Annotated in this window: 36 protein-coding genes (1 of these 36 running past the window's edge); 24 read left to right on the plus strand and 12 right to left on the minus strand. The window is 45.6% G+C overall.

What is annotated here, in order from left to right; translation table 11 throughout:
• The 11 genes from B9A91_RS23685 to B9A91_RS23735 all read left to right on the plus strand — a co-directional run.
• Nucleotides 1-545, plus strand: partial view of a hypothetical protein gene (locus tag B9A91_RS23685; protein ID WP_084241552.1) — the 3' portion only. Its footprint begins 499 nt before the window's first position; only the last 545 of its 1044 coding nucleotides appear in the window; its start codon lies off the left edge, out of view; it ends in the stop codon at nucleotides 543-545.
• 52 nt (nucleotides 546-597) lie between these two features.
• On the plus strand, nucleotides 598-1749 hold the full coding sequence (locus B9A91_RS23690) for a hypothetical protein (RefSeq protein ID WP_084241553.1): 1152 nt from the start codon (nucleotides 598-600) through the stop codon (nucleotides 1747-1749).
• 15 nt (nucleotides 1750-1764) lie between these two features.
• Nucleotides 1765-4575, plus strand: coding sequence for a SusC/RagA family TonB-linked outer membrane protein (locus B9A91_RS23695; RefSeq protein ID WP_084241554.1), 2811 nt, complete (start codon nucleotides 1765-1767; stop codon nucleotides 4573-4575).
• Nucleotides 4576-4586: 11 nt separating this feature from the next.
• Complete coding sequence (locus B9A91_RS23700; protein ID WP_159451774.1) at nucleotides 4587-6362, plus strand: RagB/SusD family nutrient uptake outer membrane protein; 1776 nt, start codon at nucleotides 4587-4589, stop codon at nucleotides 6360-6362.
• A 17-nt stretch (nucleotides 6363-6379) separates the two neighbouring features.
• Complete coding sequence (locus B9A91_RS23705; RefSeq protein ID WP_084241586.1) at nucleotides 6380-9517, plus strand: SusC/RagA family TonB-linked outer membrane protein; 3138 nt, start codon at nucleotides 6380-6382, stop codon at nucleotides 9515-9517.
• Nucleotides 9518-9534: 17 nt separating this feature from the next.
• The gene (locus B9A91_RS23710) at nucleotides 9535-11331 is read left to right on the plus strand and encodes a RagB/SusD family nutrient uptake outer membrane protein (RefSeq protein ID WP_159451775.1); all 1797 of its coding nucleotides are present in this window, start codon (nucleotides 9535-9537) and stop codon (nucleotides 11329-11331) included.
• 14 nt (nucleotides 11332-11345) lie between these two features.
• A complete protein-coding gene (locus tag B9A91_RS23715; RefSeq protein ID WP_084241557.1) occupies nucleotides 11346-14090 on the plus strand; it encodes an MGH1-like glycoside hydrolase domain-containing protein in 2745 nt (914 codons plus the stop codon).
• Nucleotides 14091-14525: 435 nt separating this feature from the next.
• On the plus strand, nucleotides 14526-17066 hold the full coding sequence (locus B9A91_RS23720) for an ATP-dependent Clp protease ATP-binding subunit (RefSeq protein WP_084241558.1): 2541 nt from the start codon (nucleotides 14526-14528) through the stop codon (nucleotides 17064-17066).
• Between the two features lie 200 nt (nucleotides 17067-17266).
• The gene (locus tag B9A91_RS23725; RefSeq protein ID WP_084241559.1) at nucleotides 17267-18232 is read left to right on the plus strand and encodes a formylglycine-generating enzyme family protein; all 966 of its coding nucleotides are present in this window, start codon (nucleotides 17267-17269) and stop codon (nucleotides 18230-18232) included.
• 40 nt (nucleotides 18233-18272) lie between these two features.
• The gene (locus B9A91_RS23730; protein WP_084241560.1) at nucleotides 18273-19592 is read left to right on the plus strand and encodes a Gfo/Idh/MocA family protein; all 1320 of its coding nucleotides are present in this window, start codon (nucleotides 18273-18275) and stop codon (nucleotides 19590-19592) included.
• 3 nt (nucleotides 19593-19595) lie between these two features.
• The gene (locus B9A91_RS23735; RefSeq protein WP_084241561.1) at nucleotides 19596-20609 is read left to right on the plus strand and encodes an FAD:protein FMN transferase; all 1014 of its coding nucleotides are present in this window, start codon (nucleotides 19596-19598) and stop codon (nucleotides 20607-20609) included.
• On the opposite strand, the gene B9A91_RS23740 is transcribed toward B9A91_RS23735, so the two are convergent.
• The 10 genes from B9A91_RS23740 to B9A91_RS23785 all read right to left on the minus strand — a co-directional run bounded on the left by B9A91_RS23740 (nucleotide 20584) and on the right by B9A91_RS23785 (nucleotide 31231).
• A complete protein-coding gene (locus B9A91_RS23740; protein ID WP_084241562.1) occupies nucleotides 20584-21657 on the minus strand; it encodes a PA0069 family radical SAM protein in 1074 nt (357 codons plus the stop codon). The two genes, B9A91_RS23735 and B9A91_RS23740, sit on opposite strands and share 26 nt — an antisense overlap.
• Nucleotides 21658-21761: 104 nt before the next feature.
• Nucleotides 21762-22580, minus strand: coding sequence for an enoyl-ACP reductase FabI (locus B9A91_RS23745; protein ID WP_084241563.1), 819 nt, complete (start codon nucleotides 22578-22580; stop codon nucleotides 21762-21764).
• 59 nt (nucleotides 22581-22639) lie between these two features.
• On the minus strand, nucleotides 22640-24301 hold the full coding sequence (recN, locus tag B9A91_RS23750; protein ID WP_084241564.1) for a DNA repair protein RecN: 1662 nt from the start codon (nucleotides 24299-24301) through the stop codon (nucleotides 22640-22642).
• Between the two features lie 103 nt (nucleotides 24302-24404).
• Entirely contained in the window at nucleotides 24405-26231 is a 1827-nt protein-coding gene (locus tag B9A91_RS23755) for a M56 family metallopeptidase (protein WP_084241565.1), read from the minus strand.
• Between the two features lie 2 nt (nucleotides 26232-26233).
• Nucleotides 26234-26617: a BlaI/MecI/CopY family transcriptional regulator gene (locus B9A91_RS23760; RefSeq protein ID WP_084241566.1), complete on the minus strand. Its 384-nt coding sequence runs from the start codon at nucleotides 26615-26617 to the stop codon at nucleotides 26234-26236.
• A gap of 87 nt (nucleotides 26618-26704) precedes the next feature.
• Complete coding sequence (gene porD, locus B9A91_RS23765; protein WP_084241567.1) at nucleotides 26705-27613, minus strand: type IX secretion system protein PorD; 909 nt, start codon at nucleotides 27611-27613, stop codon at nucleotides 26705-26707.
• 1 nt (nucleotide 27614) lies between these two features.
• Nucleotides 27615-28808, minus strand: a complete 1194-nt coding sequence (gene coaBC / locus B9A91_RS23770) for a bifunctional phosphopantothenoylcysteine decarboxylase/phosphopantothenate--cysteine ligase CoaBC (protein ID WP_084241568.1) — start codon at nucleotides 28806-28808, stop codon at nucleotides 27615-27617.
• 23 nt (nucleotides 28809-28831) lie between these two features.
• Nucleotides 28832-29158, minus strand: a complete 327-nt coding sequence (locus B9A91_RS23775) for a DNA-directed RNA polymerase subunit omega (RefSeq protein WP_084241569.1) — start codon at nucleotides 29156-29158, stop codon at nucleotides 28832-28834.
• A complete protein-coding gene (locus B9A91_RS23780) occupies nucleotides 29158-30084 on the minus strand; it encodes an outer membrane protein assembly factor BamD (RefSeq protein WP_084241570.1) in 927 nt (308 codons plus the stop codon). Before B9A91_RS23780 ends, B9A91_RS23775 begins: the two co-directional genes overlap by 1 nt.
• 262 nt (nucleotides 30085-30346) lie before the next feature.
• Complete coding sequence (locus B9A91_RS23785) at nucleotides 30347-31231, minus strand: aldo/keto reductase (protein ID WP_084241571.1); 885 nt, start codon at nucleotides 31229-31231, stop codon at nucleotides 30347-30349.
• A 334-nt stretch (nucleotides 31232-31565) separates the two neighbouring features.
• Between B9A91_RS23785 and B9A91_RS23790 the strand changes: the two genes are divergently transcribed.
• The 8 genes from B9A91_RS23790 (at nucleotide 31566) to B9A91_RS23825 (ending at nucleotide 47522) form a co-directional block, all read left to right on the plus strand.
• Entirely contained in the window at nucleotides 31566-35951 is a 4386-nt protein-coding gene (locus tag B9A91_RS23790; protein ID WP_084241572.1) for a hybrid sensor histidine kinase/response regulator transcription factor, read from the plus strand.
• Nucleotides 35952-36095: 144 nt separating this feature from the next.
• Nucleotides 36096-39284, plus strand: a complete 3189-nt coding sequence (locus tag B9A91_RS23795; RefSeq protein ID WP_084241573.1) for a SusC/RagA family TonB-linked outer membrane protein — start codon at nucleotides 36096-36098, stop codon at nucleotides 39282-39284.
• A 21-nt stretch (nucleotides 39285-39305) separates the two neighbouring features.
• Entirely contained in the window at nucleotides 39306-41081 is a 1776-nt protein-coding gene (locus B9A91_RS23800; RefSeq protein ID WP_084241574.1) for a RagB/SusD family nutrient uptake outer membrane protein, read from the plus strand.
• A gap of 15 nt (nucleotides 41082-41096) precedes the next feature.
• Complete coding sequence (locus tag B9A91_RS23805; RefSeq protein ID WP_235012671.1) at nucleotides 41097-42653, plus strand: DUF4957 domain-containing protein; 1557 nt, start codon at nucleotides 41097-41099, stop codon at nucleotides 42651-42653.
• A gap of 13 nt (nucleotides 42654-42666) precedes the next feature.
• Complete coding sequence (locus tag B9A91_RS23810; protein WP_084241576.1) at nucleotides 42667-43425, plus strand: rhamnogalacturonan acetylesterase; 759 nt, start codon at nucleotides 42667-42669, stop codon at nucleotides 43423-43425.
• Nucleotides 43426-43436: 11 nt separating this feature from the next.
• Nucleotides 43437-45086, plus strand: coding sequence for a glycoside hydrolase family 43 protein (locus B9A91_RS23815; RefSeq protein WP_084241577.1), 1650 nt, complete (start codon nucleotides 43437-43439; stop codon nucleotides 45084-45086).
• Nucleotides 45087-45099: 13 nt separating this feature from the next.
• A complete protein-coding gene (locus tag B9A91_RS23820; protein ID WP_235012672.1) occupies nucleotides 45100-46104 on the plus strand; it encodes a pectinesterase family protein in 1005 nt (334 codons plus the stop codon).
• Nucleotides 46104-47522 carry a glycoside hydrolase family 28 protein gene (locus B9A91_RS23825; protein ID WP_235012673.1) on the plus strand — a complete coding sequence of 473 codons (1419 nt, stop codon included), beginning with the start codon at nucleotides 46104-46106 and terminating at the stop codon, nucleotides 47520-47522. The genes B9A91_RS23820 and B9A91_RS23825 overlap by 1 nt, the downstream gene beginning before the upstream one ends.
• Here the strand turns inward: B9A91_RS23825 and B9A91_RS23830 are convergent.
• Entirely contained in the window at nucleotides 47505-48518 is a 1014-nt protein-coding gene (locus tag B9A91_RS23830) for a LacI family DNA-binding transcriptional regulator (RefSeq protein WP_084241588.1), read from the minus strand. The genes B9A91_RS23825 and B9A91_RS23830 overlap by 18 nt on opposite strands.
• 167 nt (nucleotides 48519-48685) lie before the next feature.
• Here B9A91_RS23830 and B9A91_RS23835 point away from each other — a divergent pair, with 167 nt between their 5' ends.
• The 5 genes from B9A91_RS23835 to uxaC all read left to right on the plus strand — a co-directional run bounded on the left by B9A91_RS23835 (nucleotide 48686) and on the right by uxaC (nucleotide 56144).
• Complete coding sequence (locus B9A91_RS23835) at nucleotides 48686-50362, plus strand: glycoside hydrolase family 28 protein (RefSeq protein WP_084241579.1); 1677 nt, start codon at nucleotides 48686-48688, stop codon at nucleotides 50360-50362.
• 20 nt (nucleotides 50363-50382) lie between these two features.
• Nucleotides 50383-51414, plus strand: a complete 1032-nt coding sequence (gene pelA / locus B9A91_RS23840) for a pectate lyase (RefSeq protein WP_084241580.1) — start codon at nucleotides 50383-50385, stop codon at nucleotides 51412-51414.
• A gap of 111 nt (nucleotides 51415-51525) precedes the next feature.
• Entirely contained in the window at nucleotides 51526-53043 is a 1518-nt protein-coding gene (locus B9A91_RS23845; RefSeq protein ID WP_084241581.1) for a tagaturonate reductase, read from the plus strand.
• Nucleotides 53040-54692: a UxaA family hydrolase gene (locus B9A91_RS23850; RefSeq protein WP_084241582.1), complete on the plus strand. Its 1653-nt coding sequence runs from the start codon at nucleotides 53040-53042 to the stop codon at nucleotides 54690-54692. Before B9A91_RS23845 ends, B9A91_RS23850 begins: the two co-directional genes overlap by 4 nt.
• Before the next feature lie 51 nt (nucleotides 54693-54743).
• A complete protein-coding gene (uxaC, locus tag B9A91_RS23855; protein WP_084241583.1) occupies nucleotides 54744-56144 on the plus strand; it encodes a glucuronate isomerase in 1401 nt (466 codons plus the stop codon).
• 232 nt (nucleotides 56145-56376) lie between these two features.
• On the opposite strand, the gene B9A91_RS24440 is transcribed toward uxaC, so the two are convergent.
• Nucleotides 56377-56671, minus strand: a 295-nt coding sequence (locus tag B9A91_RS24440) for a hypothetical protein (protein ID WP_235012674.1), incomplete at its 5' end; no start/stop codon positions are given.

Consider the following 56671-nt stretch of genomic DNA (forward strand, 5'->3'; position numbering starts at 1 on the left):
GTGCAAAAGTATCGCTCAGAAGTTCCAATTACGGCCTTACCCATGGCAGGGGCTACGGCAGCAATGCCTCATGGAGTACCTTTAAAACAATTGCACAAGTGCCCCGTGTGCTTTATCGTGGTTTTAGGATCGCTGTTTGGTCTAAAAATGGGACCACTATCTATATAGACACGATAGGGGCCGGTGCATGGAAGGCTGATAAATTAAATCTGTCTCCTTTTACCGCGTCTGCCAATGGCAATACCCTGCATGCGCTGTTGCCCAGCTCTGATGATGTATGCAATGATGGCTGTACAACCAGCAGGAACGGCATCATATATCATCTTGCCAGTAACAACAACGGCCGAAGTATGGTTTACAACCATTTTTGTGCCTGCCTGCCTACTAACGATGAGTTTCCTACCTACAACCGTAATTTACATCCTTATGCTTTTCAGCAGATTATTGATGATAACGGCAATATGAGGGGTTTTGTAGGAATTGAACAGCAGGATGAGCCCGGGTCGGCTGGTTATCAATACCAGCTTAAGGAATATTTTCAATAACAACAAAGGCATCTTAACCAGCTTTTTAACCTAAACATAAATAACCACCACGATGAAAAAGCAAAACATTAACCTCCGCGCCTGGGCGTATATGACGATTTTATTCGTTGCCCAGTTTTCGTTTCCATCCTGCAGCAAAGACCAGGCTGCAGAAGATACCCTTGAAAGTAAGGATAGCAGCCGGCATCTGGCTTCGGTAGGTACAGTTGCTGCTGCCCAGCCCCTGCCACAGGGCAAAAAGAATTTTTCGGTAACCCTGGGCAATATGGATACTACGCCCTGGGTAAGACTGGGTAACTGGACATTTAATGAAACCAATGGCACTGTGGCCGCAACCTTTTGGTCCTGGTCTTATAATGATAAGCACGATGTTCAGGTGCTGGGCACACATACCTGCACTTTTGATGGGGTAACCAAAACAGTAAACAATTATACGCCTTATGGATGGATGGTTCCGGCCGGAATTTACGCCAACTGGGCCGGTGATTATACCTATGATACCGCAACGGGAAGGCTGGTGATCAGCTGGACATCCGGTGCGGGGGCAGGCCATTCGGAAAGCTGGGATGTAAGTCTTCCTGAGCCCGGACTGGCCAGGGTTAAGTTTGTGCCGACCTCTTCCAGCTATAATGTAACCCATGGTCGAGGCTACGGGAGCAATGCGGCATGGAGTACCTTTAAGACCATAAGTGATGTGCCCACACTGGCTGTTACCAGTACAACCGGTAGGAGGGTAATGGTTTCCTACAATGACGGGCCTCCGGCAGTTACTACCATTACGCCTGCAACCGCAAATGCATGGAGTGGTGCGGCCTGGGGGCTGACAGATTTTACGACGCCCTCCAATCCAAATCCGAAAAATACAAAGCATGCCTGGAAGCCAAGTACGGCCTGTACCGGGGCCTGTGCCACAGCACGGGAAGGTATCATTTACCATATGTCGAGCAATAACAATGGCCGGCAGATGGCCTGGATAAATTTCTGCGCTTGTTTGTCGCAGAATGGAACAACTGCAAACCATTGGCCTGGATATAACGGCAATATGCATCCCTCGGCCTTGATGCAGATCATTGATGACAATGGTGACATGCGTGGCGTGGTGGGCATGGAGTCGCAAAATCCACCTGCTACAGGACCGCAAAGCGGCGGCTATCCAAGGTTTCAAATACAATTGTTTGACTTTACAACTATTCCGGGATCTTAATCAAACGTCATTTATATGATAAAAAAAAATACACAACTCAGCATTGCAGCTGCAGGTCTCCTGCTGTTCTCCTGTTATCAGGCCCAGGCGCAGGAAAAGAAGGCCGATAGCCTGGACAAGCCCGTGCCATTATTGTACGGCAGTCAGCACAAGAAATACATTACGGGCGCAGTTTCCGAATTAAAAGGTGCCGATGTAAGCAACGTGCCAGGTACCAACAGGTTAAATTCATTTTCCGGACGCACAACTGGTTTTTTTGTAAGCCAGCTTGATGGCTTGCCGGGCACCGAAGAAAATGCCTACCAGATCAGGGGCTTTCACTCTTTTAACGGGACCGGCAGGCCCTTGATACTGATCAATGGCAGGATGGATGATGTGAGCATGCTTGAGCCAAATGATATTGAAAGTGTAACTGTTTTAAAGGATGCGGCGGCGGCGGTTTTATCGGGATTGAATTCTTCCAATGGTGTGCTGCTCATCACCACCAGGCGCGGGCAGCCCGGAAAGATCAGGGTAAGCTACAATGTAGAATCTTCTTTTCAGCAGCCTACACGGGCGCCCAAATTTCTGGATGCCTACAATTACGCAGTGCTGTACAATGAGGCCCAGCTGAACGATAATCCGGCGGCTACACCAAAATACAACGCTGCTGCATTGGAGGGCTTCCGCAGTGGTAGCGATCCTTTTCTGTATCCGGACGTAGACTGGACCGGAACGCTGCTGAAAAAATTCTCGCTGCAAACCAGGAACAACCTGAACATTACGGGGGGAACGGAGCAGGCCAAATACTACTTTTCGGCCAGCTATTTAAATGACAATGGCATTTTTAATACGGATAAAAATATCAATACCTATAACACCAACTCCAACCTGAACGTATTGAATGTAAGGGCAAACATAGATCTGGACATCACAAAAAACCTGAGCCTGTTTACAGATGTGAGGTCAAAAAGGGAAAAAAGAAATGCGCCGGGCGCCTATAGCGAAAGTTATGATGAAACGATTTTTGGTGCTTTATACAGCACCCCTGCCAACGCCTATCCCTTAAAAAATGCGGATGGATCGCTGGGGGGTAACCTGACGTATACCAATAACCCTTATGGTATGCTCAATTACAGTGGCTATTCCAATTACATCATTACGTCTTTGTCTACTTTCTCTGAACTGACTTACGATTTCAACAGTTTGCTGAAAGGCTTAAAGTTGAGGGCCAACCTGGGTTTTACCAGCTATGCCGAACTTCAGTTTAGCCGGAGTAAAACCTTTGCGGTATACTCCTTAAATGCCGGGAGCAGTCCGGCTACCTACACCAGGCTTGGAACGGATGGAACACAGGGAACGGGGTCTGGAGGCTATACGGCCAGGCAGCGGATTTTTGACCATTCGGCTGCGCTCGACTATGATGCTGTTTTTGGCGGGCACAGTATTGCTGCAATGCTGATGTATGAAAGGCAGCAGCTGGACAATGGAAATTCGACAGAGCTGACCAGAAATTTCCAGGGGCCTAAAGGCAGGATTTCCTATCGCTTTAAAAATAGGTACCTGCTGGAACTGGTGGCCGCGCTGCAGGGAAGTGAACAATACCCTAAGGGCAACCGCTATGGATTTTTTCCTGCGGTATCGGCCGGGTGGATCCTTTCAGATGAGGCTTTCATGAAGGACAGCTTCATCAGCTTTTTAAAGATCAGGGGTTCCTACGGCCGGACAGGTTCACTGGCAAACGGTGTATATTTCGACTACCTCAATGCCTATGCTCAGGGTGCAGCCGGAGTTGGGGGTGCAGCCTTTGGTACCGTGCCTGCCAATACACAGGGCGTATACCAGAGCCAAATCGGCAATCCGTTCATTACCTGGGAAAAAAGCCTCAAATCAAATGCCGGGCTGGATTTTAGCCTGTTTAACGGCAGGCTTAATGCTTCAGTCGATTATTTCAATGAGAAAACAGATGACATCCTGGTCTCTAACGCCATCAGTGCGATGTATGGGGCGCCAATTGTTGCCCCTATAGGTACTTTTAGTAACAAAGGGTTTGAAATCGGGGCCGGGTGGGCAGATAAAGCGGGTGAACTTCAATATTCCATAACCGCCACCTATTCATCCGCAAAAAATAAGGTCACAGAAAAAGCGGAGCAGTTCAGGAATTATTCCTGGATGTACGAGACCGGCAACCCGAGAGGGACAAGGATGGGCTATGTTTTTGATCGTTTTTTTACAGAAAATGACAACTTCACCACTTTGCCCAACCAATCGTCTTTAGGTACACAACGCCCCGGAGATTTGAAGTACAAAGACTTAAACGGCGATAATGTGATAGACAACAATGACATCACAGCCATAGGCTATGCCAAAATTCCTGAAGTGGTTTATGGGGCCAATCTGGGTTTGAAATATAAATGGCTGGACCTGAATGTTTTTTTTCAGGGGACGGCCAGGGGTACCACTTATAATTCTGGTGCGACCTATAACGAGTTTACCAATAGTGGGAGGGGCAATGTATTGGAGCACCACCTGCAGCGCTGGACTCCTGGTTCAGGGCAATCGGCCGCTTATCCGCGCCTGACCTTAAGCAATACCAACAACTTTGTACAGAACTCTTACTGGTTGAGGGACAATTCTTTTTTAAGGCTCAAGTATGTTGAACTGGGCTATATGCTGCCTGCAGGGCTGGTGAATAAGATAGGCATATCAACCGCACGCCTCTTTGTAAATGGCAACAATGTGTTTTTGTGGGATAAGGTAAAGCAGAAGGATCCGGAGGCCCAGGATAATGGCCTAAGTTATCCGCTTCAGCGCTCTTTTAGTGTAGGGCTTAATGTTAAATTTTAATGGCGACGGAGATGAAAAAGACAATATTTTATAGGATATGCCTTGCAATGGTACTGACGGTTCAATCCTGTTCTGAAGAGAACATCAATGCCGTACCGGCTAATTTTCCGCAGGCAAGTTCAATTTATGGCAATAAGGTAACGGTATTACAGTTTATCAATAACCTGTATACTTTTGTGCCCCGGGGCTATAACCGTATGGATGTAAGCCCTGGCAGTAACGACGAGATCAGCGGTGCTGCCGGCGCTACACCTGGTGTGCCTACTGCAGGTGCACTTACAGCGATGGTGGCATCTGCCACTGATGAAGCGGTACATGCCACGCGCAATTCGGCGGCCGAGCGCTGGGGCGCGGGGCAATGGAATTCTTCGGCTGCAAATTTATGGGATAGTCCGTACCGGACCATGTACGCCGGCATTAGGCGTACCTTTAATTATACAGAAGATATAGGGCCTAACCTGATTGTTGGAGATGGTGCCAATGAGCTGAAGGCTGCTGAGCGCGATCAGTATCACGGGCAGGTTATATTTTTAAGGGCACTGTTCAATTTTGAACTATTGAAGCGTTTTGGGGGATACCCCATAGTGAAGAAACAGCTGAGTGCCGGCGATGACATGAACATCCCTAAGAGTTCGTATGCAGACTGTGTAAAGTATATAACTGAGCTCTGTGACGAAGCTGCACCTTTACTGCCCCTGGTATATCCGACTTCAACGTCGGACTTTGGCCGGGCAACACGTGGCGCTGCACTGGCCCTGAAAGCACGTTTACTGCTGTATGCCGCCAGTCCGCTAAACAACACTGCCGGCGATGTAACGAAATGGGAAGCCGCGGCCCAGGCTGCAGCTGCAGTAATTAACCTTAAAAATGGAGCGGCCAATGTGTACAGCTTATATCCGGCAGGCACGTCTGGCGCTGGTTACGAAGCTTTTTTTACCACAATTGCAGGGAACAACGAAATCATTTTCTCGAAAATGGAACCGGCAAACAGCAATATTGAACGTTTGAACGGACTGCCCAGCATAAGCGGCGGGCTGGGAGGTACCTCCCCCACACTGGACCTGGTGAATGATTATGAAATGATTACCGGGCTGCCGTTTGACTGGAACAATCCTACGCATGCGGCAAACCCTTTTGCCAACAGAGACCCGCGTTTTGGCAAAAGTATTCTTTTTAATGGTGCTACCTGGATGAACAGCGGCACATCGGCCCTGGTAGAGACATTTGAAGGCGGGAAAGATAAGGTGGGCAGCAACCCAACCCGTACCGGTTTTTACCTGCGGAAATTCCTGAATGTAAATGCACGCTGGGTTGCACCTACAGGCAATACGAATCATTGTTTTCCTTTGTTCCGGTATGCTGAGGTGTTGCTGAATTATGCAGAGGCCATGAATGAAGCTTATGGTCCGGACAATGCAGCTACGTATGGGCTAACGGCAAGGCAGGCCATTGCGCTGATCCGCACCCGTGCAGGTTTAACGGGTAACCTTACGGTACCGCTGGCCACTACACAGGCCCTAATGCGGACAGCCATCCGCCACGAAAGGCGTATTGAGCTGGCTTTTGAAGAACACCGCCATATGGACCTGAGAAGGTGGAAAATAGCAGAGTCGGTGCTCAATCAGCCCGTATCGGGCCTGAAGATCCTGAAAACGGGCGCTACTACATACAGCTATACGCCGGAGGTGGTAGAACCGAGGGTGTTTACGGCCAAAATGTATTATTATCCCTTCCCTCAGGAGGAACTTAGCAGGAACCCGGGATTGGTGCAAAACACGGGTTGGTAAATCTAAACAAAGGAATTATGAAGAAATTATTTATATTATTGATGTTCAGCATCATTTTTTTGGATGCCATGGCGCAGCAGCTGAGCGTTAAGGGTAAGGTTACGGATAGCCAGGGGGCCGGACTACCCGGAATAAATGTTACCGTTGAAGGAACCAGGCTGGGAACAACATCAGATGGTTCAGGGCAGTATACCATTAACGTGCCCAATGCCAATGCGGTGCTGGTCTTTTCTTCGGTGGGCTACACGCCCAAAAAAGTACAACTTAACGGCCGCTCTGTAATCAATGTAAGTCTTGCCGATGATGCAAAGTCGATGGATGAGGTGGTGGTTGTAGGCTATGGTACGCAAAAGAAAGCGAGTGTGGTTGGGGCAATTTCCAATGTCAATGTAAAGGAACTGCGTAGGGCCGCGCCTTCCAACCTGAGCAATGCTTTAGGAGGGAGTGTACCCGGACTGATCACCCGGATGGGGGATGGTGCCGTAGGTGGGGTACAAAACAGGTACTCCAACGGCGGCATTGATGACGCACAGATCTTTATCCGTGGAAAGTCTACGCTGAATGCCCAGGGCGCTTTGGTATTGATTGATGGGGTGGAAGGTTCCCTTTCGAGGATCAATCCGGAGGATATTGAACAGTTTACCATTTTAAAAGACGCTTCTGCTACAGCAATATATGGGGTAAGGGGGGCCAATGGGGTTATCCTGATCACGACCAGAAAAGGAGAGGCCGGTAAGCCAAGAGTAAGCGTAACCAGCCAGTTCAGGAGAATGCAGCCAATGGACTTTCCGAAGTTTCTGGGTTCTTACGATTATGCTACGCTTTACAATGAAGCACTGAAAAATGCAAATCTTGCTACCTTATATACGGCTGAAGACCTGGAGCTTTACCGTAACGGAAAGGACCCTATCGGGCATTCGGATGTAAACTGGGCCGATGTGTTAAAGAACGATCATTTTATGGAGCAGCAGCATGTGGCCAATATTTCTGGTGGAACGGAACGGATAAGGTATTATGTTGGCGGGGAATATAACCAGTCGGGCGGCATTTTTGTAGGCCGTAAGGAAAACAATACCGACTATAACTACCGACGCTATAACCTCCGGTCGAATCTGGATTTTTCCATTACCAAGAGTACGGAACTTAGCGTGAAGCTGAACGGAAGGCTGAATGACCTGAACACACCTATTAAAGCTGAGAGCAGCGGGCAACGGGTGAACGGTGTGGCCTGGTACGACATCGTAACAAGAAGGCCCAATGAGGGGCAGCTGTATAACCCGGATGGTTCTTATGCTGCAGGTGCGGGTGCAATTTCTGGCTGGAATGCGCTGTCTGATCTGTATGACGGTGGCTTTATCAGGCGCTTATCCAATACCATAGAGTCGAATTTTACTTTAAACCAGAAACTGGATTTCATTACCCCAGGTCTATGGTTTCGTGCTTTATATGGGATGACTTTTGGCAATGGGTCAACCAGGCAGCTGAACCGAAACCCCGCTATATTTAGTTATGCGCCTTCAACGGGCATTTATACACTTGAAAGGGCAGAAGTATTGCCCTGGTATAGTGCGGTAGGCGGGCAATTTCAGGATTTTGGACGGACGCAGCAGGTAGAGGCAGCACTGAATTATGATAAAACGATTGCCGATGCCCACCACCTGACCGCGATGGCAGTTTTGACACAGTCGACAAACGAGGCGCAGGCCGCCCTGCCCCGTTATTTTCAGGGCGTGGCAGGCCGTATGACTTATGCCTATAAAGATAAATACCTTGCCGAGGCCAATCTTGGCTACAATGGATCTGATGCTTTTAAGAAAGGCCGCCGCTATGCTTTTTTTCCGGCAGGTGCACTGGGCTGGGTACTTTCGGAAGAAAGCTTTATGAAAAAGAACCTGAAGTTTATTAATTTCATGAAATTGAGGGCTTCCTATGGTGAAGTAGGGAACGACAGGCTGAGCGGCGGTTTGCTCTACTTTTACCAGTACAATTTTGCAGCCCCATCAGCCCCTGCAACAGACAATACGCTCAATGGTTATTACAACCTGGGAACGGGTGCAGGTACCCCGCAAATTGGTTTGGTAGAAGGGACGCTGGGGAACGATCTGGTAACCTGGGAAACGGCACGAAAACTTGATTTTGGCCTGGAAATAAAGCTGTTTAACAACCGCCTGAGTTTTACTGGGGATGTGTTTTATGAGAAAAGGAACGACATCCTTGCCCAGCGGGCCGACTTTCCAATCTATACAGGGTTAACTACGGCCAAACTTCCGGCGCTGAATATTGGTAAGGTAGACAATAAAGGCCTGGAATTATCACTAAATTACGCCGACCGGATAGGAGGTTTGGGCTATAACATTGGGGGCAATTATACCTTTGTGAGGAACAAAGTGATTTTCAAAGGTGAAGCCAAGCAGAAATACGACTGGCAATATGCGACGGGACATCCCATTGGAACGGAAAGTCTGTATACCTGGACAGGTAAATTTTACACTGAGGAGGACCTGCTGAACCCTGAGGTGGCCAAACCTTCGGGTGTGCGTGCGGGGGAACTCATGTTTGCCGATCTGAACGGCGATAAGGTAATCAACAGTGACGATATGGCTTACCAGGGTTTTACAGAAACGCCTGAAATAACCTTTGGCTTTACACTGGGTGCAGATTATAAGGGCTTTTACCTTTCAACCAACTGGTATGGGGCCTCAAATGTTGCTTATCGGCCATCAGGCGCCATCCGGTATGAATTTGCAAATAATGTTCAGCCTTTTCAGATGGAGGACCGCTGGGTATATGATCCGGAACGTGGGCTGGATACCCGTGCAACGGCCAAGTATCCGGTGCTGATGATTGGGGGGGCTCCGCAGACCAGGCTGGCTTCTACCTTTCATAAACTGAATGCAGCATATCTGAGGCTGAGGGCCGTTGAGCTGGGCTATGATTTCCCTAAAACCATTATCCAAAAACTCCGGGTATCGGCGCTGAGGCTTTTTGTAAGCGGTTCTAATTTGCTTACCTTCTCGGGAATGAAAAAGTATCATATTGATCCGGAATACATTGGTTCGAGCAATCCGGATGCCCCAGGGACAAACGGCGCATCAACAGGAGTGTACTCCCCACAAAATAAATTCTATGCTTTCGGGCTTAACATTACTTTTTAGGTATCAGAATGAAGATTATGAGAAAGATATTTTTAGTTGTGACTTTGGTAATGACCGCATGTTTATCCTGCACTAAAGACGGGGCCGACTTGCTGGACCCAACTGCCAGCAGAGGAATAAGTGATGTGTTTGGCAATGCCACCAACAGCGATAAGTTTTTAATGGACATTTACAGGCAGATACTCCCTGTGCTGCCAAGAACAGATTTTGCCGGCTCGCGCTGGAGGCACAATTACCTGCTCGATGTGGGGACGGAAAATGGTTCCAGTAATATTCAGGGAAACCTGCCCGTACGTGATTACAATGCAGGTTCGCTGACGCCAAGTAGTACCGGGCTGTTTTCTTACAGTGATTGGAGGGACGGTTATGTGGCCATCCGTGCCTGTTACCTTTTTCTGGCGCATATTGACGAGGTGCCGCTAGACCCTCAGTTTAACTATGATGAGACCACCCGAAAAATCCGTAAGGCGGAAGCAAAATGGCTTCTGGCATTTAACTATGCCGAACTGGCCAAAGAATTTGGAGGATTGCCATTGGTGAAAAAGGTAGTAGACCCCCTGGATGATGTTGCTGTGGCGCGAAGCTCTTTTGACGAAACGATAAGCTATGTTGTACAGTTATGTGATGAGGCCGCGGTGGATCTGCCACCTGTTTATACCGACAATGAATTGGGAAGGGCTACCAGGGGCGCAGCCCTGGCATTGAAGGCAAGAATGCTGCTGTATGCAGCAAGTCCACTTTGGAATGACAGCAGCAGTCCGGCCGATTCTCCTTTTGGTGGAAAGTATGATGCCGGAAAATGGCTTAAAGCTGCCCAGGCTGCCCAGGCCGTAATGAATTTAAATGCTTATCAGTTGCACCAGGATATTGCCACATTGTTTAATACACGCACCAATTCTGAAATCATATATGCCCGTATGCAGGAGCCGATGGCTTATTTCAGTGCTACCAATGTGCCTTACCGTTTGTATAATGGTACCGGGGCCTATGCATTAGGTGGCGCTAACCAGGTAACCTATAACATGGTCAAGGAATATGAGGTGCTGAAAAATGGCGTGGCTTATTCTGTTGATGATCCGGCTTCGGGGCATAATTTACAGGATCCCTATAAAAACAGGGACCCGCGGTTTTACCGTGATTGTATTTACAACGGCGCACAGATACTGGGCAAAGCGGCTGAATTTGGTGATGTAGCCGCCGGAGTGGCAAAAACGCCCGCCCATAATATGCTGCCCAGCATCTACAATACCTATGTATTTAACGTGAAGTTTTGCGATCTTACCCTGAACGTAACCTGGAACGCGCGCAGCCCTTCGGCCGGTACCCGTACCAATCAGAATTATCCTTACCTGCGGTATGCGGAGGTATTGCTGAATTACGCTGAGGCCATGAATGAAGTTTACGGACCTGAAGGGACCGGGCCGGGTTTAACGCGGACTGCACTGGATGCGCTGAACGAAGTACGCACCAGGGCAAAATACCCTGCTGGTAAGCCCGAGTATATGGGACTGAGTGGCGGAATGCCCCCCGTTGCTTCGGGGCTTGGCAAAGATGAGTTCCGCCGGAAACTAAGGCACGAACGCAGGGTGGAGTTCTGTTTTGAGGAACACTGGTTCTGGGACTTGCGCCGCTGGAAGCTGACACCCGATCTTGACATCAAGGCACAGATTCCTGTATGGGTTTCACCAACCACGGTACAGTACCAGATCAAGACGATAGACAACAGGTACTTCGATCCTAAGATGTACCGGATGCCAATACCACAGGTAGAGATACAGGCAAATCCCAAATTGGTTCAAAATCCAGATTGGTAAATGATAACGTAACGATGAAAGTACTATTTAAGATTATTGTCCTATGCCTGCCGGGATTACTTTTTGCGCAGCAAAAGAAGACAGCCGATTTCGCAGCCCTGAACAACACACATGACATGTTGCTGTCGGCATGGGGTCCTTACTCCAAGCGCTATGCCGGAATTTCACATATTCCGGAATTTAAGTCGGGGATCCGGTTTGATTTTTCGGTTTTTCCGGGTTTGTACCGCTATAAGCCCTCTGTTCCGCATGTTTTGCTGCAGTCGGATTATTTCCCCTGGAAATCGAATGACGACCTTACAAAATATACCTTCAGGCATGAACTGCTTTGGAAAGATGAGGCTTATGCCGATGTAACTTACGAAGTAGTTGATTCTTCATCTGTACTGGTGGCTGTGCGATGCGTGAACAATACGGCCTTGCCGCAGAATATGGATGTTAACCTGATGGCTTACCTGGACTATCCGGAAAACTATCCGCTGTATGGCCTTCATTTGGGAAAGGGTTCATTCTGGATAAATGCCCTGGAATACCAATCGCTTAAGTTTGCCAAACCGGGCCCGCGCGACAACCTGGTTTATGATGGATGGCTGGCCGCTGAAGTGAGAAATGAAGCATTTATAGATGGGCGGGGCATGGGTGCTGCATTTAGCAGTACCAATGGGAACAGGGTAAATTATCAGATCCCATTAACTGACAGGCAGCTGGAAGGTAAACTGATCCTTTTTTACCGTATGAAAAAAGGTACAAGCCAGGTTTTTCGTACAGGTGGCTTGGCAGAGGAAAGCATCAGGTTAAAGGGTACAGGTAACCTGGAACAGGTAAGCATTGCTTATCGTGCTGATAAAGCAGGTTTACAGGCGTTTTGGATAACATCTGAGGCTGGGGATGTGGTTGAGTTTAACGGCTTTGCCCTGGTGCCTTCAGCGGAACCGCTACCCGAAATAGTGGCATTGGAGAAGCAGTTTACTCCGGAGGTAAAGGAAGATATGGACTCGAAAACCCTGGTGCTGAAATATAAGGAGATCGCCAATTACTATGGAATAGCCTGGGACGACAACAACGCCAGGATAAGGGAATTTAAAAACGATGAGCTGGATTACTTTTTCAGGCGCCATGTAAACAACCAGACGCATCAAACATTTGTGGGGAACAATAAGGGAAATTTCGCGAATGTTTACATCCGACCTGTGGAACTGGATGCCCATGAAGAGAAAACCATATACGCTTTATTGTGTAAAGGGGATTATGAACAGGTTAAAAAGGGGCTGGGCCGGTTACATGAACTGAAGCAAAAGACGATAGCGGCAAAAGCTGGACCGCTTAGTCCGGAATTGCTGCCCGGTGGGGAGAAATATGCCTTTAGTCAGCAGATACTCAAAGCAACCCTCATGACCAATATCATGTACCCGGTATACACCCAGAACAGTTACATCCGTCATTTTACCCCGGGAAAATGGTACAACTCCCTATATACCTGGGATTCTGGTTTTATTGCAGTGGGCCTAAATGAGATCAGTGCAAAACTGGCAGCTGAGTGTATCAATGTATATACCACCGGAGAAGATAACCAGAATGCATTCATCCAGCATGGTACGCCCTATCCGGTGCAGATCTATGCTTTTTTTGATCTTTGGAACAAAACACAATCGCGCGAGGCGCTTGCTTATTTCTACCCCCGCCTTAAGCGTTACTACGAATTTATGGCCGGGCGCTACGGCAGTTCGACCACTAGGGCATTGAAATCTAATATGCTGACATCCTGGGATTATTTTTACAATTCTGGCGGCTGGGACGACTACCCGGCACAGGTAACTGTTCACGAGCAAAAGGGCACTAAAAAAGTAGCTGCTGCGGTGAACAATGCTTACAGCATCCGGATTGCAAAAATGCTGAGAATGGCGGCCATTGCCTTAAAGAAAGACAAAGACCTGGCAGCTTACGATGCAGACATTAAACAGTTTGCAGTAGCTTTGCAGCAACATTCATGGAATGAAAACTCGGGGTATTTTAGTTATGTGCTGCATGATGAACAAGGAAATCCTACGGGACATTTTAAGGATCCGCTGAGCGGGGAAGATCATAATATGGGATTGGATGGTGCCTACCCGCTATTTGCCGGTATTTGCACACCTGCACAGGAAGCCAGGTTGCTTGAAAAGATCTTTTCAGAAAAACACATGTGGACGCCCTCTGGTATATGTGTGGTTGACCAGTCTGCCCCGTATTTTAAGCCGGTAGGTTATTGGAACGGCTCTGTCTGGATGCCGCACCAATGGTTTACGTGGAAGGCCATGCTTGACCTTGGCCGCTTTGACCTGGCGCAAAAGATTGCATTTAAAGGTTTGGATGTGTTTAAAAAAGAGGTCGATAATTCCTATGCGACATTTGAATATTTCTCTGCCAAAACAGGGCGGGGCGCGGGCTGGCACCAGTTTGGCGGGCTTTCAGCTCCTGTACTCTCGTGGTTTTCGGCTTACTTTAAGCCGGGTACTGTAACTACGGGCTTTGAAATCTGGATCAAGGACCAGGAATTCAATGTTAGGCATTCTGCCTACAAAGCGAACCTTTCTTTTGACCAGGCCACTGTTGCCCATGCCAGGAGCTTAATGGTATGCATGAACCCGGCATTTGATTACGAGGTATTGGTAAATGGTAAAGCCGTGCAAGCTAATGTGCCGTATGCCGGCCTGCTCCAGATCAGCCTACCTGCAAGCAATAAAGATGTATCACTAATCATTCAGCCTATGAGGAGATAAGAAGCCATATATACCTTTTATAACCGTTATTATGTCGGATAACGAATATATTACGTTATGCGGAAAACTAAATTTTGTGCCAATACGTTAGTACAATTAACAGTATGCCTGTCATTTTGCTAGGAAATAAAGCAGGGGAAGCCAGTTTTGGCAGGATGCCGGAGGGGGGACGAATTGCCACAGTTTAGATCAGCTTGTGTTTACTGAATGTCATAAACCTTTTCAATGATGTATGCAGGCTTGCTTAAATTGTAGTACCCTTAAACGCAGGGGCATGTTTTAAGTCAAAACATAGTAAGTTTTATGAAATAATGGCAGTTACAACATCTATTTCCACCGCTATGGCGTAATTGTTGATAAAATAATAAAAATGCAGGTGCTCATTTATAAAACAAATTTTATAGTTTAGAGCATTCCTGATTTAGAAAGGTATATATGGAAGCTAAATTTTCTCCACAAGTAAAAGATGTGATTTCTTTTAGCAGGGAAGAAGCCCTGAGATTAGGTCACGATTACATAGGCGCAGAACATCTTTTGTTAGGCCTTATTCGCGAAGGCGATGGTATGGCCATTAAGATATTAAAATCACTAGGTGTTGATACTTCAAAACTTCGTCGTTCAATAGAGGATTCAGTTAGAGGTACGTCCAGTGTAACGGTTAATCTGGGGAATATCCCTTTAACCAAACAAGCAGAAAAGGTTTTAAAGATCACTTATCTTGAAGCAAAGATCTTCAAAAGCGATTTGATAGGTACAGAGCACCTGTTGCTTTCTATCCTTCGCGATGATGATAACATTGCTTCGCAGATCTTATTACAGTTTAACATCAATTACGAGATATTTAAACAGGAGGTCGAGGTGAATAAAAACGGATTCAGAGACGAAACGCAAAACAGTGCATCAACAGGTGGAGATGATGACTATCGCGAAGAAGAGTCATTCAGCAGCCCTAAAAAGGTATCTGACATCAAATCTAAAACCCCGGTCCTGGATAATTTTGGAAGAGATCTGACCAAGGCTGCCGAAGAAGGACGTTTAGACCCTATTGTAGGTCGTGAAAAAGAAATTGAGCGTGTATCTCAAATCCTGTCGCGCCGTAAAAAGAACAATCCGATCTTAATTGGTGAACCTGGTGTGGGTAAATCTGCTATTGCGGAAGGACTGGCATTGCGTATTGTACAGCGTAAGGTATCGAGGGTGCTGTTCAATAAACGCGTGGTTACTTTGGACCTGGCATCACTTGTTGCCGGTACCAAATATCGTGGGCAGTTTGAAGAGCGTATGAAAGCGGTAATGAACGAGCTGGAGAAATCTACGGACGTGATCCTGTTTATTGACGAGATTCACACAATTGTAGGTGCTGGTGGAGCTTCAGGCTCATTGGATGCGTCGAACATGTTCAAGCCAGCATTGGCCAGGGGCGAAATACAATGCATCGGGGCTACCACACTAGATGAATACCGTCAGTATATTGAAAAAGATGGTGCTTTAGACCGTCGTTTCCAGAAGGTAATGATTGAGCCGGCTTCGCCTGATGAAACCATTGAGATCCTGAACCGCATCAAAGAAAAATACGAAGATCATCATGGGGTAACCTATACCGACGAGGCCATCAATGCCTGTGTTGCCTTAACTTCTAGGTACATTACAGACAGGTTCTTACCAGACAAAGCAATTGATGCTTTGGATGAGGCAGGATCTAGGGTGCATTTAACTAATATCCATGTTCCCGAAAACATCATTGGTATAGAAAACAAGATTGAGGAAATCAAAATCGAAAAAAATAAAGTTGTAAAAAGCCAGAAATACGAAGAGGCTGCGAAACTAAGGGATACTGAAAAGAACCTTTTAGAAGAGTTGGACCGTGCCAAGGCCGAATGGGAAGCAGAAACCAAAACAAAACGTTATACCGTTACGGAAGACAACGTTGCAGAAGTAGTTTCGATGATGACCGGAATTCCTTTACAACGTGTTGGACAAACAGACAGCGCGAAGCTGCTGAACATGTACGATACGGTTGCTGCCAAGATCATTGGACAGGATGATGCGATCAAAAAACTGACCAAAGCAATACAGCGTACCAGGGCCGGGTTAAAGGACCCTAAAAAGCCTATAGGTTCTTTCATTTTCTTAGGCCCTACAGGCGTAGGTAAAACCGAATTGGCCAAAGAACTTGCCCGTTTTATGTTCGACAGTGATGATGCCCTTATCCAGATTGACATGAGTGAGTATATGGAGAAATTTGCGGTATCACGTTTGGTGGGTGCGCCTCCGGGATATGTGGGTTACGAAGAAGGCGGGCAGCTGACCGAGAAAGTGCGCAGAAAACCTTATGCGGTAATTTTACTGGATGAGATTGAAAAAGCACATCCTGATGTATTCAATATCTTGTTACAGGTGCTTGATGAAGGACAGCTTACCGATAGTCTGGGCCGTAAGGTTGATTTTAGAAATACGATCATCATTATGACTTCTAATATCGGCGCACGCCAACTGAAAGATTTCGGACAAGGAGTAGGTTTCTCTACTTCGGCAAAAACCAATCAGGCAGATGCACATTCAAGAGGTGTAATTGAAAATGCTTTGAAACGTGCTTTTGCGCCTGAGTTCCTGAACCGTGTGGATGATGTAGTGGTATTTAACTCATTGGGTAAAGAAGAGATCTTCAAAATCATTGATATTGAATTAAAATCGTTGTTTGGCCGCGTACATAATTTAGGTTATGAGGTGAAGCTGACCGATAAAGCCAAAGAGTTTATTGCTGATAAAGGCTTCGATTCTAACTTTGGCGCAAGGCCGCTTAAACGTGCCATTCAAAAATACCTGGAAGATCCTATTGCTGAGGAAATCCTTAAAGGAGAGATCCATGATGGTGACATTCTGGAAATTGATTACAATAAGGAAACCGAACAGATTGTGGTAGAGAACAGAAGTCCGGGTAAAAAAAAGAAAAAAGAAGAAGGTAGTATAGAGTAAGGTGCGTAGAGATGGAGAGAAGACCCTGGTTGGCGAAGAGCTGACCGGGGTTTTTTATGCGTTAATTTTTTATTACTTTATATTGCTTAGTGTTGTTTTTACACAATTTGTCAAATAGATTTTGGTTATTCAGATAAATGCCTCTATTTTAGATAGAAAATAGGTTAGGGTTAAATATCAATTGTACCAAATATTAACAAATGAAGTCTAGAATATCCACATTACTGCCCCTTGTTTTCTTTGCCATTCAGGCAAGCGCGCAGGAAAAGCATGAGGCTTACACCCAACAGATTGACGGCACCAAGTTAAGCTTTGAGATGAAAGCTATCCCGGCCGGAGAGTTTTTAATGGGCAGTAAAAAAGGGAAACCGGATGAGCAGCCGGTACACAAAGTGAAGCTTGATCCTTTTTGGATGAGTACTGTTGAAGTGACATGGGATATCTTTGAACCCTTTTTATACAAGGATTATGAAACTACGCATAGTACAGGGCCGGTACCTGCAAATGTAGATGCCGTTACCAGACCAACTAAACCTTATCTGGATATGACCTTTGGTATGGGAAAGGAAAACCATCCTGCCCTGGCGATGACGCATTACAATGCCATACAATTTTGTAAATGGTTATATGCCCGGACAGGTGTATTTTATCGTTTGCCTACCGAAGCGGAATGGGAGTATGCCAGCCGCGCGGGAAGTACCACAGAATACTTTTTTGGGGATGATGAATCGAAGCTGGGTGATTATGCCTGGTATAAATCAAACAGCGAAGGAAAAACACATCCTGTAGGTAAAAAACAACCCAACCCCTGGGGCCTGTATGATATGTACGGAAATGTGGGCGAATGGACCTATGATCAATATATCCCTGATTTTTATGCGGGTATAAAGGGGGAGAAGGCCAATAACCCTGTTGCTGTTCCAGATAAATTGTATGCCAATGTGATCCGTGGCGGCTCATATGATGATGCAGCCAGGGAAGTTCGTTCTGCATCCCGGTTGCCTTCTGATCCGGTCTGGAAGCAGCTGGATCCACAGATCCCAAAAAGCAACTGGTGGTTTCCGGAAGCGCCGTTTATTGGCATCAGGTTGGTTAGGCCCGCGAAAGCCCCTTCGAAAGCTGAGATTGATGCCTATTACAATAAAGCACCTATAGCAGATTATTAATGTCTAACTCACAAATTTAAAAACCAAATAATCAACCAAAATGAACAACCTTGAACTGCGGGATAAACGCCGCGAATTTCTTAAAGCCTCTGCACTGGTTGCAGGAGGGGTAATGTTAGATCAGTTTGCTTTTGCCGGGGCACATTCTTCTACCGATGATACGATTAAAATTGCCTTGATAGGCTGTGGTGACCGTGGAACGGGTGCTGCTTTCCAGGCCCTTGGTACTAAAGTCAATGTTAAACTCGTAGCTATGGCCGATGCTTTTGAGGATAGACTGAGCAGCAGTTATACCAAGCTTGCTGAAAGGTTTAAGGAAAAAGTGGATGTTCCGCAGGACCGCAGGTTTGTAGGTTTTGACGCTTACCTGAAGGCTATAGCCCTTGCTGATGTGGTGTTGCTGGTTACGCCTCCGGGATTCCGACCTATACACTTTGAAGAAGCGGTAAAACAAGGCAAACACGTTTTTATGGAAAAACCGGTAGCTGTTGATGCTCCAGGAATTCGTAAAGTGCTTGCGGCAGCAGAAATAGCCAAGCAAAAGAAATTAAACGTTGTGGTTGGTTTACAGCGCCGCTACCAGGCCAATTACAGAGAGGTATTGAAACGTATTCAGAACGGTGCAATTGGCGATATTGTTGGCGGGCAGGTATACTGGAACAGTGGCGGGGTATGGGTTAAAAAGCGTCAGCCTAACCAGACAGAAATGGAGTACCAAATGCGTAACTGGTACTATTTTAACTGGCTTTGCGGTGACCACATTGTAGAGCAACACGTACACAATATAGATATTGCAAACTGGGTTAAAAATGCTTACCCGGTATCGGTGCAGGGAACCGGAAGCCGTGCCTGGAGAACGGGTAAGGATTATGGTGAGATTTATGATAACCATGCGGTAGAGCTAACTTATGCTGACGGTGCGGTGATCTATAGCCAGTGCAGGCATTTTGAAGGAACTGCCAACCGGGTGGATGAGACCTTCCAGGGAACTAAAGGACGTGTTTACCTATCGGCAGGCCATAACGGGGTTTTATGGGACCATAAAGGCAAAGAGATATATAACCATCCTACAAAAGGAAATCCTAACCCATATCAGACCGAGCATGATGAATTGTTCGCTGCCATAAGTAAAGGCGAATTTAAATTCCAGGATGCAGAACGCGCAGCTAAAAGCTGTTTTACAGCTATTATTGGCAGGTATGCTACGTATTCCGGACAGGTGATCAAATGGGATGATGCATTAAAGGCCGACAATAGCCTGATGCCTGAAACATTGAGCTGGAATGCCAATCCGCGACTGATGCCTGATGCAGATGGATTGTACCCGGTTCCTGTTCCGGGAAAAACCAAAGTGGTGTAAGGTTTGCCGCTGATCCAGAAATATATCATTTTATTATTGCTCCCGTTGCTCTTTCTTGTTTATGGCAGGAAAGAGCTGCGGGAGTATAACATTCATGGCTATGCCCAGGGAACAGACTATACCGTAAAGTATTTTGCTGTAGACAGTATCGTTACCAAAAGGGCTGTAGATAGTATTTTAAGTGTCATAGACTCTTCTATGTCCTTATATAAGCCTTATTCTGCAATCTGCAGGTTTAATGCTGCAGAAGATGGTCTGGCTGTTGATCCTCATTTTGCAAGGGTTATGCGCAGGTCATTTGACATTTACAAGGATACACAAGGTAAATTTGATGTGACGGTTGAGCCACTGGTTGAGGCCTGGGGATTTGGTGCAAAACGGGTAAGTAGTTTTCCGGATAGTGCCAGGGTTAAGGAGCTGCTGAACTGTGTTGGGATGAATAGCCTGAGCCTGAAAGGAAATTATCTTAAAAAAGATAAGCCTTGTATTCAGATAGATCTTAACGGGATTGCCCAGGGCTATAGTGTGGATGTGGTTGCCGGCTACCTGTTGAAAAAAAGAATATCCTGCTTTGTTGTGGAGATAGGGGGTGAGTTGAGAATGAAGGGCCCTAAGCCCGATGGTACTTCCCTGCGTATAGGAATTGAAGGACCGGCAGCATCGGCCGGTGCAGAACCGGTGATCAGGCATGTAGTGAAAATCAATAATGGGGCAATAACTACCGCTGGAAATTATAGAAAGTACCTGCAAAAAGGAGCAAAAAAAATAACCCATCTGATTGACCCTCATACAGGTTATCCTATTGAGAACGCATTGATTAGTGTTACCATTTATGCCAAAGACGCAATTACAGCAGATGGCTATGATAGTCCTATTATGGCGATGGATGTTAATGAGGCCATTAATTTTGTGAATGCCCGGAAAGGCATGGAAGCTTATATCATTTACCATCGTAAAGACGGCAGTATTGCCGACACGCTTACAAAAGGGTTCAGAACATACTTAGCTGATCTTTAGGCACACGGAAAAGGCTTGAATCCAGGGATGGCTTTATTTCATTCAGGTGGTTTAGGCGGCAATGCAGTTTAAAATTATCTCTTATCATTTTGGCAATATTGCCATCGCCCCGCATTCTTTCACCAAACCTGCTGTCGTTCACATTTCCGCCGTGACAGGACTGGATCATATGCCATACTTTTTCAAAACGATCTGGATAGTTCTTGCGGAGCCAGTCTTCAAATATACCTCCGATTGCGCCGTTCAGCCGTACCACAGTATAGCCAGCCGCTATAGCGCCGCAATTGGCTATGGTCTTCAGTATAGATGGGATCTCATGGTCGCTTAAGCCCGGAACAAGCGGAGCTACCATTACGCCCATAGGTACACCAGCGCTGCTCAGCTGCTCCACTATTTTAAGCCGCTGTTTTGCAGTTGTGGTGCGGGGCTCCATCTTTTGCCGCAATTGTTCATTCAGGCTGTTTATAGATACATACACCATGCAGAGGTTTAGTTTAGCCATTTCGGTAAGCAGGTCAATGTCTCTTAATATCAGGGCGTTTTTGGTGATCATAGCGATAGGCTGCCTGTATTCGAGCGCAATTTCAAGCAATTGCCTGGTGATCCTGAATTTACGTTCTGCAGGCTGGTAACAATCGGTGTTACCCGATAAGGAGATAACGGAAGCATCCCATCCCTTCTTTTGAAGAAATTTTTTAAAAAGTTCAGGCGCATCTGTTTTAACAATGATCTTACGTTCGAAGTCGAGACCAGCACTAAAACCCCAATATTCATGTGCATTACGGGCATAGCAATAGCTGCAGCCGTGTTCGCAGCCCTGGTAGGGGTTGAGGGAGTAGGCCATGCCGACATCAGGACTTTCTACTTTGTTTACAATAGATTTGGATCTGCCAAAGATGAAGGTGGTTTTATGGTCTTCTTCTTCCCAGTCGTCGATGCCCTCTTCATGGTCTTTCACATAGTCGTTTTTTGCAAAACGGTTATGGGGATTGAACTGTGCCCCCCTTCCCTTTACATAATTGTCCGGCTTTTCATCGTCTAATATCATTAGCTAAAAATACTAATATTATTAGTAAAATGAAATGGGTGAACCAAAATTTTGTATAAAAAAAAGAGACCCGGTAAGGTCCCTTTTCAATAACATCAACAAATTTATTGCTCTTCTAAACCCATTTTCTGCATTACTACATCGCTAACCCCTGTTGAAGAATAACCTCCGTCGTGAAAAAGGTTCTGCATGGTTACCATGCGGGTAAGGTCAGAGAACAGGGTAATACAGTAATCGGCACAGGATTCTGCATCGGCATTGCCCAATGGAGCGATGGCATTCGCATAATCATAGAAGTCGCCAAAACCTTTGATCCCTGTTCCGGCAGTTGTTTTGGTTGGTGATTGGGAAACGGTATTGATCCTTACTTTTTTCTCCAATCCGTAATGGTAACCAAAACTGCGGGCAATAGATTCCAGCATGGCTTTAATGTCGGCCATGTCTGTATAGAACGGGTAGGTGCGCTGGGCGGCCATATAAGTTAGGGCCACTACACTGCCGCCTTCATTAATGGCATCGAGTTTTTTGGCAACAGCAAGCATTTTATGAAATGATAAGGCGGAAACATCAATCCCCTTCATGAAGTAATCGTAATTGGATTCTGTATAAGGTATCTTTTTACGGATGTTAACGCTCATTCCTATAGAGTGCAGTACAAAGTCTATTTTGCCGCCTAATATTTCCTGTGATTGGGTAAACAGGCTGGTCAGTTCATCAACACTGGTTGCATCGGCCGGAACAATCTGTGAATTTGTTTTTTCAGCCAGGGCATTGATCTCTCCCAGACGCATGGCGATAGGAGCATTGGTCAAAACAAATGTTGCGCCTTCTTCATGTGCTTTTTCGGCTACTTTCCAGGCAATTGAATTCTGATCTAATGCGCCTGTAATGATGCCGCGTTTACCTTTTAATAAGTTGTACATAGTATTTTGTTTTAAAACAGGCCGAAGTTAAGGAATTTTTCTTTTGCCAGAAGCTGCATTTAGCTTTTGTAACCCAGCAGGTCTTTTGCGTTTTCGAGAGCAGAAGCACCCGGCGTTTTACCACTCAGCATTTCGGCAATGGCAGCTACGCGCTCTGTTTTATTCAGCCTGCGTATACCGGTTGTGGTACGATCAGTTTCTTCATTCTTGTATACAAAGTAATGGGCATCTCCCTTGGCAGCGATCTGCGGAAGGTGGGTAATACAGATTACCTGCATGTTTTTCTCCAGTTCGCCGATCACGTCTCCAACCTGTAAGGCGGTTTCGCCTGAAATTCCTGTATCAATTTCATCAAATATCAAGGTAGGTAAGGAGGTATGTTGGGCCATAATGGATTTGATGGCCAGCATCAGGCGGGACAGCTCACCACCTGATGCCACTTTACCAACCGGGGCAGGAGGCTGACCGCTGTTTGCGGAGAACAGCAGGCCGATCAGGTCTTTCCCATCTTTGTTGAGTTCCACGGTCGTTTGTTGTTCAATTTTTATTTTTGCATTGGGCATGCCCACCCGACGCAATATTTCTCCGACACTTTTTTCTGTACTGCTAATGGCTTTAAGGCGGTTGACAGATAAAGTTGCAGCCATCTGTTCGAGCTTCAGGAGCGTTTCTTCCAGTGCTTTGGTTAACTGGTTTATCTCCTCATCACTGCTCAGCAGATTGACCAGATTAGCTGATAGTTGTTCCTGTATTGCAATTAATTCTTCAGTACTACTAACTTTATGCTTCTGCTGCAAACCATAAATGAGGTCCAGACGGGTATTGATCTCTTCAATACGTGCAGGATTAAAAACAATATTGTCTTCCAGAACCGATGTTTCTTCGGCTATATCTTTAATCTCTATAAGAGAAGAGCGTAATCGTTCATTCAGTTCCGCATAAGCGGGATTGAACTTTTCTACACTTTGCAGCTGTCCGACCACTTCTTTCAAAATGGAAAGTACAGCACTTTCCTGCTCGCTTAGCAAATGGTAGCTGGTCAACAGGCTTCTTTTAATGCTTTCAGCATTGTTGAGCATTTGCAATTCGGTTTCCAGTTTTTCCTGTTCTGCCGGATGCAGATTGGCATTTTCCAGTTCATTAAACAGGAACTGTTCATAATCCTGCCTGTTTCTCGCTTCATCGGCCCTGGCCTGCAGCTCAGTAAGGTGTTTTTGCTGCTGCTTGTAGGATTTAAAAAGGCTGCGGTAATCGGATAATAGTACTGTGTGATCTGCAAGGGTGTCTACAACTGAGAGCTGAAATTCAGGATCACTGATTTCAAGGGTGGCATGTTGCGAATGGATGTCTATCAAGTGCTCCCCAACCTGTTTCATCACATGGAGTGTTACAGGGGTGTCGTTAATGAACGATCTGGATTTGCCATCCGTAGAAATCTCCCGTCTCAAAGTACTTTCGGGATAAAAATCCAGGTCGTTCTCTTCAAAAAGCGGGCGCAGCTGGTCGTTGTTTAATAAAAACTGTCCCTCGATAATACATTTCCTGTCCTGGTTAAAGAAATACTTTGTTTCGGCCCTTTGGCCCAGTATCAGTGACAGTGCCCCAAGCATGATAGATTTACCGGCACCGGTTTCGCCGGTGATGATGTTAAGTCCTTTGTCTGGTTCCAGTTCAACACTGTCAATCAAAGCGTAGTTACGGATGGAAAGTTTTTGCAGCATATACACTGCTAAATTAGAAAAAGTTTAACGACGAACCACAAAAAAAGCAGAAGATTATCTCCTGCCTTCAATTGTGTGTATGGTACTAAAAATTGGCACAAGTTTAAAAAGGGGTATTGTCTGGCTGGCCCGCTTTTTTCTTTTTTAAAGCCTCAACTTCAGCTTCAAATTTCTTTTTCAGTTCTTTATACTCAGCGGAATTTTCCAGGGCTCTGGCTTCCTCCAGTTTTTTCTTCAATTCCGGTGAAGAAAGGTAAACATGTATTGAATTTGCTATTTTCTGAGCATCTTTGATTTGTGCACTATAAGCGTTCTGGAATAATTTTGAATCTGCCTGAAATTTCTTTGCGTCTTCGGCCATTTTTTTCTGGTTTTTTTTCCACTCTGGAGAGCTGAAATAATGCCTGGCCTTTTTACTTTGTTCTGTCAGTTCTTTCTGCTGTTTTTTCCAATCTTCAGAGTTGAAATATTTGTGAATTTCCGCAGTTTGTTTCCGGATCAGTTCCTGTTGTTTTTTCCATTCATCCGAACTGAATTTTTTTGCCAGGTCTTCCGACATTGCCTTTATGCCTTCCTGCCATTCGGGTGATTTCATGAAAAACATTTTTTTGCTGATGATGGTGTCTAAGCCTGTTTTAAAATTGTAGTTCAGGTGGAAATTACCCATATCACTGAATGTCTCTTTTACCACTTCTTTCCTTAGGCTGTCCGGCATTTCTTTCATGGAATCATATTCCTTTTTATTGCCCTGCGGATCAATGGTAACGATCCTGAATTTGCGTCTTTTCTTTGTGGTATCTTGCATTACCTCTTCTGCTGCAGGCTTAACTTCCTGTTTTAGGCGTGTAGTTTTAAAAGGATTTTTTGCCTCTTGTTTTAGTGCAGGCTGTTTATGCGTTACACCTGGTTTTAGGATTGCAGGTTCGGTTTTGGCGGGGCCGATCCATGCCAATGAAATTACAGTAGCTACGGTGAGCGTAATGGCAAAGAGCTGTTGCTTTGCGTTCATATAGTTTGTTTTCATATCTGTGATTCTTTTAATGCGTTGATAAAGGTGTTGTTGTTTGCCACTGGCGGCCATAGATAAGGCAGGGGTAGCTTTATCTTTGAGTATTTCCAGTTTCAGCAGGGCGTGGGCATAGGTTAATGGCGTTCCTGTTAGTTTTAATACCAGGTCATCGCAGGCGTGTTCCCTTTCAATATTGACGAACCTGTTGCTTAGCCATATGAAGGGGTTAAAGAACATCAGGGTTTCAATGGCTGTTTTTATCAGGTTTAAAAGGTAGTCGTTTCGGCGGATATGAGAAAGCTCATGGATCAATATAGCTTCTACCTGCCGGATGTCCAGTTGGGCAACCAGGGCCACCGGAAAAAGCACTACCGGCTTAAAATACCCAATAACCAATGGGATATTAACTTGCCCGGAGAGGTAAAAGTCTACAGGTCTGCGGATCCCCAGTTTAACTGTCATTTCCTGAAAAATCTGCTGCCAGGAGGAGGGAACCTGGTTTTTATCGGATCCTTTTAAAGCTTGTAGCTTTTTATAGCCCGCAGTAAGGATAAGCAGCTGGAACAATATACCGAGACTATATATAGCAGTAATGTAAGGGAAGAGCTGCTCAGCCTGGGTACTGAGTGTGGCCGGGAAACCAGTCATTTCCTGCGCTGCATTTATTCCCTGCGGAGCATTACCCACAAGTACAGGCTGTTTATCTGCGGGCCATTTAAAAACAGTGCAAAAGGTGATGCAGAAACCGGCAAACATCAGACACATGGCCCCATAAGCCAGGTTATGTTTGAACCTGGCCGTCAGGTTTGGAAAAAGACTAACTACCGCGAGTAATATCCCATAAATAATTGCGGCCTGCCATAGGGAATGAAAGATACTCCATCCAATAGCTTTGATCAGGTTGTTTACAATTGCTTCCATTTTTATTGATTGCTTAATTCATCCAGATATTTTTTTATTGAATCAATCTCCTCCTTGCTTGCAGTATGGTTGCCCAGGGCTTGCATCACCAGCCTGGCAGCGGAACCATTAAATACATTGTCAATCATTTTATTGACCAGGTGCTGTTGTGTTTTTTCCTGGTTTACCAAGGCGCGGTAAATGTGTGTCTTCGACGAGGTATCCCTGGCAACCAATCCTTTTTCATGCATGATCTGCATCAGTTTAAGTGTGGTGGTATAGCCAGAATCTTTATTTTTTTCTAAAACCTCATGCACCTCCCTTACCGTACAACTGCCCTTGTCCCACAGTATCTGCAGGATCTCAAGTTCACTTTCGGTAGGCTTAGGCGTTGTTTGTGCTGTCATATCTGCATCTACGAATTGTTTCGTAATCAAATATACGAATCTATTCGTAGATGCAAAATAATTTAACACTTTTTTACTAATCAGTCGTTAACGACTTGCCCTTAAGGCTTCGTATTTATTGAGATTGGCCGGATCAACTTCTGATAAAAGGTTATAAGCCTTTAGTTTATCTTGGGGATCTGGCAGTGTGGATATTACATTTACCAATTCATCTGCTTTGGTGGCCAGGTACATGTTCGGAAAAATAGAACCTAGCTTCTGCTTGTCCATTTGTTTTAAAGTAGTAAGGAGGGAAATGATCTTTTTGGCACTTTTCGACTGATCTTCCTGCATGCGGTCCAGTCCGTTAAAATGGTAATCATAAATGAACTGTCTCAGCTCCTCGAAACTTTTGTTTTGCAGGTTTTCATTCAGCCAGTACCGGTTTCGAAGCCCGTCAAAAGCTTTCCATCCTTTATTTCCGGATACCTGGGCAACATTTAAGATATTTTGTGCTTTGTTATAGAAATGTGTGCCTCCAAGTTTACTGAAACTGTCCTTATCCAGGCCTATAATGGTGTAGGCATAAAAACTAAGCAGGGAACTTAAATTGGAAATGAAATTCTGATCAGAGAAGTCAAGAGATTGTCCTTCGTTATAATTGAAATCAAAATCCTTGTCACTGATGTTTAGCAGCGTACTGTTATACGCGGTATTGTAAACAGGGCGGCTGGACTGGATCTGTGCTTCTGCTTTATAGGCCGAACTGCCGTCCCAGGCAGTTACTGTAATTACAAAATTGCATTCAATCCTTTCTGCGGGAGCGTAGGGTTCATTGCTCCACTTATTGTTGTTTAGAAACTCGCGGATGGTATTCTGAAGGACTTCCAGGTTTTTTTTGTTGATATTGGGAACGGTGGGGGCCATTACCTGTACCCGGGTGTTCAATTCCTGTGCCTGTACCCAGCTGCAGCAGCAACAAAACAACAGGAAAATAAATGAGCAGCGTTTCTTCATGCTACAACAACTTTAATATTTCATTACAAATGTCAACAGCAACCTCGCTTTTTGATTTCATTTCAAATACAGTTTTCTCTGCTGCTTTATTAAAGATAGTTATTTTATTGGTATCCTTTTTAAAACCGGCACCTTTATCGTTAAGCGAGTTAAGCACAATAAGGTCAAGGTTCTTTTTTACCAGCTTTGCCTTCGCGTATTCTTCCTCATTCTCGGTTTCCAGGGCAAAGCCTATCAATAACTGATTTTTTGTTTTTAAAGTACCAAGGGTAGCCAGTATATCTGTTGTTTTTTTCAGATCCAGACTAAACTCGCTATTTGTTTTTTTGATCTTCTGATCTGCTCTTGTTACAGGTGTATAATCGGCAACTGCGGCGCTCATTACCGTAATATCGGCGCCGCTGAATTCAGCTTTGCAGGTTTCAAGCATATCGGCCGCGCTAACTACGTCAATCCGGTTCAGCTCATAATTGCTGAGCTGGGCGGTAGGTCCAGTAATGAGGGTTACCTCGGCGCCTAGTGCGGCAAACCTGTCGGCTATGGCGAAGCCCATTTTACCTGAGGAATGGTTGCCTATAAAACGTACCGGATCTATGGCTTCATAGGTTGGGCCAGCGGTAACCAAAACCCTTTTGCCGGTAAGTGGAAGAGAGGCCTGTATGTGAGTGGATAGATATGCCGTAATTTCTTCGGGTTCGGCCATCCTTCCTTCACCAAAGAGACCGCTCGCCAACTCGCCGCTGCCGGGTTGAATAACCTGGTTCCCATAAGAAAGCAGCTTTGAAATGTTATTTTTTGTGCTCTCGTGTTTCCACATATCCAGGTCCATAGCCGGAGCAAAGTATACGGGGCATTTGGCCGATAAATAAACTGCGGTAAGTAAATTGTCACATAATCCTGAAGCCATTTTAGCCAAAGTATTGGCACTGGCAGGGGCAATAACCATCAGGTCAGCCCAAAGCCCCAATTCTACATGGTTGCTCCAAACACCGGTTTCTTCTTCAAAATATTGGGTATAAACAGGATTTTTAGAGAGCGTAGCCAGGGTAAGCGGCGTAATGAAATTAGCCGCATCGGCGGTAAGAATTACCTTAACGTTTGCACCAGCCTTTACCAGTAACCTAACCAGTATAGCTGATTTGTATGCCGCAATGCTGCCGCAAACGCCAAGGATTACTTTTTTATTCTTAAGCATGGATTTAACCCCTATGCGTAGTCTTATTGTTGCTCTTTAGCAGGGTTTCTGAAGTAGACCTTATCGTTCAGGAATTCATCAATAGCAATTAAGCTTGGTTTTGGTAAACGCTCATAATGCTTGCTGATCTCAATTTGCTCCCTGTTTTCAAAAATCTCTTCCAGGTTGTCGTTAGAAGAAGCAAATTCGGCCAGTTTGCCGTGCAGTTCTTCTTTCATATTGTTGGAGATCTGATTAGCCCTTTTAGAAATGATTACCAGAGACTCATAGATATTTTTTGTTTTCTGATCCAGATCATTAACATTTCTGGTTACCGTAGTATTCGGTACTGCTGGTTTATTCGTATTCATTATTTAATGGGTGTTTTTATTGTCTTTGTACTGTCTGATTTGGCATCCTTTGCCAACATTGCTTTATATTTTTCCTGGTCTTTTGCCAACTGGGCAAGGAATTTTTTTGCGTTCTCTATTCCAGTCTGACTATCCTTTTTCAGAGTTTTGGCATCTTCAACCAACTTACTTTGCGGGTGCCCTTCAATGAATTCATCCGCATAGGTAATGGCTTCGTTAAACCGGTCTTCCTGGCGGGTCTCATAGCTGTTTTTTGCATAGGCAAATTGAGATTTGATGATCAGAAAGTCCATTTCTTCGGCATACTTAATGTCAGGGAAATCGATCTGCGCATTTTTTAGTGCAATAACAGCGGCTTTATAATTGGTTACATCGTAACCGCCCAAATCGTAGTAAAGCTTGGCGTTCGCATAAGCTTTATCTTCCAGCTTGGCCCTTAACAAACCAATGTATTTGGCTGCATCTGCTGCACGTTCGCTTTTAGGGTAAAAGTTGATGAACAATTGTAAAGCGTCAATAGCTTTGTAGGTATTCTCCTGATCCAGACTAGGGGCTGGGGAGTCCAGGTAATAGCAATAAGCGCCCATATACCTGCATTCCTCAGCATATCTGCTGCTTGGATAGGTATCGGCAAACGACTTAAACTGGTATCTTGCAGTAGTATAGTCCCTTAATTTATAAAGGGTCATTGCGTAATGGTAATTCAATTCTTCGGCTTCTGCTCTTCCCCTGTATTTCTGAGAAAGGTCTTCAAAGAGAATCAAGGCCTTTGAATAGTTTTTCTTGTTATACAAACGCATGGCCTCTTCGTATTTTTTCTTTACGTCATTGCTTAGTCTGATCTTTTCAAACTGGCTTTTGCAGCCCGCAATGCTTAGGGCTATAACGATGAAACTGAATAGTATTACGTGTTTAATTTTAAACATTCTGCAAAGATAAGGTAATAATACGACAACGTCAATTAAAAATAACAGGACGCTAAGCTATGTAAAGGCTTTGACCTTAACAAGGCCTTAACACTTTTTAACACAAACCTTATTTCTGCGTTTCAATTTCCGGGACACCTATCCATTGACCATCACAGTCGCTTTAACTCCCTTGAGATTCTTTATTAATTCTGAATCAGAATAATCGCGCAGAGGCTTCAGGATCTTAAAAAAGACAATTGCCCTGCAAAATGATTATGGATTAGCTTCTGCTGATGTTATATAAGGCATACCAATCCTGATGATCCAGTTCAATGCTGAATGCATTTGCTGCATTTCTTATTCTTTGCTCATTTGTAGTTCCGATCAGGGGCAATGCTCCAAGCTTTACCAGCCAGGCGACAGCAAGAGACTCAATATTTGCGTTGTATTTAATACTTAGTTCTTCGAGCTTTTCACGTACTTTAACGGCTTGGGGGTCGGTTCCGGTGGCAATTCTGCCTTCCGCCAATGGAGCGTAAGCCAACGGCCTCATATAACGCTGTTTGATATAATCAATCTGGCCGTTATCCAGGGCCTGGGTACTTAAAAGGTTCAATTCTATATGGTTGGTTACAATAGGCTTGGTTAAATAAGCTGCCAGCAGCTGGTGCTGAAAAACCGTGAAATTAGCGACACCAATGTTTTTTATTTTGCCCGACTCTTTTAATTTATCCAACGTCAATGCTGTCTCCTCAAGGTTAGATATCGGATCAAGCGTGTCCAATAAAAAAATATCCAGATAATCTGTCCGTAGTTTTTTCAATGAGCTTTCAATACTTTTTGTGATGTGAGCGGCAGAGCTGTCGTAATGTCTTACCCTTACCTCAGGTGTTTGCAGGTGTGGGACCCTTAAGCCGCACTTGCTAAACAACACCACCTCTTCTCTTTTAAATGCGCCATTGGCCATCAGGTTACCAAAAAGTTCTTCGCAGGCAAAAGAGCCGTAACTGGCACTGTGTTCAAAAGTGTTGATGCCCAGCTCAAGGCATAGTTGAACTGTGTTTTTCAATACTGTTCCGGGATCTTTAACCTCATCCCATCTGTAAAATCCATAAACCGCCGGAGAAACTTTTGCACCGGAATCTCCCATGTAAACTTTTTGCATATGCTTTATCTTATTCTAACACGACCAATATGGCCTTTTTTAAGCACAAATCAAAGTAGCAATTTAATAACAGGACTGCCCCTGGAAAAGTCCTTCGGCCAAACCATTTATGGTCAATTACCGTGTAGATCATATTGTGGCATTGGTAGAAGGGCTGAAGAAAGGGAATGTGACCATTGTAGAGGGGATCCTTGATCCGGAGCGGGAAGCTTCCGGCCAGTAGGGGCCTGCCGAAAACGATTGCACAATTTTTATCGGCCTTATCCTTTTTTTATTAAGCCTTAGTATTTATTCTTGTTGCTACACCAAATATAATGTCCTTATATTCGTTTAGATGATGCTCAGAATAAAAGCACTGGCCTGTATGTTTTTGCTGTTCCTGGTAATGGTGCCGGGAAAGGCACAGGTCAGTTCAAAGATTGAGCATTATTCTACTGAAAATGGCCTTTCGCATGATGGTGTAATGACCATTCTTAAAGACCGGGAAGGTTTCATGTGGTTTGGTACCTGGGACGGCATTAACCGTTTTGACGGGCATGATTTTGTGACCTATAAATCCAGGCCCGGCGACAGCTCGACATTAAAAAGTAACCGTATCGACCATATTGTAGAAGACAGACAAGGGTATTTGTGGCTTGAGGCTTATGACAACCAGATTTATCGCTTTAATAAGGTCAATGGAAAATTTCTGGCTATTGCCGATGTACTGGCAGAACAAGGGGCGGGAAATGTCCTGTTTGATGGGGTAAGGCTAACCACCAATGGCCGCATATGGCTAAGCACGCGCAACCAGGGCATATTTAGTGTAAGGAACGCTGCAGATGGCACTGTGCAGGTAAGCAGGTATGGTAGCGGACTGGGCAAGGGTTTCGGACTTCCCTCTAATCAGGTAAATTTTATTTATGCCGACCGTGCAGGGCGTACCTGGATAGGGACCGGAAGAGGACTGGTATGCCTGGTAGAAGAAGCCGGGAAATACAGAAATGTCCCTTTACCTGCCGGTATCGCATCAGGCATAGCTTATAGCTGTATTGCCGAAAGCAGGGATTACATTTGGCTGGGCACTACGGATGGGGACCTGTTGCGTTACCAGCCTGCATATGGTCAGGTTGTAAAGAAACAGTTGTCAGACAGCAGGCTGAACGACTTGCTGGTAGCTGAAAAACAGGGGGTATTGTACCTGGTGTCAAAAAGTATGGTATGCAGGGTGGGGCTTGCCGATCTGCAGGTTTCGGTATCGGCCATGCCTGCAGCAGAAAAATTCCTGTCACTTTATCAGGACCGTGCCGGGCAGCTTTGGATAGAACCGGAAATGCATGGGGTAGTGAAGTATGATCCAGCAAGGGCTACGTTCCGGTATTTTTTTCAGCAGAACGATGCCAATTTTCAAAACAGGTCCAGGGAGTTCAAAGTTTTTGAAGACCACAGGGGCCGGGTCTGGGTAAGTATGAAGGGAGGCGGCTTTGGTTATTACGATGCCCATACAGAGGATATCGCTTATTTTCATAACAAGCCCGGATCGGCAACGCATCGTTTTTCGAACATTGTTACCTGTAGCTATTTTGACCCGGCAGGAGTGTTGTGGCTGAGTACCCGTGACAGGGGCATAGAAAAGGTCCTGTTTCAGGAAAATGCCTTTAACTATAAATTACTGGTTGAAAACACCCTGAATAAATCGGACAATGAGATCAGGGGTATTTATAGCGACAGGCAGGGCCGTTTATGGCTTAGCTCCAAGTCGGGCCACCTGCTGGTATCGGGCAGGAAGCCCGGTCAGGTGTTTGTAAACTGGCCGCCAGGTGGTATCGGATTAGTGTATGTTATTTTGCAGGACCGTAGGGGCAATTTTTGGCTGGGCACCAAGGGCAATGGTTTGTTTAAGGCTGTTCCGGCAGATGAAGGCGAGCAAAAATACAGGCTGCTGCATTACCGCAATGACAGGGAAGACCCCTTTAGCCTGAGCAGCGATCTGATCTATACCATACTGGAAGATAGAAATGGACGGATATGGGTAGGAACCTATGGTGCAGGCTTAAATCTGGTTACAGAAGAACAGGGGAAAGTGAAGTTTATCCATAGTGGCAATGGTTTCAGTCATTATCCGCAGGGACCCTTTGATAAAATCAGGCACCTGCAGGAAGATGCAAAAGGTAGGATATGGGTAGCTACTACCAATGGGCTGGTGCTCTTTGCCCCGGGGGATGGTAACACCCATAACCCACAATTCAGGCATTACGGCAAAGTACCGGGCGATAACAGCAGCCTGGGCAACAATGATGTTCAGTACATTTACCGCGACCGCAGGGACAACATCTGGATCGCTACCTCCGGGGGAGGGCTGAACAAGGTGCTTACTGTGAGCAGCACCGGGTTGAAGCTACGCATTTATACGCGACAGGAAGGCCTGCCCAGCGATTATATTCTGAGCATGGTGGAAGACCTGAAAGGTAATTTATGGCTGGCTACAGAGAATGGCATTTCCAGATTTGACCCCTCGCGGCAGCTGTTCCGCAATTTCGATTCTTACGATGGCCTGCCCAAGACCGGGTTCTCTGAAGGTTCCAGCCTAAGGCTGCCCAACGGCGATCTGCTTTTTGGCTGTATTTACGGGTATCTGACCTTTAATCCGCAGGCCATTGCAGAGCAGCGCATAAGTGCCGGAATGGTATTTACCAATTTTCAGATCAACAATAAAGATGTGAATATTGAAGAAAAATCTGCTCCTTTCAAAACAGACATCAATACCCTTAAGGAGGTAAGATTGAAATACAATGAGAATATCATCAGTATTGATTTTACCGTGCTTGACTATCGTTTGGGCGATAAGCAGGACTATGCCTACCGTCTGGTAGGTTTTGATGAAGAATGGCGGGATGTAAAAAACCAACGCAAGGCAACCTATACCAATCTTCCCCCTGGTAATTACAAATTTGAGGTGAAAAGTATGAACGGGTACCTGTATACCCGGCTTCCCCTAAAGACTTTGAACATCAAAATAGCCCCTCCGCCCTGGCGTACGGTATGGGCATATAGCCTTTATGCTATATTGCTGGTGATATGCATTGAAATTGCCCGCAAAATAATATTTACCATGGTAAGGCTGCGCAACCGAATTGTTGTAGAGCAGCGTTTAACTGAACTGAAGCTACGGTTCTTTACCAATATTTCACATGAATTGCGTACCCCGCTTACACTTATTGTGAACCCTATAGAGGAAATATACCGCCAGGAAAATCTATCGCCCAGGGGATATGCCTATATTAATGTGGTACGCAGAAACGCCAACAGGATGGTCCGGTTTATCAACCAGTTGCTGGATTTCAGGAAAGTGCAAAGCGGAAAAATGCAGCTGAAGATGAGCAATACTGAAATGGTTGGTTTTATAAATGAAATAAGCAGTTACTTTTCTGAGCTTTCAAAAGAGAAACACATTGAACTAAAGGTTAGTGCCAATGTTGAGGAACTGCATGCCTGGATAGATGCCGAAAAGATGGATATTGTGGTGTATAATCTGCTGTCCAATGCGTTTAAGTTTTCTCCCGGCAATACAGAGGTCAGCGTAAGGCTGGAGTACCAGGAGGGCGATGGCTTTTTTAGGATCAGTGTGGCCGACCAGGGAATTGGGGTACCTTCGGACAAGCTGAACGACATCTTTGAACTGTATTACGAACTGGACAAGGAACCTGGCAATAACCTGGAGGGAACTGGCATAGGCCTGGCACTTTGCCGTGAAATTACCGAAATTCATGGCGGTAAAATTGAAGCCCGGAACAATGATCCTGAGAAAGGGCTTACGGTTAGCCTTACACTGAAACTGGGCAAAGCACATTTTAAAGATACAGACACGGTTGCATCTGTTATAAGGGAAATACCGGAACAGCGGGTTATGGATGGCCTGGAAGACCAGGTGCTGCCGCAACATGTGCCGGCCGAAGTGAAGGACAGGCCGCTGGTACTGGTTGTTGACGATAACAATGAGCTGCGCCAGTTTCTGGCCGATCAGCTAAAGGACTTTTATAGGGTGGTACAGGCAAAAGACGGTGAGGAAGGCCTGAAAATGGCTGCCGAACTGCTCCCTGATCTTGTGCTGAGTGATGTGATGATGCCCAAATTGGATGGCATAAGGATGCTGGATGAACTAAAAAACAAAGAAAACACCAGCCATATTCCTGTGGTACTGCTCACCGCCAAATCATCTGTAGAGAACCAGATCGAGGGTTTAAAATATGGTGCCGATTATTACATTACCAAACCTTTCCGGACAGATTTTATCCTGGCCTCTATAGAAAACCTGCTGCGGCAGCGCCGGAAAATATTTGAACAACTGCTGGCCAACAGGAAATCTGTGCTGCTGGGCCCTGGTGAAATTGTGATCACTTCGAGGGATGAGGCCTTTTTAAAGGAGATCATTGCCATAGTGGAAGAAAGGATGGCAGATCCGGGTTTCAATATAGATGCTGTAGCAGAATTTGCCGGAATGGGGCGTACTACCTTTTACAAAAAATTTAAGAGCCTCACCAACCTGGCTCCTGTAGAATTTGTCCGGGACATGCGCCTGAAAAGAAGCAAGCAGCTTCTGGATGCAGGGCAGCACAATATTTCAGAGATTGCCTATGCCGCCGGGTTCAACAGTGCCAAATATTTCAGCACCTGTTTCAGGGAGGCCTACGGAATGTCGCCCTCAGAATACCTGAAATCTCAGGACAACAAAAGCATATAAAGCTAGCTCTAGGCCTTGGTTGGGCCAGTGTGTCAATTTTTGGATGCATTTCGTCAAAAATCAGACCTCAAAAAAACAGCATCAGGCTAAGTTTGTGTACCGGGGCTTCCTACAGCTTCGAAAAAAAGAAACCAAATATAGACTATGAATAAATTACTACTCCAAGTTTTTATGCTCTTGCTGTTGTGCAATACGGCATGGTCGCAAACCCGGCAGGTTACAGGTAAAGTAACGGACAAGTCCGGAAAGGAAACCATCCCCGGGGCCAGTGTTTCCATAAAGGGAAGTGCCACTGCGGTAAGCACCGACGAGAAGGGCCAGTTCAGGATCAATGTGCCGGCTGCCGGGCAGATAGTACTGGTAGCACGTTATGTGGGCTACAAAGCCCAGGAAATAAACGTGGGCAGCCAGTCGAAAGTGAATTTTGCCCTGGAAGAAGATGTAGCTTCACTCAATGAAGTTGTGATCAATATCGGTTACGGTACTGTACGCAAAAAAGACCTTACCGGGGCTGTATCCTCTGTGGGGGCAGATGTGATAGCGGCCGCTCCGGTATCATCCGCCCTGCAGGCCATTGCCGGACGGGTGCCAGGGGTCAACATCACTACAACAGAAGGTTCTCCTGACGCGGAAATGGTAGTAAGGGTAAGGGGTGGTGGCTCCATTACGCAAAGCAATAGCCCACTTTATATTGTAGATGGTTTTCCAATGCCTTCCATAGCTGATATCGCACCACAGGACATTGAGTCAATAGACATTTTAAAGGATGCTTCCTCTACCGCTATTTATGGATCGAGGGGCGCAAATGGCGTGGTACTGATCACGACAAAAGGTGGCAAAAGTGGCAAAACAAGTATCAGTTATAACCTGTTTGGCGGAACACGAAAGCTGGCCGATAAACTCGATGTACTGACACCCCTGGATTACGCCATCTGGCAGTATGAAAGGGCATTGCTGGATAAAGCTCCAGATGTTTATACCAAATACCTGGGCAATTATCAGGATATAGACCTGTATGCCAATACACCTGCAAACGACTGGCAGGAACTGGTTTTTGGCCGTACGGGAACTACAATTAACCACAACCTGAACATCAGTGGTGGCAGCGATAAAACGAAATACAGCCTTAGCCATAGTTTTGTGAAAGATAAGGCGATCATGCAATTGTCCGGTTTTGAGCGGCAGAACATCAATTTTAAGCTGAACCATAAGCTGTTCGATCGCCTGACACTGGATGTGGGCATGCGCTATTCAGACAGCAAAACAAAAGGTGGGGGCGCCAATGAACAGAACGAGGTGTCGTCTGCCGATTCGAGGTTGAAATATGCCATGATCTATCCGCCATTCCCCGTAGCCGGTTTAACCACCACTACAGAAACAGATGACTCTTTTAACCTGTACAATCCGCTGGTTTCCATCTCTGATAACGACCAGTACATTCACCGCAAAACCTATAATTTAAACGGGGCGGCAACCTACGAGATCATCAATAACCTGAAACTGCGTTCGGAGATAGGTTACGATGGTTACAGAAACGATCAGGACCGCTTTTATGGAACAACTACCTATTATGTAAGGAATGTGCCTGCCGGTGAGAACCAGAACCTTCCTGCCATTATCCTGGCAAATACCAACAGGAACAGTCTGCGCAATACCAATACACTGAACTACAGTTTTGATAAACTGTTTAAGAAAGACCATAACCTCAATGTGCTGATCGGGCAGGAGTACATTAAAATTGAAGAAGGCACCCTGACCAACGTGGTGCATGGCTTCCCGAAATCCTTTACTTTTCAGAACGCGAGGGTATTGTCTACCCAGGGGAAAGCAAATTCGGTTGACAATAACTTTTCCCCGGATGATAAAATGCTTTCTTTCTTTGGCCGGGCAAACTATGATTTTCAGGGTAAATACCTGCTAAGCGCTACTTTCAGGGCAGATGGTTCCTCAAAATTCTCACCAGGAAACCGCTGGGGATATTTCCCTTCGGTGTCTGCTGCCTGGAGGGTCTCACAGGAAAACTTTATGGAGCCAACCAAATCCTGGCTGTCTGACCTGAAGTTAAGGGCAAGTTACGGTACTGCCGGTAACAACAATATCCCCCCGGGGCAGATCACTCAGTCGTTCCAGAATTCAACAACAACCTGGGTCAATGCTTTCAATAGCTTCTGGGCGCCATCCAAGATCATGGCCAATCCGGACCTGAAATGGGAAACAACCGTAACAAGGAACATCGGTGTCGATTTCTCTATCCTGAATTCTAAAGTAACGGGTAGCATAGACGCTTACCTGAACCGCACCAACGACCTGCTGATCCAATTCCCTGTTTCGGGAACAGGTTACGATTTTCAATACCGAAATATTGGAAAAACACAGAACAAAGGACTGGAATTCTCCGCAAACTGGAATGCTGTAAAATCTGCAAATTTCGATCTCTCTGTGAATGGCAACATCAGCTTCAACAGGAACAAGGTCCTTTCTCTGGGTACAGTTAAAAACGTCAACGGGATATCTGGCTGGGCTTCAACAGAGATTGGTGTCGATTTCCTGGTTGAGGAAGGGGCTTCGGTAGGTCGCATTTATGGCTATAAGAGCGATGGCAGGTACGAGGCCTCCGATTTCAACGAAACGGTTGCTACCAATGGGGTATGGACGCTTAAACCTGGTGTGGCCGATGCCAGCCCTGTGATCGGTGCGCTTCGTCCTGGCTCCATGAAACTCAAAAACCTGGATGACGACCTGAAGATAGGCCAGGCCGATAAAACAGTGATCGGTAATGCCAATCCACTACATACCGGGGGCTTTTCCATCAATTCAAGGATCTATAATTTTGACATCGCAGCTTTCTTTAACTGGAGTTATGGCAATGATGTGTACAATGCCAATAAGATAGAATATACTTCAACCAGTAAGTACAATTCGAGGAATATGATCTCGACCATGGCCAGTGGTAACCGCTGGACAAACCTGCGTGCCGATGGTACCATCAGCAATGATGCAGCAGAACTGACCGCCATGAATGCCAATACTACACTGTGGTCGCCATATATGAAAAGTTTTGTACTGAGCGACTGGGCGATAGAAGATGGTTCCTTTTTACGTTTGTCGACCATAACGCTTGGCTACACCCTGCCACAGGCATTGTCTGCTAAGCTGAAGATGAAGAAACTGAGGGTGTATGCCTCAGGTTATAACCTTTGGCTGCTTACCAATTACAGCGGCTTTGACCCTGAAGTTTCTACCAGGCGCAAGACCGGGCTTACCCCGGGAGTGGATTACTCGGCCTATCCGAAAAGCAAATCTTTCATTTTGGGCCTGAATGTTAATTTTTAGCACACTGTTAAATTCAATACAATGAAAAGGATTTTCAATATTATAGCAATACTTACAGGTCTGACTATATTTTGCAGCTGTAAGCATGTGCTGGATGCACCCTCTAAGTCTTCACTGGATGAATCGGTGATTTTCTCTACCCCTAGTCTGGCCAGGGGCGCTGTAGCAGGGATATTGCAATCGTTCGGCGAAACCAACTCTTACAGGGGCAGGTTCCTGGTTTATTATGGCATAAATACCGATGCAGAAGTATACAACACGCTGAAATCTGTTGACGACGATAAAGCCCGCTTGTCCAATTACAACACGAACGAAAACAATGGGCAGATGAATACCAGCGACAATGCCTGGGCGAAGTTTTATGAGGGAATTGAGCGGGCAAACCTGGCCATCAGAGGTTTAAGGGCTTATGGGAAGGTAGAGAGCAATGCGGAACTTGCCCAGATCCTGGGCGAAGTGCTGACCCTGCGTGCCGTATTGTACAATGACCTGATCAAGGGATGGGGCGATGTACCTGCACGCTTTGAACCCATTACTACGGCAACTTCTTATTTGCCAAGAAACGACAGGGACGTGATCTACAAACAGTTGCTGGCCGATCTGGACGAAGCAGCCGGTTATTTGCCATGGCCTAACGAATCGGCACTGACCACCAGTGTGGAACGGGTAAACAAGGCATTTGCAAAAGGCCTTAGGGCAAGGCTTGCCCTGGCTGCAGGCGGATATGCCCAGCGCCTCGATAAAACCGTACGGTTAAGCAATGATCCGGAACTTTCACGCGAAAAAATGTATGGTATAGCCAAAAAGGAATGTATGGACATCATTGTCAGCGGAAGATTAAAGCTGCTGGGTTTTGAAGAGGTATTCAGGAAGCTGAACGAAGAAAGTACGGCAGCCGGACAGGAATCTATGTGGGAAATCCCTTTTAGCGAAGGCAGGGGCAGGGTGATCTTTGACCTGGGCGTAAAACATACTACGGTAGACAAATATACCGGGCAGAACAAGGGCGGTACCAACGGGCCAAATCCGGTGATGTTATACGAATATGATAAAGATGATGTGCGCAGGGCCGTTACCATAACCCCTTACGAATGGACAAACGGCATACAGGTGCCGTCTGCTTTGGGAAGGCTCTATTTTGGTAAATACCGTTACGAATGGATGAAACGGAAAGTAACTTCGACAAACGATGATGGCTTGAACTGGATGTATATGCGTTATGCGGATGTTGTGCTGATGGCTGCGGAAGCTATCAATGAGCTGGATGGACCGGCAGCGGCAGCCCCTTACCTGAAAATGATCCGCGACAGGGCCTTCCCGAACAATCCGGCCAAAGTTACCACATTTATGGCCACAGCAACTGCCTCAAAAGCTGCGTTTTTTGATGCTATTGTCAATGAAAGGGCGCTGGAGTTTACCGGCGAGATGCTAAGGAAAGCTGATCTGATCCGCTGGAACCTTTTGGCTGCCAAGCTGGCCGAAGTAAAAGAAAAGCTGAGGTTGCTGGAAACCAGACAGGGAAAATATGCGGCTTTACCCACTAAAATTTATTACAAAACAGCTGCCGATGGGGAGACTGTTGACATTTACGGATTAAACTTTGGTGATACAGATGCCCAGGGACTGGCGTTAGGCTATACTTCCAATAAGACCTGGACCATGGCCTCAACAGGGGATGCAGTAAGCTATTGGGATGCCCTGTACAGGAATGATCCCAATAAGCAACAGTTCTGGCCAATATGGCTGTATTTTATTGAGACATCCAATAAAATGTTAAATAACGATAACCTGAAATAACAAATTCATACGGATATGAATATCAGCAATATTAAAATTAGTTTTGTCCTGCTTATGGCCCTGGCCTGTTTTTCGGGCTGTAAAAAGGATGAGCTGACCGAGATCACTACGCTAAAAGTAGACCGCGCATTTTCGCCTACAGGACTGGATGCGCGGGTAGTAAACCAAACCGGCCTGCGGCTGGACTGGAAAGCAGTAAACAACGCAAGCTCCTATACTATTGAGATTTTTGAAAATACAGATTTTTCTGGTACCTCTTTCAAATCTGTAAGCAATGTGACGTTCGACAAATTGCCTTATACCATTACCGGTCTGGGGGGTGCCACACAATATGCCGTAAGGGTAAAGGCCGTCGGCGATGGCGTAGCCGATTCGAAATGGGTAACTGCAACTTTTACAACCGATGCAGAGCAGATCTTCCAGGCTGTAGACCCAGCCAAATTAACAGCAAACGCGGTGATCCTGAACTGGCCCGCAGGTGAAACAGCGACCAGCATTATCGTTTCACCGGGTAACATTACCCATGCCGTTACACCAGCTGAAATTACAGCAGGCAGTGCTACCATTGCCGGACTTACCGGTGAGACGTTATATACCGCCAAGCTCATGAACGGTACCAAAGTAAGAGGTACCATTACCTTTACCACTTTGCTGGACCTGGGCGGGGCCACAGCGGTTTCGCCTTCGGATGACCTGGCGGCCCTGATCACCAATGCAAAGGCCGGTGATGTTTTTGCCCTCCTTCCGGGAACTTATAACATTAATGCAGACATTAGCCTTAACAAATCGATTTCGATCAAAGGGGCCAAACCTGCCGATAAACCTGTGGTCAATGGTTTGATCCTTAGGGTAAAGGGCAATGCGGGACTGACACTCAAAGACCTTGTACTGGATGGAACAACTGCGCTGAACGGCAACCAGGCCATCATTTACGATGAGGCTTCAGACAATGCTTATGGTAACCTTTCTGTTGAAAGTTGTGTGATCAGAAAATATGTAAAAGGATTGGTGTATGTGAACCTGAAGGCCCTGATCGAATCTGTAACATTTAAAGGCAATGTGATCAACGGCATAGAGTGCAATGGCGGTGATTTCATAGATTTCCGGAGTGGCCTGGCCAAGACACTTACCTTCCAGAACAATACTGTATACAATTCGGCCCTGGCAAGGGACCTATTCAGGATGGATCCTGCGGGCTCGACCAATTTTCCAAGCATTACTTCAGTAATCACTATAGCAAACAATACATTTAATGCCATTTGCAATGGGGCCAGTAACCGGATATTGTATGTACGCCTGACCCGACATGAGATTTACTTCAGCAAAAATATTGTGGCCAATTCGGGTGGGATACTTACCAACCAGACAGCTACCAATATTGTGACTGCCAATTTTGTGGGCAATAATTATTTCAATGCGCCAAATTATACAGCTGGAACAGGCACTGTCAAAAATGATACAGGTAGCTTTACCCAACTGAACCCTGGCTTTGTGGCCCCTGCAGATGGGAATTTTACACTGACCAACGGTGACCTGAAACTGAATGGGATAGGTGACCCAAGATGGAGATAGATTTTGTGAATGGATGAAAAATAAACAAAACTACCTGATTGTGCTCTCATTTTTGGTTACCTTTGCAGTGCTGGCTTTCAGGTTTGGGGACGAAAAGAAGATCAGGGTATACCTGGTCGGCGATTCGACCATGTCTATAAAACCCAGTTCCAAATATCCGGAAACGGGATGGGGAATGCCTTTTACCTATTTTTTTGACCAATCGGTAGTGGTCGAGAACCGTGCCCAGAATGGGCGCAGTACGCGGTCTTTTATAAACGAAGGGCGCTGGAAAGCGGTAAAGGACAGTTTAAGGCGAGGTGATTATGTGCTGATACAGTTTGGCCATAACGATGAAGTAAAAACAAAACCTACCTATACTACTGAAGCAGAGTTTAAAGCGAACCTGCTTCAGTATGTAAATGAAACTTTAGAGGCCCATTCTACCCCTATTTTGCTTACCCCGGTGGCCAGACGCAGTTTTGATACAACTGGAAAGGTACAGGAAACTCATGAACGTTACTCGCAGATTGTGAGGGACGTAGCCCGGAAAAAGGGAATAGCGCTGATTGATCTGGATAAAAAAAGTATGGCCCTGCTGCAGCAGTTTGGCGTTGAAAATTCTAAATTGCTTTTCAATAAACTGGAACCCGGACAAAACCCCAACTATCCGGCGGGGATTGATGACAATACCCATTTTAATGAGCTGGGGGCCAGAAGAATAGCAGAACTGGTTTTGCAGGAGATCAGAAGACTGGAACCTGAACTGGCCGGAAAGATTGTTAAACCGTAGTAAAGCATTTAATGAACAGCAACCGTCATTTATTTTTCATTGCGATCTTGTGTCTTATCGTTTATGGTACTTTTGCACAGCAGCCTGTAACAGAAAGGTATGTATCAAAGGTATGGCGGGCCGATCTTGGGAACGGTACCTACAAAAACCCGGTACTGAACGCAGATTACTCCGATCCTGATGCCGTTCGTGTTGGTGATGATTTTTACATGGTCGCTTCCAGTTTTGATGCTGTTCCCGGGCTTCCAGTACTGCATTCCAAAGACCTGGTGAACTGGCAGCTTATTGGACATGCGCTGAAACGACAGCCTCCTTTTGACCATTTTTCAAAAACGCAGCATGGCAATGGGGTTTGGGCACCTGCTATCCGCTACCACAATAAAACTTATTACATCTATTATCCGGACCCCGATTTCGGTATTTACCTCACAAAGGCCAAACATCCGGCCGGGCCATGGTCGGAGCCAGAACTGGTAGAAGCAGGAAAGGGCCTGATTGATCCCTGCCCTTTATGGGACGATGATGGCCGTAATTACCTCATTTACGCTTATGCGGGTAGTCGTGCCGGGATAAAAAGTGTGCTGGCTGTAAAACTGCTGAACCCTGAAGGCACAAAAACACTGGATGAGGGCGTACTGGTTTATGATGGCCATGAAACCGATCCGACTGTAGAGGGGCCAAAATTCTATAAACGGAATGGCTTTTACTACATTTTTGCCCCGGCAGGTGGGGTGGCCACAGGCTGGCAATTGGTCTTGCGCTCAAAGCACATCTATGGGCCCTACGAGCGAAAAGTGGTGATGGACCAGGGCAGTGGCCCAGTAAACGGGCCGCACCAGGGGGCATGGGTAAATACCCAGACAGGCGAAGACTGGTTCCTGCATTTTCAGGACAAGGGTGTTTATGGCCGTGTAGTGCATCTTCAGCCCATGAAGTGGATAAACGACTGGCCGGTTATCGGTCTCGATAAAGATGGCGATGGCAAAGGTGAGCCTGTACTGGTATACCGTAAGCCAAATGCAGGTAAGCAGTACGCGCCTTGTTCTCCTGCCGAAAGCGACGAATTTAATGGCCCTACCCTGGGCCTGCAATGGCAATGGCAGGCAAACCCTAAGCCTGTATGGGCTTTTATGCATGCGCAGAAAGGGGTATTGAGGTTGTATTCGGACCAGCTGCCTGAAGGTGCCAGGAATTACTGGGAACTGCCCAATATCCTGATGCAGAAGTTTCCTGCGGATGAATTTATGGCGACTGTAAAGCTCACATTTTCACCCAATGAAAAGATAGAAAATGAGAAAGCGGGCCTGATTGTTATGGGACAAAGCTATGCCAGCTTGGCCATTAAACGGAAGAAGGAAGGGAATTTCCTGGTTTATACGGTATGTGAAGCTGCTGCTAAAGGAAGGCCCGAAACTGAAAACGCCCTGACAAAATTAAAGGCGGCACAACTTTTTCTAAGGCTAAGCGTGAGAAAGAATGGCATTTGCAATTTCTTTTATAGCCTTGACGGCATGAAATTTGAACCTGCAGGAGATACTTTTCAGGCAGAGCCCGGACAATGGATCGGCGCTAAAATGGGACTTTTCTGCAGCAGGGAAACCAAAATAAACGATTCGGGCTATGCAGACTTCGACTGGTTCCGTGTTGAACCAATTCACTAAAACCTACGTAAAAATGAAGATGAAATTTCTGATTTTGCTTTTTCTTATCGGTACCAGCGGGGTATCAATGGCACAGGTTGCAGCTTTTCCCAAAGAGATAACCGTTGCTGCCGATGGAAGTGGTGATTTTAAATGCATCCAGGAGGCGATCAATTCGGTGAGGGACCTGGGGCAGGAGCGGATAAGGATTTATATCAGAAAAGGTACTTATCCCGAAAAACTGGTCATTCCGTCATGGAAAACCAATATTTCCCTGGTAGGGGAAGACAGGGACCTGACCGTCATCAGCAATGCCGATTTTTCTGGTAAGCCGTATCCCGGGGGTAGGGACGAGACCGGTAGGGACAAGTTTGGAACTTTCAATTCCTATACTGTACTGGTACAGGGAAATGACGTGGTTTTGGAAAACCTGACCATTGCCAACACCGCTGGACCGGTAGGACAAGCCGTTGCTTTGCATGCAGAGGGTGATCGTTTTGTGGCAAAGAACTGTAAAATGCTGGGGTATCAGGATACGCTGTATGCCACCAAAGCGCAAAGCAGGCAATTTTATCTGAATTGTTATATTGAAGGTACAACAGATTTTATTTTCGGGCAGGCCACAGCATTTTTTCTGCATTGTACCATTCACAGCCTGAGCAGTTCCTACATTACTGCCGCTTCAACAACAGCCAACCAGAAATATGGTTTTGTATTTCAGGATTGCAGGCTGACGGCCGCAGAAAAAGCAACCAAGGTTTACCTGGGCAGGCCCTGGAGGCCCTATGCCAAAACAGTGTTCCTGAATTGCGACCTAGGCGGGCACATCACTGCCGAGGGATGGAACCCCTGGAAAGGTGACGCCATGTTTCCCGATAAGGAAAAAACAGCATACTATGCCGAGTTTGGAAACAGGGGCGAGGGGGCCGGCACGAAATCACGTGTGGCCTGGTCGCACCGGCTTACTGCCAGCCAGGCAAAATTATATACTCTAAAAAATGTACTCGGTGGCCAGGATAACTGGAAGCCATTAAATTGATGATGATGACGCATAAAACCTTATTTCAACACTTAAGCACCCTTGTTTTTGTATGTACAACCGTATTCTTTAACGCAAATGGTCAGTCGCCGGCCAGGGTATGGACCAAAACTGCACAGCCTTTAACTGAAATGGCGGCAGTGCGGAAGCTGATCAAAGCCCCGGTTTTCCCAAAAAGGGATTTTCCGGTTACAAAATACGGGGCCATAGGCGATGGGAAAACCCTGAACACTGAGGCCTTTAAAAAAGCGATTGCCGCCTGTGCCAAAAGTGGCGGCGGCAGGGTTCTGGTGCCGCTTGGTAACTTTTTAACCGGTGCCGTCCATCTTAAAAGCAACGTGAACCTACACCTGGCCGACAGTGCAAAAATTACCTTCAGTGCAAACCCTACGCATTATCCTATTGTGTTCGGGCGTTGGGAGGGAATGGAACTGATGAACTACTCTGCGCTCATCTATGCTTACGGACAAAACAACATTGCTATTACAGGTAAAGGTATCCTTGATGGTGGTGCAAACTATGATAACTGGTATTCCTGGAATGCAGTACGACCTTCCAAACAAACCGGGGCCAGGGCCCGCCTGCAGGAAATGAACTGGAAGGAAACAGCACCTAAAAAGCGGATTTTTGGTGATGGGGATTTTTTACGTCCCAATTTCATACAACTTTATAGCTGCAATAACATCCGTATAGCAGATGTTAAAATGATCAATTCGCCCATGTGGAACGTGAACCCGGTATTGTGCGAAAATGTAACTGTAGAAAACCTGAGGATCACTTCGCACGGCCCCAACACAGATGGCGTTGATCCTGAGTCCTGCAAAAATGTGCTGATCCGGAATTGTTATTTTGATACCGGAGACGATTGTATTGCCATCAAATCCGGCAGGGACCATGATGGAAGGCGCATTGCAAAACCTGCAGAAAACCATATCATTGAAGGCTGCGAAATGAAGGACGGTCATGGTGGTGTGGTGATCGGCAGCGAGATATCAGGAGGGGCCAGGAATATCTTTGCCGTTAACTGTATTATGGATAGTCCAAACCTGGACAGGGTGCTGAGACTGAAAACCAGTTCGAGCAGGGGTGGCATTATAGAAAATGTTTTCATGAAAGACATCAGGGTAGGTGCCTATCGCGATGCTGCGGTAACCTGTAACATGTTTTACGAACAAGCAGGCAAATTTATGCCGATAATCAGGAACATCTGGGTAGAAAACCTGGATGTGGAAAAAGGCGGCGATTATGGCCTTTTTATCCATGCCTATCAGGAATCGCCGGTAGAAAACCTGAGAATGGTAAACTGTAACATACGGGGAGTAAAAACACCGGTAAAAGCAGACCACGTTAAACAGCTTAAACTGGAGAACGTTAGCATTAACGGCAGTTTGGTTAAAGGTTTATTTCCTGATAAATAATTCTGTGTCTATTACCCGGTGTTCGAAGTCTGTTACTGGGTATTTGCTTTCAATCAGCTGTAGCAGCATTTCTGTGGCTTTTTCGCCCATTTCAAAAGCGGGCTGCCTTACGGAACTGATGGGATATCCGAAAAGGTCCAGTACATCTGAATTGCTGAAACCTGCAACGGCGATTTGATCGGGAACACTGATGTTCAGTTTTTTAAGTACCTCCAGGCAACCGATAGAAAGGCGGTCGCCGGCAATAAATATCGCATCGGGTTTATCCTTCAGCGCCATCAATTCCTTAACTGCCTGTTCTGTTTCTTCGGGGAACATGCCCCCATGTATACAGTGTTTAACGTATTCTTTACGCCATGGAATACCATGCTGATCCAATGCTAAAGCATAGCCCCGCAGGCGTTCAATGCTGATAGACAGCTGCGGGGAACTGGTCAGGTGAGCAATTTTCCTGTGGCCCGACCGGATCAGCAGGGCTGTGGCATCGAATGCACCCTGTTCATTGTTGGCAGTTATTTTATGGGTTTCGATATCGCCGGGTACACGGTCAAAGAATACCATGGGCAAGCCCTGATTATGCAGGTGTTTTAAATGGGAGGTGTCTTCTGTTTCGGCAGATAAGGAAACCAGCAGGCCATCTACGGAACGCGAGGCCAGGTGCTGTACGTTTATCTTTTCACGGGCATAGGATTCATGAGTTTGTGTAATGATAACGTGATACCCTTTATCGTACGCAATAGATTCTATGCCGCTAATGGCCTGCGAAAAGTAATGGTTGGCCACTTCGCTGACCACCACACCAATAGATTTGCTGCGCCTTTCTTTCAGGCTCAAAGCATTGGGATTGGGCTGGTAGTTTATTTTTTCGGCATATTCCAATACCAGTTTCTTTGTTTTTGCACTGATCTCGTAAGTATCCCTTAAGGCCCTTGAAACCGTTGAAGTGGAAAGGCCCAGGGCCCTGGCGATGTCTTTTAAGGTGGGTGGTTCAAACATAAGCTTGCTGGATCGGATGCCGCTTTCTTTATTATACAATAATAGCAGATATTTCTCATTGCCGGCAACGATTGCACAGTTATTTTAAGCCTTTTTGTTCCAATCTTATCTAAAACTATGTAGACTTGTTTTGATAATCCTATCAGGTTTAATTTTTTATTTCAGGCATGAACAAAGCTGTAGCCATTATATTGAGCGTTCCGTTATTTCTCTTATCAGGTTATACCCAGGCACAACAAAAAGGGGTAAAAAAGCCCTACTCTTTTGATAACCTCCCCGTGGTAGCGAAGACCGCATTTAAAAAGGATACGATCAGCATCTTGAAATACGGTGCAAAGAACGATGGGAGAAGCCTGAATACCCTGAGCATTAACCAGGCCATTGTGGCGTGCAGCAAAAAGGGTGGCGGTGTGGTGGTTATCCCTGAAGGTTTCTGGATTACAGGGCCTGTTGAATTGAAAAGCAACGTGAACCTGCATCTTAAAAAGAATGCTTTGCTGCAGTTTACAAGTGATTTTGACCAGTACCCCCTTGTAGAAGGTAATTGGGAGGGGCTGCCGCAGATGCGGAACCAATCGCCAATATGGGCCAATAACCAGGAAAATATAGCCATAACAGGTTATGGCATTATTGATGGTGCAGGTGAGGCCTGGCGGATGGTGAAGAAAGAAAAATTAACCGAAAGCCAATGGAAAAAGCTGATCGCTTCGGGTGGGGTAGTTGCAGCGGACAAAAAGAGCTGGTATCCTTCGGAGCAGTCCTATAAAGCCTCTAAAATGAAGCATCCGGGATTGATCTCCAATGAAAAGGATGCAGCTTATTATGCCTCGATCAAAGATTTTCTGAGACCCAATATGGTGGTACTGAACCGTTGTAAGCGTATATTGCTGGAAGGTGTTACTTTCCAGAATTCGCCCGCCTGGAACCTGCACCCCCTGATGTCGGAAGATCTTGTACTGAGGAATGTACATGTGAAAAATCCCTGGTATGCACAAAACGGGGACGGGATAGACATAGAGTCCTGTAAAAATGTTTTGATAGAAGACAGTACGTTCGACGTAGGCGATGATGGCATCTGCATTAAATCCGGTCGTGATGAGGCCGGCCGTAAGCGTGGCTTACCTACAGAAAATGTAATTGTCCGGAACAGCACCGTATATCATGCCCATGGCGGCTTTGTAATAGGCAGCGAAATGTCTGGCGGGGCAAGGAACATCTTTGTGTCCGACTGTACCTTCATCGGCACCGATATTGGCCTGCGTTTCAAAACTGCAAGAGGACGTGGTGGCGTCGTAGAAAACATCCATGCAAGGAACATCAACATGAAAGACATTCCGGGCGAAGCCATTCTTTTTGATATGTATTATGCGGCGGTAGATCCCGTACCGCTGACAGGTGAAAAAAGAGATGCACCAAAGGTAGAACTGCTGCCGGTTACAGCAGCCACACCTGTGTTCAGAAAGTTCTACATCAACAACGTGGTATGCGATGGTGCTGCCAAGGCAGTCTTTATAAGGGGGCTACCCGAAATGAACATCAGTGATATTTACCTGGACAATTTAACTATAAAGGCCAAAGAAGGCTTGGATATACAGGAAGCAAAAAATATCCGCTTGTCAGACATCCGCCTGGATGTAGACAATGCCAGTCCACTTGTCAGTATTATGAACGGCAATGCCATAAAACTGGAGCGATTAATGTATACCAATGCCGGTCTGTTGCTGGATATAAATGGCAACAGGAACAGCAGCATCAGTTTGTCGGGCACGGATACAACCAAAGCCAAAACTCCTGTTGAATTCGGAGCAGGTGTTGCAAGTTCTGTTTTAAGTATCGAAAAATAACATCAATTAAACTATTGTATATGAAATTATTTGTTCTGATTTGTTTCTTTTACCTGGGCCTGGGGCCTGTAAAGCTGCATGCACAAACTTTGGAAACCGATGCAGTAGCCGAAAATATGTTAGTTTACCAGCGCAGTATAGGTGGCTGGCCCAAGGCGGTAGGCAAAGTTGTGGTAGATTACAATAAACAGCTTTCTGAAACGGAAAAGAAAACCATAAAGGCCGATTCCCTGCACAATGATGCAACCATAGACAATAAGGCCACGAGTAAGGAGATCAGGTACCTGGTCTCTGCAGCCAAAAACAAACACAACCCGAGGTATCTGGCAGCTGCCCAAAAAGGGGTAGATTACCTGCTGCTGTCGCAGTACGAAAACGGAGGCTGGTCGCAATACTACCCTGACCACAGCCTATACAGGGGCGAGATCACCTATAACGACAATGCAATGATCAATGTGCTGAACATTTTGCAGGACATTGTGGAAGGTAAAAATGACTTTGATCAGTTAAACGCTACCTATCAGTCCAAAGCTGCAGCTGCGGTTCAGAAGGGGATAGACTGTATCCTGAATACCCAGGTGGTAGTAAACGGAACGCCTACCGTATGGTGTGCACAATACGATGAAAAAACGCTGAAACCCGCTAAGGCCAGGTCTTTCGAACTGATCTCACTGAGTGGTGCGGAATCTGTGGGCATTACCGAATTCCTGATGCGCATAAAAAAGCCTTCGCCTGCCATTGTAAATGCAGTGAAAAATGCGGTAAACTGGTTTGAGAAATCTAAAATAGAGGGTTATGATTTTGTTTTTGTTGAGGCAAAGGGTACGGCGCTGGGTAAAGACCGTGTGCTGGTCAAAAAACCGGGATCGGTACTTTGGGCGCGTTTTTATGATATAGGTACAAATGAGCCTTTTTTTTGTGGCCGCGATAGTGTAAAAAGAAAGACCGTTGCTGAAATTGAACAGGAAAGACGCATAGGCTATGCCTGGTACGGCACCTGGGCCGAACCTTTACTGCAAAAAAAATACCCTGCCTGGCTTAAGAAAAATTAATGCGCTCACGCAAACGTTACCGATAACGTTTGCGTAAATAATTACCCTGAAACAGGGTTTTTAACTAGTAATAATTGCGTAGAATTGTTTTACGACCTTATATATAAGAAGATGACTTTATCAAAAAATGCTTTGGCCGGCCTGGAACCTGCTGATCTCGACCTTCCAAAAGAAGGGCTGTTTGACCTCCCCGAAAAAGTGCTGCAATTTGGAACAGGCGTGCTGTTGCGCGGATTGCCGGATTACTTTGTAGACAAAGCCAACAAAAAGGGATTGTTTAACGGCAGGGTAGTGGTGGTAAAATCCACCAGCAAAGGCGGCACTGCAGAATTTGATGAACAGGATAGTTTATATACCATATGCGTACGGGGAATTGAGAACGGGCAACCTGTTGAGGAAAATATCATCTCCTCGGCCATCAGCCGTGTGCTCACAGCCGATCAGCAATGGGAAGAGATATTGGCTGTTGCGACATCGCCTTTATTAAAGGTCATCGTTTCCAATACCACGGAAGTGGGGATTCAGTTGCTTGAAGAAAGGATCCACGAGAAAGTGCCAGCATCATTTCCTGCAAAATTGTTGGCGGTGTTATATGCCCGCTATAAAGCACTTGGCGAGAGCGAGGACAGTGAACTGGTTGTAATTGCAACCGAGCTGATATCGGATAACGGTAAAAAACTGGAAGCCATTGTGCGCCAGCTTGCTACATTTAATCAGCTGGATGAGGCATTTGTAAAATGGCTGGATGCAAATATCCATTTCTGCAATTCGTTGGTAGACCGCATTGTGCCTGGTAAGCCTGATGATGCTGCACTCGAAAAGCTGGAAGCAGAGCTGGGCTATAAAGACCAGCTGCTCATCATGGCAGAACCCTATCGTTTATGGGCCATTGAAGGCGATCAAAATATTACTGAACTTTTAGGCCTGGAAGCAGCAGATCATGGCATTATTGTTAGGCGCGATATTGAGATATTTAAAGAATTAAAAGTGCGTTTGCTGAATGGTTCGCATACGCTCACATCAGGGATTGCTTACCTGTTGGGCATCGATACGGTTACCAAAGCCATGAACGATAAGGCAACGCGGAACTATGTGAATGAACTGATGATGCAGGAGATTGTGGGGGCTATCCCTTACGATGTACCGGAACAAGAAGCGGTAACTTTCGCTAATACTGTGATAGATCGCTTTGCTAATCCCAGTATTCAACACCTCTGGATCAACATTACTTTTCAGTATACCATGAAAATGAAGATCAGAATATTGCCTGTACTGCTCAACTATTACAAACTGTACAATAGGGTGCCTTCGCATATAGCCTTTGGCTTTGCTGCATTTTTGCTGTTCATGAGATCTGATAAACAAGATGGTAACCAATATTTTGGGAACTACAATGGTCATGTCTATGCAATAACCGATGATGAGGCAGCCTATTTTTATAATGCAGCAAAGCAAAGCGGCCCGGATTATGTAAATTTAGTATTGGCCGACCATAAGGTATGGGGTACAGACCTATCTGCTTTAAGCGGGTTTAATGAAACGGTACAAGAGAATTACAACAACATATTGAAATATGGCATGCCTGAGGCGTTAGCCAGGCTACAAGAAACAATACAAATATCAAAATGAAACAACGAATATTAAAGGTTCATCCAAAAGATAATGTGCTGGTTGCACTTTCGGACCTTGCAAAAGGTGAGGAGGTGATTTATGAAGGGGAATCTTATTTACTGACAGATAATGTACCGGCCAAACATAAGTTTACGACTACCGACCTGGCCGCCGGAGATAAAGTAGTCATGTATGGTGTTCTGGTAGGTAAGGCCCAGATGGACATTCCGGTAGGTTCCATCCTCACTACAAGTAATATCAAACACGCAACGACAGAATTTAATACAACGGATGCGCATGTTGACTGGCAGAAACCTGATGTCGACGCCTGGAAAGATAAAACTTTTCTGGGCTTTCACCGTAGCGACGGGCAAGTAGGAACAGCCAATTACTGGTTGGTGATTCCAATGGTTTTTTGTGAGAACAGGAACCTGGAAGTACTACAGGAAGCCTTGATGAATAACCTGGGCTATGGAAGAAATGAAACTTACCAGCAGCAGGCCAAAGAACTGATGGCCCTTTATGAAAAAGGAGCCGGTGTAAGTGAAATCCTGAATGCGCAGCTTACCTATTCGGAGCAAACCCAAAAACAGAATCGCATGTTCCCCAATGTAGACGGGATCAAGTTTTTAACGCATACAGGTGGCTGTGGTGGTACCCGTCAGGATTCAGAAACCTTGTGCGGATTACTGGCCGGATACATTACCCATCCCAATGTAGCAGGAGCAACAGTGCTGAGCCTGGGTTGCCAGAATGCTCAGGTAAGTATCCTTAAGGAAGAAATAGAGAAGAGAAGCAGAAATTTTGATAAACCTATATATATACTGGATCAGCAAACTATAGGTAAAGAGTCGGAGTTGCTAAGCCAGGCCATAAAGCAGACTTTCGCCGGATTGATCCAGGCCAATGCGAATGAGAGAAAGCCAGCACCGCTAAGTAAATTATGTATAGGTTTGGAATGTGGTGGCTCCGATGGTTTTTCAGGTATTTCTGCCAATCCGGCAATTGGTTACGCGTCAGATCTGCTGGTTGCACTGGGGGGATCGGTAATCCTTGCTGAATTCCCGGAACTTTGCGGGGTAGAACAGAACCTGAGCGACCGATGTGTAGATAAGGAAGATGCTGAGCGCTTTGAATACCTGATGAAAACCTATAGCAAAAGAGCTACGGAAGCAGGTTCTGGATTTGATATGAACCCTTCACCAGGCAACATTAAGGATGGCCTGATCACAGATGCCATTAAATCGGCCGGAGCCGCCAAAAAAGGGGGAACCTCTCCGGTAGTTGCAGTATTGGATTATCCTGAAAAAGTATTTAAACCCGGACTAAACCTGTTGTGCACGCCTGGAAACGATGTGGAATCTACCACAGCGGAAGTGGGCTCGGGCGCAAACGTGGTGCTTTTTACAACCGGACTGGGTACACCAACCGGAAATCCTATTGCACCCGTGGTCAAAATATCAAGCAATACCAAATTGTTTAACAAAATGAGTGATATTATCGATCTGGATACCGGGCCGATTATTGAAGGTGAGGAAACCATAGAGCAGGCTGGGAGCAGAATTTTAAACTATGTGATTGACGTAGCCAGCGGAGTAACCACGGTAAGTGCTGTGCGCCATGTTCAAGACGACTTTATTCCATGGAAGAGAGGGGTTTCGTTATAAGAGACCTGAAAAATATTGAATGAAGAGCATAATACCTTATATAACTAATGTATGAAGAAATTTTTAGACGAGAATTTTTTATTGGAAAGCAAAACAGCTCAGTCGCTGTACCATGATTTTGCCAAACAGATGCCGGTGATAGATTATCATAACCATTTGATCCCTGAACAAATGGCAAATGACATCAATTTTGAGAATATTACCCAGGCCTGGCTTTATGGCGACCATTATAAGTGGCGTGCCATGCGTGCCAACGGTATAGATGAATATTATATTACAGGCGGAGCGTCTGATCTCGAAAAGTTCAAGAAATGGGCCGAAACTGTTCCTTATACTTTGAGGAATCCCTTATACCACTGGACCCATCTGGAACTGCAAAGGTATTTTGATGTATACGATGTCTTGTCGCCCGCCAACGCCGAGCGCATTTACAATGAATGTACGGCCAAACTTCAGACACCAGAATATTCTGTGCTGAACCTGCTGCGCAAAATGAATGTGAAAACATTGTGTACTACAGATGATCCACTGGATAACCTGGAATTTCATCAGAAACTTAAAAACGATGAGGTAGACATTAAAATTTTCCCCGCTTTCAGACCTGATAAAGCTATGAATGCAGATGATATTTCCGGTTTGAATGCTTATATCAATAAGCTTGCAGGGTTGTCGGGCTCAAGGATCAATAACCTGGACGACTATCTCGCTGCTTTAAAGGCCCGCCATGATTATTTTGCAGCCAATGGCTGTACGGTTTCGGATCACGGACTGGAACAGATCTATGCTGAAGACTATACCCTTGAAGAAGTAAAGGTCATCTTTGTAAAGATCCGGAGCAATACCGCCTTGACCTTAGAAGAAGTACTGAAGTTTAAATCGGCGATGCTGTTTGAATTTGCACTTTGGGACCACGAAAAGGGTTGGGTGCAGCAATACCATCTGGGTGCTTTAAGAAATAACAACGACAGACTGCTGACTCAGCTGGGACCGGATACCGGGTTTGATTCGATTGGTGATTTTAGTCAGGCCAAACAATTGTCACGTTTTCTGAATAATCTGGACGGTCAGAACCGATTGGCAAAAACCATATTGTATAACCTTAACCCTGCCGACAATGAATTAATGGCTACCATGATTGGTAACTATAATGACGGAACGGTTGCCGGTAAAGTGCAATGGGGTTCGGGCTGGTGGTTCCTCGATCAAAAGGACGGAATGATTAAACAGATCAATACGCTTTCTAATATGGGACTTTTGAGCCGTTTTGTAGGGATGCTTACCGATTCCAGGAGTTTTCTTTCTTATCCGCGCCATGAATATTTCAGAAGGATCTTGTGCAACCTGTTTGGAGAAGATGTAGAAAAGGGTGAATTACCAGACGACAGGGAATGGCTTGGAAAAGTCATCCAGGATATTTGCTACAATAACGCGAAGGCGTATTTTAAGTTTTAGAACTTGGTGTAAACTTACTTTTTATTAATTTTAGATTGGCCCATGAGACGTGAAAGTTTTATGGTTTTTTTTGTGTGGTATCCGGAGGCTCTATATGCTTTAGCTAGATTTTGCCTGTTCACATTTTTCTGGGCTGCTTTGCCGCCATCCACAAAAGGGTACTTTTTTGTGAAGAAAGTTAGTGGAATGTGTATATGAAGTGGGGGCTGGCTGGCTGTTTTTTGCCTTTGCTTTACTGAAATAGACTGGGAACAAATAAGCTGAGGGGTTTGTTTTTGAAGTATTTCAATTTTTTCTTCTTGTTATTTAGTGAGTTAAGTTTTTTATTAAGAAAAGGTATTGTGAATAGTTTGCGGGGGATGATTTTTTTTCTACTTTTGCAACCCGCTTCGGAGGAAGTGAAACGGTGAGGTTGATTAGAGAAGGTTGATTTGAGGAGATGAAGAAGTAGATTGCTTTGGTTATTGTATTTCTTATTGTTGAGCTGAGAGGCATTGAAAACAGGGAGAAAAAAAAGTTTAAAAAAA

The organism is Pedobacter africanus, assembly GCF_900176535.1.
GTDB classification, from domain to species: domain Bacteria; phylum Bacteroidota; class Bacteroidia; order Sphingobacteriales; family Sphingobacteriaceae; genus Pedobacter; species Pedobacter africanus.

What these genes read in the sequence shown, in the direction of transcription:
- B9A91_RS23690 (WP_084241553.1), top strand. Translation starts at nt 598, where the DNA reads ATGAAAAAGCAAAACATTAACCTCCGCGCCTGGGCGTATATGACGATT.
- B9A91_RS23695 (WP_084241554.1), top strand. Translation starts at nt 1,765, where the DNA reads ATGATAAAAAAAAATACACAACTCAGCATTGCAGCTGCAGGTCTCCTG.
- B9A91_RS23700 (WP_159451774.1), top strand. Translation starts at nt 4,587, where the DNA reads ATGAAAAAGACAATATTTTATAGGATATGCCTTGCAATGGTACTGACG.
- B9A91_RS23705 (WP_084241586.1), top strand. Translation starts at nt 6,380, where the DNA reads ATGAAGAAATTATTTATATTATTGATGTTCAGCATCATTTTTTTGGAT.
- B9A91_RS23710 (WP_159451775.1), top strand. Translation starts at nt 9,535, where the DNA reads ATGAGAAAGATATTTTTAGTTGTGACTTTGGTAATGACCGCATGTTTA.
- B9A91_RS23715 (WP_084241557.1), top strand. Translation starts at nt 11,346, where the DNA reads ATGAAAGTACTATTTAAGATTATTGTCCTATGCCTGCCGGGATTACTT.
- B9A91_RS23720 (WP_084241558.1), top strand. Translation starts at nt 14,526, where the DNA reads ATGGAAGCTAAATTTTCTCCACAAGTAAAAGATGTGATTTCTTTTAGC.
- B9A91_RS23725 (WP_084241559.1), top strand. Translation starts at nt 17,267, where the DNA reads ATGAAGTCTAGAATATCCACATTACTGCCCCTTGTTTTCTTTGCCATT.
- B9A91_RS23730 (WP_084241560.1), top strand. Translation starts at nt 18,273, where the DNA reads ATGAACAACCTTGAACTGCGGGATAAACGCCGCGAATTTCTTAAAGCC.
- B9A91_RS23740 (WP_084241562.1), bottom strand. Translation starts at nt 21,657, where the DNA reads ATGATATTAGACGATGAAAAGCCGGACAATTATGTAAAGGGAAGGGGG.
- B9A91_RS23745 (WP_084241563.1), bottom strand. Translation starts at nt 22,580, where the DNA reads ATGTACAACTTATTAAAAGGTAAACGCGGCATCATTACAGGCGCATTA.
- recN (WP_084241564.1), bottom strand. Translation starts at nt 24,301, where the DNA reads ATGCTGCAAAAACTTTCCATCCGTAACTACGCTTTGATTGACAGTGTT.
- B9A91_RS23755 (WP_084241565.1), bottom strand. Translation starts at nt 26,231, where the DNA reads ATGGAAGCAATTGTAAACAACCTGATCAAAGCTATTGGATGGAGTATC.
- B9A91_RS23760 (WP_084241566.1), bottom strand. Translation starts at nt 26,617, where the DNA reads ATGACAGCACAAACAACGCCTAAGCCTACCGAAAGTGAACTTGAGATC.
- porD (WP_084241567.1), bottom strand. Translation starts at nt 27,613, where the DNA reads ATGAAGAAACGCTGCTCATTTATTTTCCTGTTGTTTTGTTGCTGCTGC.
- coaBC (WP_084241568.1), bottom strand. Translation starts at nt 28,808, where the DNA reads ATGCTTAAGAATAAAAAAGTAATCCTTGGCGTTTGCGGCAGCATTGCG.
- B9A91_RS23775 (WP_084241569.1), bottom strand. Translation starts at nt 29,158, where the DNA reads ATGAATACGAATAAACCAGCAGTACCGAATACTACGGTAACCAGAAAT.
- B9A91_RS23780 (WP_084241570.1), bottom strand. Translation starts at nt 30,084, where the DNA reads ATGTTTAAAATTAAACACGTAATACTATTCAGTTTCATCGTTATAGCC.
- B9A91_RS23785 (WP_084241571.1), bottom strand. Translation starts at nt 31,231, where the DNA reads ATGCAAAAAGTTTACATGGGAGATTCCGGTGCAAAAGTTTCTCCGGCG.
- B9A91_RS23790 (WP_084241572.1), top strand. Translation starts at nt 31,566, where the DNA reads ATGATGCTCAGAATAAAAGCACTGGCCTGTATGTTTTTGCTGTTCCTG.
- B9A91_RS23795 (WP_084241573.1), top strand. Translation starts at nt 36,096, where the DNA reads ATGAATAAATTACTACTCCAAGTTTTTATGCTCTTGCTGTTGTGCAAT.
- B9A91_RS23800 (WP_084241574.1), top strand. Translation starts at nt 39,306, where the DNA reads ATGAAAAGGATTTTCAATATTATAGCAATACTTACAGGTCTGACTATA.
- B9A91_RS23805 (WP_235012671.1), top strand. Translation starts at nt 41,097, where the DNA reads ATGAATATCAGCAATATTAAAATTAGTTTTGTCCTGCTTATGGCCCTG.
- B9A91_RS23810 (WP_084241576.1), top strand. Translation starts at nt 42,667, where the DNA reads ATGAAAAATAAACAAAACTACCTGATTGTGCTCTCATTTTTGGTTACC.
- B9A91_RS23815 (WP_084241577.1), top strand. Translation starts at nt 43,437, where the DNA reads ATGAACAGCAACCGTCATTTATTTTTCATTGCGATCTTGTGTCTTATC.
- B9A91_RS23820 (WP_235012672.1), top strand. Translation starts at nt 45,100, where the DNA reads ATGAAGATGAAATTTCTGATTTTGCTTTTTCTTATCGGTACCAGCGGG.
- B9A91_RS23825 (WP_235012673.1), top strand. Translation starts at nt 46,104, where the DNA reads ATGATGATGACGCATAAAACCTTATTTCAACACTTAAGCACCCTTGTT.
- B9A91_RS23830 (WP_084241588.1), bottom strand. Translation starts at nt 48,518, where the DNA reads ATGTTTGAACCACCCACCTTAAAAGACATCGCCAGGGCCCTGGGCCTT.
- B9A91_RS23835 (WP_084241579.1), top strand. Translation starts at nt 48,686, where the DNA reads ATGAACAAAGCTGTAGCCATTATATTGAGCGTTCCGTTATTTCTCTTA.
- pelA (WP_084241580.1), top strand. Translation starts at nt 50,383, where the DNA reads ATGAAATTATTTGTTCTGATTTGTTTCTTTTACCTGGGCCTGGGGCCT.
- B9A91_RS23845 (WP_084241581.1), top strand. Translation starts at nt 51,526, where the DNA reads ATGACTTTATCAAAAAATGCTTTGGCCGGCCTGGAACCTGCTGATCTC.
- B9A91_RS23850 (WP_084241582.1), top strand. Translation starts at nt 53,040, where the DNA reads ATGAAACAACGAATATTAAAGGTTCATCCAAAAGATAATGTGCTGGTT.
- uxaC (WP_084241583.1), top strand. Translation starts at nt 54,744, where the DNA reads ATGAAGAAATTTTTAGACGAGAATTTTTTATTGGAAAGCAAAACAGCT.